Raw genomic sequence first — 46,454 nt, forward strand, 5'->3', positions numbered from 1 at the left:
ACGGACACGCCGGAGGCCAGCAGCTGGGTGCGGGGCCCGTCGTGTTCGCTCTTCTTGAGCAGGTAGATGCCCTTGTTGATGCCCTCGACGTCGATGTTCTCCGGTGCCTTGGGCTGGCTGATCGGCTCGTTGTACACGGTGATGTAGTACATGACGTTGGGATCGGTGGAATCCGGTCCGTACATGCGCTCGATGCCGGCGCGCACGATCGCCCCGATTTCGTAGCCGTAGGCGGGGTCGTAGGTGATCACGGCCGGGTTGGTGGAGGCCAGGATCGGGGAGTGGCCGTCGGCGTGCTGCAGGCCTTCACCGGTGAGGGTGGTGCGTCCTGCGGTGGCGCCGATGATGAAGCCGCGGGTCATCTGGTCCCCGGCGGCCCAGAAGGAATCGCCGGTGCGCTGGAAGCCGAACATGGAGTAGAAGACGTAGAACGGGATCAACGGTTCGCCATGGGTGGCGTAGGCGGTGCCGGCGGCGGTGAACGCTGCCACGGAACCGGCCTCGTTGATGCCGGCATGCACGATCTGCCCCGAGATGGACTCCTTGTACGCCAGGACCAGGTCGCGGTCCACGGAGAGGTAGTTCTGCCCGTTGGGGTTGTAGATCTTCGCGGTCGGGAAGAACGCGTCCATGCCGAAGGTGCGGGCCTCATCGGGGATGATCGGCACAATGCGCTTGCCGAACTCCTTGTCCCGCATCAAGTCCTTGAGCAGCCGCACGAACGACATGGTCGTGGCGGCCTGCTGCTTGCCCGAGCCGCGGTTGGCGACCTCATAGGTCTTGTCCCCGGGCATTTCCAGCTCGGTGTGCTTGCTGCGGCGTTCGGGCAGGAACCCGCCCAAGGCGGCGCGGCGTTCCATGAGGTACTGGATTTCCGGGGTGTCGGCTCCGGGGCGGTAGTACGGGGGACGGTACGGGTCCGCTTCCAGGGTCTCGTCCGTGATGGGCAGGCGCAGGTGGGTGCGGAAGTCCTTGAGGTCCTGCAGGGTCAGCTTCTTCATCTGGTGCGTGGCGTTGCGCGCCTCGAAGTGCGTGCCCAGGCCGTAACCCTTGACCGTGTGGGCCAGGATCACCGTGGGCTTGCCCTTGAACTCGGTGGCAGCCTTGTAGGCGGCGTAGACCTTGTGGTAGTCGTGCCCGCCGCGCTTGAGGTTCCAGACCTCGTCATCGGAGAGGTGCGCGACGAGTTCCTTGGTCTGCGGGGTCTTCCCGAAGAAGTGCTCCTTGACGAAGCCGCCGGACTCGGCCTTGTACGTCTGGTAGTCACCATCGAGGGTGGTGTTCATGACATCGACCAGGGAACCATCGGTGTCCCGGGCCAGCAGGTCATCCCATTCGCGGCCCCAGAGGACCTTGATGACGTTCCAGCCGGCGCCGCGGAAGAATGCTTCCAGTTCCTGGACGATCTTGCCGTTGCCGCGCACCGGGCCATCGAGGCGCTGGAGGTTGCAGTTGACCACGAAGTTCAGGTTGTCGAGCTTGTCGTTCGCGGCGAGCTGGAGCAGGCCGCGTGATTCGGGCTCGTCCATTTCACCATCACCGAGGAACGCCCAGACCTGCTGGTCGGAGGTGTCCTTGATGCCGCGGTTGTGCAGGTAGCGGTTGGACTGGGCCTGGTAGATCGCGTTCATCGGGCCAATGCCCATGGACACGGTGGGGAATTCCCAGAACTCGGGCATCAGGCGCGGGTGCGGGTAGGAGGAGAGGGCGTGGCCTTCCTTGGAGCGTTCCTGGCGGAAGCCGTCCATGTCTTCTTCGGAGAGGCGGCCTTCCAGGAAGGCGCGGGCGTACATGCCGGGGGAGGCGTGGCCCTGGAAGAAGATCTGGTCCCCGCCGCCGGGGTGGTTCTTGCCGCGGAAGAAGTGGTTGAAGCCCACCTCGTACAAGGTCGCAGCACCGGCATAGGTGGAGATGTGCCCACCAACACCGATCTCCGGGGTCTGTGCGCGGTGCACCATGACGGCGGCGTTCCAGCGCAGCCAGGCGCGGTACTTGCGCTCGATCTCCTCGTTGCCCGGGAAAACAGGTTCCTGGTCAGCCGGGATCGTGTTCACATAGTCGGTGGTGGTGACCATGGGCACGCCAACACTCTGTGCGCCGGCCCGCTGCAGCAGGCTACGCATAATGAACTGGGCACGCTCAGTGCTGCGTTCGGAGATCAACGAGTCGAAGGACTCAAGCCATTCGGCTGTCTCTTCCGGATCGCGATCAGGCAGCTGGTTGGTCAACCCGCTGAGGATATGGGAATTGTCTTCTCGCAAGAACATCGGTCCTCTTTCAGTGGTGCATTCGCGGCCTCCCTGGTGGTGAGGCGGCGCCTACCCGCTGGCTGCGCGTTCGCCGTCGAACGTGGCGCGGGCGTTGGGCCATCCAAACGAAAGCCGCTGTCACGGTTTTCGTCAGATGGAAAGAAAATATTGTATGCCGAGATTACTGCCGATGGCCCCAGGATGCAAAATTCTCGGTTTGTGACAGATTTTCAGGCTTCAGCCATTGACTTGATGTGAGCTGACTCATACGATTGTTTTCATACCTCAAAAGTTTTCTTCCACCATACGAAAATCCTATTTGTTGCGGAGCTATCATGGACGCTACTTCCACAAAAAATACCCACCCCGTTGAGGCAGGTGCCGCCCCTCAAGGGAGACGGGCAGCGCTGTCTGATCCAAGAAGAGGAACCACCTTGTCTGAACACAGCAGTTCCACCACGGTGTCAGAGCCACCCTTTGCAACCCCCGAGGGTTACACGCTCAGTGCCAGCCTGTTCAACCAGGACCTTGCGCCGACCAAGATGAAGGGCCGGCGCTGGTCCAGCTACAGCATCTTCACGCTGTGGGCCAACGATGTGCACAGCCTGGGCAACTACGCCTTCGCCATTGGATTGTTCGCCATCGGCCTGGGCGGCTGGCAGATCTTGCTGGCCCTGGGCATCGGAGCCGTACTCCTCTTTGGCCTGTTGAACTTCTCGGGATTCATGGGATTCAAGACAGGCGTTCCGTTCCCGGTCATGAGCCGCATCAGCTTCGGCATCAAGGGCGCACACATCGCATCCCTGCTCCGTGGCGGCGTCGCAATCGTCTGGTTCGGCGTGCAGACCTTCCTGGCCTCGGTGGTCCTGCGGGTCATGCTCACGGCACTGTTCCCCGCATTGCATGATTGGGACACCAACTCCATCCTGGGCCTTTCCACCCTCGGCTGGCTGACCTTCCTGGCGCTTTGGGTTGTCCAGGTTGTCATCGTCAGCTTCGGCATGGACATGATCCGCAAGTACGAGGCCTTCGCCGGTCCCATCATCCTTGTCACCATGGCAACCATCGCCATCTGGATGTTCATCCAGGCCGGTGGATCCATCGCCTGGCAGACCAACCAGGGCCTGCAGGGCGCTGAAATGTGGCGCACCATCTTTGCCGGCGGCGCCCTGTGGGTTGCCATCTACGGCACGTTCGTCCTGAACTTCTGCGACTTCACCCGCTCCGCCAAGTCCGCCAAGTCAATTGTCCGCGGCAACTTCTGGGGCATCCCGATCAACATGCTCCTCTTCGGCGCAATTGTGGTTGTCATCTCCGGTGCCCAGTTCAAGATCGACGGCACCATCATTGAAAGCCCCTCCGACATTGTCCAGACAATCCCCAACACCTTCCTGCTGGTTGTCGCCTGCCTGGCACTGCTCATCCTCACCATCGCCGTGAACCTGATGGCCAACTTCGTGGCCCCCGTCTACGCACTGACCAACCTGTTCCCGCGCCACCTGAACTTCCGCAAGGCAGCCCTGGTCAGCGCAATCATCGGCCTGGTCATCCTGCCCTGGAACCTCTACAACAACCCCGTGGTCATCGTGTACTTCCTGGGCGGCCTCGGTGCCCTCCTGGGCCCGCTGTTCGGCGTCATCATGGCCGACTACTGGATCATCCGCCGCGGCCAGGTCAACGTCCCGCACCTCTACACCAAGGCAGACGGCGCGGACTACCACTACAAGCGGGGCGTCAACCCCCGTGCCGTCATCGCCCTGATCCCGGCATCCGTGGTGGCCATCCTGATCGCCTTTATCCCGCAGCTGCACGAACTGTCCTCCTTCTCTTGGTTCTTCGGGGCCGGGCTGGCCGCCATCACCTACTACTTTGTGGCCGACCGCAAGGGGCCGTTCCACAACGTCTCCGGTGAGCCCATCGCAGTCGACAGCGTCCACTAGCCGCGATCCCCCCTGGAAAGGCAGACCATGCGCATTCTTGTAGTCAACGTCAATACCACGGCATCCATGACGGAATCCATCGCTGAGCAGGCCCGCTCAGTGGCCGCCCCCGGCACGGAGATCATCGCCCTCACCCCGCGCTTCGGTGCGGAATCCTGTGAAGGGAACTTCGAAAGCTACCTGGCCGCCGTTGCCGTCATGGACGCAGTGCAGTCCTACCCGGAACCCTTCGACGCGGTCATCCAGGCGGGCTACGGGGAACACGGGCGGGAAGGCTTGCAGGAACTGCTGGACGTCCCGGTTGTCGACATCACCGAAGCCGCCGCCAGCACCGCCATGTTCCTGGGCCACAAGTACTCTGTGGTCACCACCCTTGACCGGGCCGTTCCGCTCATCGAGGACCGGCTCAAGCTGGCCGGGCTGACCGACCGCTGCGCATCTGTCCGGGCCAGCGGCATGGCCGTCCTGGAACTTGAGGAACAGCCGGAGCGTGCCGTTGAGGCAATTGTCCGCGAGGCCGAGCTGGCCGTCACCGTGGACAAGGCGGAGGTCATCGTCCTTGGCTGCGGCGGCATGGCCGGGCTCAACGAGCAGGTCCGGGAGCGCACGGGTGTTCCCGTGGTCGACGGCGTCGCTGCCGCGGTCACGATCGCCGAGTCGCTGGTCCGGTTGGGCCTGTCCACCTCCAAGGTGCGCACCTACGCGCCACCCCGGCCCAAGGCCTTCACCGGCTGGCCGGTTCCGGCCGGCGCGGCCGAATTGATCGGGCGCTAGAAAAACCCAGGGACGGGACCGGCGGAACACTTCCGCCGGTCCCGTCTTTTTGTGCCTTCACGGCAAATGCACGCAACAATGGAGCCACCTTCAATAAGGAGCAGATGTGAACAAGGAAAACACTCCAGCACGGGTCATGGTTGTGACGGGCGCCGGCTCCGGCATTGGCCGCGCCGTGGCGCAGGCCGCACTGGCGGAAGGGTATGCCGTGGTCCTGGCCGGCCGCCGGGAAGCTGAACTTTCCGACGTGGCCGGCGGCCACCCGCTGGCCCTGGCAGTCCCGACGGACGTCACCGAGCATGCGCAGGTGGAGAATTTGTTCAGCCAGGCCGTGGAACGCTTTGGCCGGGTGGATGTCCTGTTCAACAATGCCGGAACCTTTGGCCCCGCCAAGTCCGTGGATGAGGTTTCCCTGGCCGACTGGAATGCCACCGTGGCCGTCAACCTCACCGGCTCCATGCTGTGCGCGGCCGCCGCCATCCGGGCCATGAAAAACCAGCAACCCCAAGGTGGGCGGATCATCAACAACGGCTCCATCTCCGCCCACTCCCCGCGGCCCAAGTCGGCCGCCTACACAGTCACCAAGCACGCCATCAGCGGCCTGACCAAGTCAATTGAACTGGACGGGCGGGCCTACGGCATCAGCTGCGGCCAGATCGACATCGGCAACACCGCAACCTCCATCATGTCCACCCTGGATGTTGCCACCGGTGCCCTGCAGGCCAATGGGGACCTGCTGGTGGAGCCCACCTTCCCCGTGGCCGAGGCCGCCCGGACCGTCATGTTCATGGCCGGCCTCCCGGCGTCGGCAACCATTGGCCAGCTGGTCATCACGGCCGCCGGCATGCCCTTCATTGGGCGGGGCTGACTCTCCAGGCTCCCCACCAAGAAGCGTTCGACGGCGGTGGGCCTCCCTCACGGGGCGGCCCACCGCCGTCGTACTTGGGTTTAGTGGTGGCTTGAACCGTCGGGTGCCAGCGGGATCTCTCCCGTCACGGGCACCTCCCGGCCGTCGACGTCGATCAACTTGCCGTCCTCACACCGGTCGCCGTCCTGCAGGTGCTCCAGCAGCTCGGCCGTGATCATCCGGTCGGTGCCGGCGGCAAACACGGACGGGTTCTCCGGGTTCCCGCGCTTGAGATGGTTGAACAGCAGGTTCAACAGGATTGCCATGATGGCCGCCGAGGAAATTCCGGAGTGGAAGATGGTGCCCACCCACTCCGGGAACTGGTCGTAGAAGGTGGGGGCGGCAATGGGCAGCATGCCAAAGCCCACAGAGGTGGAGACAATGACCAGGTTCATGTTGTTGCGGTAGTCCACCTGGGCCAGTGTGCGGATGCCGCTGGCAGCCACCGTGCCGAACAGGACGATTCCTGCCCCGCCCAGCACCGACAGGGGAACGGCGGCAACCACCCGCCCCAGGATGGGCAGCAGCCCCAACACCACCAGGATCACCCCGCCCGCCGCAACCACGAAGCGGCTCTTGACCCCCGTGACGGCAACCAAGCCTACATTCTGGGCAAAGGCGCTCTGGGTGAAGGAGCCGAACACGGGTGAGACAAGGCTTGAGGCCATGTCGGCGCGCAGCCCTGCGGCAATGCGCTTGGAATCCACCTTGGTGTCCACAATCTGCCCCACCGCCAGGATGTCCGCCGTGGTTTCCGTCAGGATCACCAGGACAACAATGAGCATGGAGATGATGGCGGCAACATTGAAGGTGGGCAGCCCCAAATGGAACGGCATGGGCAGTTCAAAAATGGCGCCATGGCCCACCCCGGAAAAGTCCGCCTTGCCCATGAAGATGGCAGCCACGGTGCCAATGACCATGGCGAGCAGGATGGAGAGCCGGGAGATGGTGGAACTGCCCAGCTTGCTCAGCAGGAGCACCACGGCCAGGGTGAACGCGGCGAGCATGATGTTTGAGACGCTGCCGTAGTCGGCGGCTTTCTTGTTGCCTCCCATGGACCAGTTTGCCGCCACGGGCATCAGGGTCAGCCCAATGGTGGTGATGACGCTGCCGGTAACCACGGGCGGAAAGAATTTCACAATCTTGGAAAACAATGGCGCAATGAGAAGCCCGAACGCTGCCGAGACAATGACAGCACCAAAGACCGCCTGGATGCCGCCGCCGCCAACAATGGCCACCATGGTGGCCACGCTGGCGAACGAGACGCCCTGGACCAGCGGCAGTTGTGAACCGAAGAACGGCAGCCCAATGGTTTGCAGGAGGGTTGCCAGCCCGCCCATGAAGAGGGCCGCGGCGATCAGCACGCCGATGTCGGCCGATGACAGGCCGGCGGCCTGCCCAATGATGAGCGGGACGGCGATGATGCCGCCGTACATGGTCAATACATGTTGGAATCCATAGGCGAAACTTGCGCCAATTCCGAGCTTTTCATCCTCGGGCCGGGTGGGAACTGCGGCCGTGGAACGTGAAATTTTGGTCATAGCGGACCTCCTTGTCTGCTTACCCTTATTAAGCGAGAACCCGCTTTGGGAGTTGTCGCTGCGGGCAGGCGGGGGTTGCAGCCCCCGCCTGCCTCTGTGCAGGGCCGTTATGGCCCGGCCGTGTTAGCAAAAGCCGGCGATGCCGTCCCAGGCGTTTCCGGCATCCGAGGCGTCCTCGCGCAGGACCGTGGCCTCGATCAGCCCGTAGGGCCGGTCTGCCGCGAAGAAGACCTCATTGGGGTTGTCCAGGCCAAACGGGGACAGGTCCACCACAAAGTGGTGCTTGTTGGGCATGGAAAACTTGATCTCGTCAATTTCCGGATGGGCCACAAGCACCTTTTTGCCCATGTCGAAGAGCGTCTGCTGCAGGGCTGTGGAGTAGTTCTCCGTGAAGCCTTCCAGCAACAGGGACTTGACGTCGTCGTAGGACTTGTTGAAGTCAACCTCCGCCACGGCGGCCGGGTTGAACCGCCAGCGCGCGGCCACATCGGTGGCCAGGATGCGGTCGTTGGTGGGTGCAAGCGTGGTGTACTTGTCCACCGGGTAGCCCTCGAAGCCCGATTGGGTGGACTTCAGGACGGTGAGGTCGGCCAGGCCGGAAATCACCTGGGTGTTGGGGCCGTCCTTGACCACCACGGCGGTGCGCACTTCCTGCCCGTTGCGCACGAATGCATGGTTGTGGGCCTGGCCGTGCGCCTCGATGCGGTCCCACTTGTACTGTTCGGCGGCCCAGCGCCCGCCGCTCACCCAGGCAAACTCCGAGGTGAAGTGCTCGCCCAGGCGCAACAGAAACGCCTCGGGGGAGCCCACTCCGGCACGGGCGAAGGCGTAGACAGTGTTTTTCTGGGTGTCCGTGGCCACGACGTGGGCGTTGTCGCCTTCGAGGTGGGCGGCCAGGAAGTCGCCGCGCAGCTGCGAGGTTACGTTGAGGTCCTCGATCTCGTGGCGCTCCGTGTCCCTGGTGATTTTCACTAGCCGGACCTCGGCCTTGCCGTACTGGTTGGCCCCCAGGACAATGTTGTTGTTCTCGTTCATGGCTAGCTTCCTCTGTACGTTGAAAAGGCGAATGGGCTCAGCAGCAGCGGCACGTGGTAGTGCTCTTGCGCCGCGTCGAGCGTGAAGGTCAGTGACACTTCCGGGAAGAAGGTTTCCGCGCCGATGCCGGCGAAATAGGTGCCTGTGTTGAAGCGGAGGCGGTAGGTCCCGCTGGGCAGCCGCTCCGGGCCCAGGTCCTTGGCCCGTCCCTGGGCGTCGGTGGTTGCCGAAGCGAGCTGTTGCCACCGCCCGTCGGTCAACGCGTCAAGCTCCACTTCGACGCCGGTTGCCGGCAATCCCCGCGTGGTGTCCAAAACGTGGGTGGTGATGTGCGAAACGCTCATGGGGCAATGACCTCCTTGAGCCGCAGCAGCGCGATTTCCCGCAGCTGCCCGGCAACGATGGACTCTTCGGCCTCGGGTGGGTTTGTCAGGCGCTCGCGCAGGGCGGAGAGGATGTCAGCCGGAGAGCGGCCAAGGGCCCGGATGAGGAACACCCGGCCGAATTTTTCCTCGTAGGCGCGGTTTCCGTCCAGGAGCTGGGCTGTGACCGCGGCGTCGGCGGGGTCTATCCCCGCCTGTTCCGCGGCGGAGAGCGCCGCCTCCCGTCCGCTTCCGGGCAGCCGCTCCCCAATCCGGGGATGGTGTGCCAATGCGGAGGCGACCTCCCCGGCGGTGAACGGCGAGGCGGCAAGCTGGGCCTCGGCGAAGACGTGCTCCGCCGAGGCATAGGGCCGGCTGGCAATGATCTGGTTGATCCACCGGTCCACGTCGAGGCAGGGGCGCAGCGCCTCGGCCAGGACAATTGCGGGGGATTCGTTGAATTCGTTCAACAGCATGGCAAGTTGATCCTTGCTTTTCATCTGCTGGCATCCACGGCGTAGGCTATGCGAATCTCAATAAATTTCGCATCGTGGAACTGTTATTTCAGCGTATGAATAGTGAACCGCATCACATTTGAAATGTCAACCGTGGGGTCCGTGTATTGCGGAGGATTGCCCGCAGGGCGCTACAGTCCCAGCTGCGTGCGCAGATGGGCCACATGGCCGTCTGCACTGACGCCGTACTCGGCTGTTCGCACGGTCCCGTCGGCATTGACTACCACTGTGGAGCGCAGCGTGCCCATGACTGTCTGGTTGTTGACCTGCTTCTCGCCCCACGCGCCCCAGGCTTCGGCAACCCGGTGGTCCTCGTCGGAGAGGAGCGGGAAGTTCAGGCCAAAGTCATCGGAAAACGCGGCCAGCGCCTCGGGCGCGTCGGTGGAAACTCCCAGCACGTCCACGCCTGCCGCCTGCAGGGCGGCCAGGCTGTCGCGAAAATCGCAGGCCTCAGTGGTGCAGCCGGGCGTGGCCGCCTTGGGGTAAAAGTAGATGATCGCCTGCCGTCCGGCGTAGTCGGACAACGAAACTGAGCGGCCGGCTGCGTCGGGAAGGGTGAATTCGGGTGCAGCCTGGCCGGGGGTGAGTGCGGTTGACATGGGGCTCCTCAAGTTTCACAAGATGGAATCAAATTGTTGTTGGGTGAAATAAGAGTAGGACCGTCACCGGGTTCGGTCAAAGGGCGTCCACGGCAGCGCGCAACCGCTCGCGCAGCACTGCCGCGTCGGCACTGAAGCCGCGCTGGGCCGCCACGTAGTCGGCCTTGCCTGCCGCCGTCTCAATGCGGATCGGCGGATATCCCCACTCCGCGAGGTCGTAGGGGGAAGCCTGCATGTCCATGGCACGAATGTGCCATGAAAGCTCAAAGCAGTCCATGACCAGCTCGCTGGGCAGTGCGGGTGAGAGCTTGTAAGCCCACTTGTACAGGTCCATGTTGGCGTGCAGGCAGCCGGGCTGCTCCATGTCGCGCTGATTTTCCCGGGTGGGTGTCAGCTCGTTGAGGCCTGTGGCCTGCGGGGTGTAAAAGCGGTAGGCGTCAAAGTGCGTGCAGCGGATCCTGTTGTCCTCCACCACCTGGTCCGTGCCGCCGGAGCCGAGGCGCAGTTCCAGGTATTCGTGCCGCACCGCATTGGCTTCCTGCTTGTAGACCATGGCCCATTCGTGCAGCCCAAAGCAGCCAAATTGCGCCGGGCGTGCGGCCGTGCGGCCCAAGATGATCCGGGCGAAGTCCACTGCCTCCCGGCGCTGTTCCAGGAACTTTTCCGTGTCAAGGATTGCGGCGGGGCCCGCGGCGGGCGCCCCTGCCGCCTGGAGCTCCGCCTCGTTGGCCGCGCGGTAGAACTTCCAGTCCAGGCGCTCGGCAGCGGCCGCCCCGGTGAGCACAACCCCGGCGCCCGGGTGCCAGCGCGAGAGCTGGCCCGGCTTCTGGGTGTAGTACGTGAAAAGAAAGTCCTCCACCGGGTGCTTTTTCCCGGCCGAACGGCGCGCAAGATACGGCTCCGCGTAGCGGTTCACGCGTGCCTTGTGGGCTGCGGCCCTGGCCTGCCAGTCGAGTTCGGCCAGCGTCATGGAGGCCGGGGACGGCAGTGCGGGGTTCATGCCTTAATTATCCGCCATCGTGGCGGCGGCAGCGTCGGCCGGTGACTGCCCGGCGTCGTCCGCGTGGGTGGCGGCCGCGATGAGGGACATCATGCTGCGGTGCAGCGCCATGGCCCCCTCCCGGTCCAGGCCGAGCCGGGCCATCATGGTTCCGGGCACCGCCAGGGCCTTGTTGCGCAGTGCGGCGCCGGCGGGTGTGAGGTTGATGGCCAGGGCGCGCTCGTCGACGCCGTCCCGGGTCCGCGTGACGTACCCCAGCGACTCGAGCCGCTTGAGCAGGGGGGAGAGGGTGGCCGATTCCAGCAGGAGGGCGCCGCCCAGGTCCTTGACGCGGCGTGGCGACTGCTCCCACAGTGCAAGCATGACCAAATACTGCGGGTGTGTCAGCGAAAGCTCGGCAAGCACCGGCTTGTAGGCGGCAATGACGCTGCGGGAGGCCACGCTCAAGCCAAAGCACAGCTGGCGCTCCAGCAGCAGGTCGTTCTCCGTGGTGTCCATTGACACGCTCCTTGAGATAGTTAGTGCACTAACTATCAGGGTACTATGGATAACGCAGCCACCAATAATCGGGCCAGAAGCAACGCTTCGGACCCCCGACCCCAAGGAATGCCACATGCCCAAGATGCCCCTGGTCCACAGATTCATGCGGTTCACCGGCCACCTGCGCTACATCCTGGGACCCGCCAGCAGCAGCCCGCTGGATCATGAGATGACCCCGGAGAACAAGGCACTGCTGGTCTCCCAGCAGGCCGCGGCGGAGGCGTTCGTGACGGTGACGCGCGCCGACGGCAGCACCTACCTGGTCCCGAAGGACCCCAACGACAAGTCGCTGCGCTAGCCCGCTCCCGCTCCCGCTCGGGCAGCCCCGTCCCGCGACCCGGGGCCTTTATGGGCCGCCGGGCGTAGAATTAAGCGACGTGGATCACACGTTTTGCTTCCCTGCGGAGAGGGGGTGTTGATGATGACGAGCGGCGAGAATTTCGTGGGCAAGTTCATGCACGCCACGGAGAAGTTCCAAAAAGTGTTCGGCCCGGCCGACCAGGGCGACTCGGATTCGCCCGTGGTGCACCGCCACGACGAATTTGAGGAAAACAGCCAGGAGCAGCTGTCCCACTTTGAGGAGCGGACGGATTCTTCGGGCCACCATTACGCAGTCCGCAAGGAAGAAGCGGCAGAGTAGCCCCACCAAATAACTGACCCGCAGTAGTGGTCGAAAAAACGCGATTTCTCGGCGTTTTTCGACCACTACTGCGGGTCAGATTTGTTATGGGCCCACGCGCCCGAGGGGCCCAGGTGAAGACGCGCCAGCGGCTTCACCTGGGGAGGGCGTGGGGACTAGCGGCCCGTGCCGCCGTACACAGTTGCTTCCTCGTCGCTGTCCAGGCCGAATGCCTGGTGGACGGCGCGCACCGCAACATCGAGCAGGTCCGCACGGGTCACCACGGAGATGCGGATCTCGGAGGTGGAGATCAAGTCGATGTTCACGCCGGCGTCGGACAGGGCCTGGAAGAAGCGGTAGGAGACGCCCGGGTTGGAGCGCATGCCGGCACCGATCAGGGACAGCTTGCCGATCTGGTCGTCGTAGATCAGGTCCTCGAAGCCAACCTCGTCCTGCTTGGCGCGCAGGGCCTGCAGTGCGTCCTCGCCTTCCACCATGGGAAGGGTGAAGGAGATGTCCGTCTTGCCGGTGCCCTTCGTGGAGATGTTCTGCACGATCATGTCGATGTTGCTGTGCGCCCCGGCAATGATGCCGAAGATCATGGCGGCCTTGCCGGGGATGTCCGGCACGCCTACAACGGTGACTTTGCCTTCTGACCGGTCGTGCGCCACGCCGGAGATGATTGGCTGCTCCAAGGCAACTCCCTCTGAGATTTTGATTTTGTCGTCGGGGCTGGGCAGCACCCAGGTTCCCTCATTGTCGCTGAACGAGGACCGCACATGGATGGGCAGCCCGAAGCGCCGGGCGTATTCAACGCAGCGCAGGTGGAGGATCTTGGCCCCGGATGCGGCCATTTCCAGCATTTCCTCGCTGGAGATCTTGTTGATCTTCTGCGCGCTGGGGACAACGCGCGGATCGGCCGTGTACACGCCGTCCACGTCGGTGTAGATCTCGCACACATCGGCATCCAGGGCCGCCGCGAGGGCAACCGCCGTGGTGTCGGAACCGCCGCGGCCCATCGTGGTGATCTCGTTGGTTGTGCGGCTCATGCCCTGGAAGCCGGCCACAATGGCCACCTTGCCCTTGTCCAGGGCGGTGCGGACGCGGTGCGGGTCAACATCGATGATGCGGGCCTTGCCGTGGATGCCGTCGGTGATCATGCCGGCCTGGCTGCCCGTGAAGGACTGCGCCACGCCGCCCTGGCCGCTGATGGCCATGGCCAGCAGTGCCATGGAAATCCGCTCGCCGGCGGTCATGAGCATGTCCAGCTCGCGGGCCGGGGGGTGCTCGGAAACCTGTGCGGCGAGGTCAAGGAGCTCGTCGGTGGTGTCGCCCATGGCCGAGACAACCACAACAACTTCGTGGCCTGCGGCCTGGGTGCTGACGACGCGGCGGGCGACGCGGAGAATGCCCTCGGCGTCCGACACGGAGGATCCGCCATACTTTTGAACAATCAGGCTCATGGGTGCACGCTCATTGACTTACCTAACGCAAAACTAGGAGAGAAGTAAATTGCCGCCACCCACGCCGGGCCGCGCCAGCGCGCGGGGCCAGTGCGGCATCATCAGCGCGGAAGGCAGTTGAGGCAAGTTTAGCCCCGGGGCGCGCCAACGCGGAATTAATGTGTCCACATGTTGGTCAGTTACGTCCACGCCTGACCGGGGCAGCCCGGGGCAAAAATGTCCGACGACGGGATGATGCCAAGGTGCCCCGGCCCGACTTAGGATGATCCCAAGTCCGCCAACGCGGACCCCAGGGAGGTTTTGATGACCGAGTTCCAGCCCCCGCCGCCAGATGCGGCCCCCACGCCCCAACTTGCCCCGGCCCTTGGCCTGTCGGCAACCGGACTGTCCCGCAGCTTTGGTGAGGTGCACGCCGTCGTCGGCATGGACCTGCACGTCCCAGCGGGGCAGGTCACGGCCCTCATCGGGCCCAACGGGGCGGGAAAAACCACCCTGCTGCTCATGCTGGCCTCCCTGCTGGCGCCTGACACCGGCACCATCTCGGTCATGGGCATTGACCCTGTCAAGGACCCGGTCGCCGCGAGGGCCAGGATCGGCTGGATGCCGGACACGCTGGGCGTCTGGGAAACGCTCACAGCCCGGGAAATCCTTGCCACGATGGCCCGTTTCTACCACCTGCCCAAGGGGCAAATTCCCGGACGGGTGGCAGAACTGCTGGAGCTGGTCAACCTGACGGCGCTGGCGGACAGGAAGGCGCGGGTGCTCTCCCGCGGGCAGCAGCAGCGGCTGAGCCTGGCCCGCGCGCTGGTCCATGATCCGGACGTCCTGCTGCTCGATGAACCGGCCTCCGGGCTCGACCCGGGATCCCGCGTTGCCCTGCGCAGCATCCTGCGCACGCTGGCCGGGCAGGGGAAGGCTGTACTGGTGTCCTCGCACGTGCTGGCCGAACTGGATGAAATTGCCGACGGCGCGGTGTTCGTCAACCAGGGCCGCTCGGTCCTGGCCCAGTCAGTGGCGCAGGCTGCCGGCCAGGGCCGCAGCTACTCCATCGCGGCACTTGACCCGGATTCGCTCGCGGCCGCGCTGGCCTCGCTGGGGCTGGCCTTCGAGCAGGGCACCGGCAGGCGCGACTCCGTGCGGGTGGCCGTGGGCTCGGAAGAACACGCCGCGAAGCTGCTGCGTGACCTGGTGGCGGCGGGCGTGGACGTGTGTTCCTTTGCCCCGGCCGCCGGCGCACTGGAAGAGACCTACATGAGCATGAAGGTGGAACAGCAATGACCATGACCCAGGAAGGCAGCACCCCGCAGCCGGCGCTTGAGCCGGGCACCGGGGGTTTCGGCGGCTACGTTGACGGCGTGCTTGGGGTTGTGGGCATGGAGATGCGCCAGCGGCTGCGCTCGCGCGGCTGGTATATCCTGCTGGGCCTGTGGTTTGTGATCATTGGCATTGTCACGGGACTGACCTGGTGGAGCTGGCTGGTCCAGGAACGCAACAACCAAATGTGGGACATGGCCGGGGACCGCAGCGGGCCCGGGCCACTGATCTTTGAGCTGGTGCTGGCCTTCGTGCTGCTTTTCGGGCTGCTCGTGGCGCCGGCCCTGTCCGCCAATGCCGTCAACGGGGACCGCGCCGCCGGCACCCTGGCCATCCTGCAGGTGACCCTGCTGCGCCCGGGCCAAATCCTGTGGGGGAAGTTCCTGGCCTCCTGGATCGCCGGGCTCGGTTTTCTTGTGGCCAGCGTGCCATTCCTGCTGTTCGCGATCGTCCAGGGCGGGCTGGGATTCACCCAGATCCTGGTGGCCCTGGTGATGCTCGGCATTGAGATTGGCGTGGTGTGCGCCCTGGGCGTTGGCATCTCGGCTCTGGCCAACCGGCCGCTGTTCTCAATCGTTGTCACCTACCTAGTGGTGGCCGTGTTCGTCTTTGGCACACTGATTGCCTTTGGCCTGGGATCCATGGTCAGCGAGGGCCCCGTGCGGGCCAACCAAATGGGCTTCCAGGATGTTTACTACGAGAACTATTCGGACGCCAAGGCGGGGGACCCGATGCCGATTCCTCCCGGGGTGACCGACCAGGAGGGCGACAGGTACTGTTACGGCCCGCTTCAGGAGCAGACCACCGTGCGGACCGACCGGGTGGCCTGGATGCTGGCCATGAACCCGTTCGTGGTGGTGGCCGATTCCATCCCCTACGGCAGGGCTTCGGCGGACAGGCAGCGTCCCGAGGGCATCTTTGAGATCATCAGCCAGGGCGCCCGCTACGCCCAGGCCGGCCCCGACGCCACCTACCCCTGCGCCAACGGCAAGCTGGACACCGGCTACCTGGACCAGCAGACGCCGCTCTGGCCGCTGGGGCTGGGCCTGCAACTGCTGGTGGCCGCCGGCATAGTTGCCCTGGGCTGGCGTGCCGTGCGCACCCCTGCGGGCAAGCTGCCACGGGGCACGCGCGTGGCGTAGGGCTGGCTTAAAGTCCGACGGCGTCCAACCCACCTAGGTGGGCCGGACGCCGTCGGACTTTGTGCGTTGGGAGCTACTGGCCAGCCGGGGCCAGGTTGGCGCGGGTCAGCACCGTGCTCTCGGGGATCTGGCGCACGGCGCCCTTGTCGGCGCTCGTGGCCATGGAGGCGTAGGCGCGCAGGGCGGCCGAGACCTCACGCTCACGGTTGACCGGCTGGTAGCCGATCGTGGATTCGAGCAGTTCGCGGCGTGCGTCCAGCTCGGCGTTGTCCACCACGAGCTCCAGGGAGCGGTTGGGGATGTCGATGCGGACAATGTCGCCGTCCTGCACCAGGGCGATGGTGCCGCCGGCCGCAGCCTCGGGGGAGACGTGGCCAATGGAAAGGCCTGAGGTGCCGCCGGAGAAGCGGCCGTCCGTGATGAGCGCGCAGACCTTGCCCAGGCCCAGGCCCTTCAGGAAGGAGGTGGGGTAGAGCATTTCCTGCATGCCGGGTCCGCCGCGGGGGCCTTCGTAGCGGATGACCACCACGTCGCCGGCCTTGACCACCTTGGACAGGATCTTTTCCACGGCTTCGTCCTGGGATTCGCAGACCACGGCCGGGCCCTCGAACGTCCAGATGGACTCGTCCACGCCGGCGGTCTTGACCACGGCGCCGTCGAGCGCGATGTTGCCGCGCAGCACGGCCAGGCCGCCGTCCTTGGAGAAAGCGTGCTCAACGTCGCGCAGGCAGCCATCGGCGGCGTCGGTGTCCAGGGACGTCCACTCAGCTGACTGTGAGAAAGCGGTGGAGGAGCGCTGGCCGCCGGGGGCCGCTGTCCACAGGGCCTTGGCTTCATCGGTGGCCTTGCCGCCGCGCAGGTCCCAGTCGTCCAGCCAGTCGGTGAGGCCTTCGGAGTGGACCGAGTTGACGTTCGTGTGCAGCAGCCCGCCGCGGTTCAGCTCGCCCAGCAGCGCCGGGATGCCGCCGGCGCGGTGCACATCCTCCATGTAGTAGGTCTTCTTGCCTGCAACGTTCGGGGCAACCTTGGCCAGGCACGGCACCTTGCGGGACTTCGCGTCGATGTCCTCGAGGTCGTACTTCAGTCCGGCCTCCTGCGCTGCGGCGAGCAGGTGCAGGATCGTGTTGGTGGAACCGCCCATGGCGATGTCCAGGGCCATGGCGTTATCGAAGGCCTCGAAGCTGGCGATCGAGCGCGGCAGCACGGAGGCGTCGTCGTCCTCGTAGTAGCGCTTGGCCAGGGCGACGGCGGTGGCACCGGCACGCTGGTAGAGCTCCTTGCGCGCGGTGTGGGTGGCCAGCAGCGAGCCGTTGCCCGGCAGGGACAGGCCAATGGCCTCGGTCAGGCAGTTCATGGAGTTGGCCGTGAACATGCCCGAGCAGGAGCCGCAGGTGGGGCAGGCGTTGTCTTCGATGAGCTCAATGTCGGCGTCGGAAACCGTGGCGTCCACGGCGTCGGAGATGGCGTTGACCAGGTCCAGGGAGCGGATGGAACCGTCGGTCAGGGTGACCCGGCCGGCTTCCATGGGGCCGCCGGAGACAAAGACGGTGGGGATGTTCAGGCGCAGGGCGGCCATGAGCATGCCGGGGGTGATCTTGTCGCAGTTGGAAATGCAGACCAGCACGTCGGCACAGTGGGCGTTGACCATGTATTCGACGGAGTCGGCAATCAGGTCGCGGGAAGGCAGCGAGTAGAGCATGCCGCCGTGGCCCATGGCGATGCCGTCATCCACGGCGATCGTGTTGAACTCCCGGGCGATGGCGCCGGCCTCGTGGATGGCGTCGGAGACAATGCGGCCCACGGGGGCAAGGTGGGTGTGGCCCGGCACGAACTCGGTGAAGGAGTTCGCGACGGCGACGATCGGCTTGCCGATGTCGGACTTGGCAACACCGGAGGCCATCATGAGGGCGCGGGCGCCGGCCATGTTGCGGCCGTGGGTGACTGTACGTGAACGTAATGGAGGCATGAGAGTAGTTAACCAGCAATAAGGGCGGAGCGTGAAGACGGCGTCAATACTAGTAGTGGCAGTGCTAGTTTGGAGCGATGAATGAAGAACGACGCCGTGAGCTGGGCCAGTTTCTCCGCGACCGCCGCACGGGGCTGGTTCGTGCGGAACACGGGCTGCCTCCCATAGGCCGCAGCCGGACACTGGGCCTGCGCCGCGAGGAGATTGCCGCCTTCGCCGCCGTCAGCGTCACCTGGTACACCTGGCTGGAACAGGGCCGGGACATCAACGCCTCCCGCCAGGTGCTCGAATCCATTGGCCGGGTGCTGCGGCTCAGCCCGGCCGAGCAGTCCTACGTGCTGGCGCTCGGTGGCCATGCCGCGGTGCCGGCGGGCGGAACTGCGGTGATTGAATCTGTCCCCGCGCACCTGCAGGCCCTGCTGGACGCCATGGACTTTCCCGCATTCGCGGTGGCCCCCGACTGGGGGATCGCCGGCTGGAATGCGGCCTACCAGGGCCTGTATTCACGCATTGCCGAGGTGGACCCGGCCGAGCGGAACCTGCTGTGGCTGGTGTTCACGGATCCGCAATTGCGCCAAATGCTGCCCGACTGGGACATCACGTCGCGAAACTTTGTGGCGGAGTTCCGGGCCGAGGCCGGGCCGCGCCTTGGCTCCGCCGCGCACACCTCGCTGGTGGGCAATCTGCAGCAGGAAAGTGTTGAATTTGCCAGCATCTGGGCCGAGCACGTTGTGCTGAACTTTTCCTCACGGCGGCGTGTGTTCATTCACCCCGCGGTGGGGAAGCTGGTGTTTGAACAGCACAGGCTGGTGCCCTCCGACGTCCCTGACCTGCACTTTGTCATGTACGTGCCCACTGAAGGGACACCCACCGGCGAACGGCTGGCCCGGCTGGGGGCCTGACTTAGGTCAGGGCGTTGCGGCGGCCCTCAAAGGCGCGGCCCAGGGTGACCTCGTCGGCGTACTCCAAGTCGCCGCCCACGGGCAGGCCCGAGGCTAGGCGGGTGACGGTGATGCCGAGGGTCTTGAGCATGCGCGACAGGTACGTGGCCGTGGCCTCGCCCTCAAGGTTGGGGTCGGTGGCAATGATGATTTCCTGGATCTGCGCGTCATTGAGGCGCGTGAGCAGTTCCCGGATGCGCAGCTGGTCCGGGCCGATGCCGGCGATCGGGTTGATGGAGCCGCCCAGCACGTGGTACCTGCCGCGGAAGGCGCGCGTGCGCTCCACGGCGAGGACGTCCTTGGATTCCTCGACGACGCAGATGACTGTGGGGTCGCGGCGGTCGTCGCGGCAGATGTTGCACAGCTCGGATTCCGTGACGTTGCCGCAGACGGTGCAGAACTTCACGCGTTCCTTGACCGTGACAATGGCCTTGACCAGGCGCTGCATGTCCTCGCTGTCAGCCTCCAGGATGTGGAAGGCGAGCCGCTGGGCCGACTTTGGCCCGATTCCGGGCAGTCGCCCCAACTCGTCAATGAGCTCCTGAACTGCTCCCTCGTACACAATGCCTCTTCATCTGTTGGTTCAAAAATGGTGGTGCGGGTGGCCTAGCTGGACTGGTTCAAGGGGCGTTCCTCGATCAGCACTCCGCCCAGAATACGCTCAACGGCGGCCTGGCCCACCACTCCGGATTCCTCTATGGTGACGTCGTCCGGGCTGGGCACGTCCTCCACATAGGTGGTGGCCGCTGCAACGGCGGGTGCCTGTGCCCGGCCGGCCTGCGCTTCGGAGCTGTTGGCCAGGCGTTGGTACCGGCTCATGGGTTCTGGCGCGGCTGTGCCATTTACATCGGCAGGGGCCTCAACGGCCCGTGCTTCGGCGGGATCGGCAACCGGGGGAGCGGCCACGGCTGCCGCTTCAGGTGCCGCAGGCGCGGCCGGTGCCGCGTCCTGTGTGGCGGCAGCCGGCTGCGCCCAGTCCGGGGCGTCGGCCGAGGCGCCCCAGCCGGGGTCGGCCACGTCCGAGCGCTTGGTCTGGCCCAGGGAAACGCCCCAGTCCTGTGCGGCATTTCCGCCCGGCTGCTGCCCCGCCTGCTCGGCCATCTTGCGTGCCAGAAGTTCACTGCGGCGCGGCGCTTCCTGCCCTGCCGGGGCCACGGCCTCGGCAGGCGTTTCCACGGGAGTGTCCCAGCCGGTGGTCCAGGCCGAAATGGGTGAGACCTTGGGTGGGGTGTAGGCGGCCGGTGCGGCGGGCTGGGGATCCCCGGCGGATTCGGCCTGGGCCTGTGCCGGCTGAGGGGAGGAATCCTGCGGCTGGGAGTAGCCGCCCTGGTAGGGGTCGGCTCCTGCGTACGGGTCGGAATCCGGGTGGGGCTCGTCCCAAGGGTCGCTGGGTTCGGTCGGTCCGTCCCAGGGGGCCTGTTCCATGGGGGCGGGCGCAGCCTGGGAGGCGGCAGGGGCCGCTGCGTGCGGCTGCTCGGCCGTTGCAGGAGCCTTGGCGGCGGGTGCCTGGACCTGGACCTGTGGCGGTTCCGGTGCGCCGGCGGCCGGACGTGCCTCTGGCTGGGGAGCGGGGGGAGCCGCGTGTTGTGCGGTGGGCAGCCCCCAGGAGTCAACCGCCGGTGCGCTGGATTCTGTCTGGGCAGGCTGGGCAGGCTGGGCAGGCTGGGCAGGCTGGGCAGGCTGCGCCGGCTGTGCAGCTTGCGCAGGCGGTGCCGCTTGGGTGGCCAGGGATGCGGGGTTGGCGCCGGCCTGCGGCTGGGCAGTGGGCTGCAGGGAATCCACAGGGCCGCCTGCGGCGGGCTGGGCACTGCTTACAGGCCCTCCGCCCCGGGGCGACGGGCTAGCGGCCTGGACTTTTGGGTTTGGCTCAGCGCTCGCCTTCGGGGCTTCGCCGTCGGCAGGCAGGATTTGGACGGACATGCCCAAGACCTCTTTGATGGCCTGCTGCAGGTTTTCCAGGTGCCCGCTGTTGCGGAACGTGGCAATGAGCCCGGAGGAGGGAAGGCCAACGCGCAATTCCTGGCCGTCGAATGTCTGGGGCACAACGTTTTGGTTGACGATGACCCAGGAGGCCATGCGGATGTTCCGCAGTGCGCCGAGGATCTCCGGCCAGGCCCTGCGGATGACTTCGATGCCCGTTGACCCGGATGCTGCCGGTGCAGCTTGTTCCGGTGTTGCCTCAGGGCGGGCCGGGGCTGCCGGTTCGGCGGCTTGCGGTTGGGCCGGCTCCGGGTGCTGCTGTTCCTGCTGGCTGGCAAATGCGGGGCTGCCTGCGGGGGTGGGCAGATCGTCCCAGCTGCGTGCCGCCTGTTCCACCTTGGCGGGTGTGGCCGGCTGGGGCTGGGGGACCTGCACAGGCTGAAGCTGCACGGGTGCGGGCTGCTCGGGTGCGGGCTGCTCGGGTGCGGGCTGTTCCGCTGCGGGCTGCGGCGAAACCGCGGGGGCCTCGGCCACAGGTGCGGCCGTGGGTGCATGGCGCGCGGCCACTTCGGCGCCGGCGGCCTCCTTGGCCTTCGCCAGCTGGGCACGCACGGCAGCCAGGCCGCCGCTTGTGCCGCCGGTGTCGGCAGGTGCCGCCGCGGTGGCGGCGAACTGCGCCGCGGAAGGCGGTGCCGATTCGGCAGGGGCATGAGAAGCCTGTGCCGCCGGAGCGCCGCCGTAGTTGAGGCGTCGCTCCATCTGGTCCAGGCGGGTGGCCATGCCACGTGCGGAGGCATCGGCCCCCGGCAGCAGCAGGCGGGCACCCAGGAGTTCAAGGTGCAGGCGCGGCGAGGTGGCGCCCGTCATTTCATTGAAGGCGGCGTTCGTGACGTCGGCCGCTCGGGAGAGCTCCGCGGCACCCAGCTGGGCGGCCTGGGTCTGCATGCGGGCAATGAGCTCGTCGGGTGTGCCGCGCAGGATTGCGTGGGCACTTTCGGGCATGGCCTGCACAATGATGAGGTCGCGGAAGCGTTCCAGCAGGTCCTCGACAAAGCGGCGGGGATCGTGCCCGGTCTGGATGACCCGGTCCACGGACTTGAACACCGTGGCGGAATCCCCGGCGGCCAGGGCCTCGACGACGTCGTCCAGCAGAGAGGAGTGGGTGTAGCCCAGCAGGTCAACGGCGAGGTCGTAGTCCAGCCCGGTTGCCGCGGCACCAGCCATGAGCTGGTCCAGGACGGAGAGCGAATCACGCACGGAGCCGCCGCCGGCACGAACCACGAGAGAGAGCACGCCGGGCGCCACGGGGACGTTCTCGGATTCGCACAACTGTGCCAAATAGGCCATGAGGGGTTCCGGCGGCACCAGGCGGAAGGGGTAGTGGTGCGTGCGCGAGCGGATGGTGCCAATGACCTTGTCCGGCTCGGTGGTGGCGAAGATGAACTTGATGTGCTCCGGCGGTTCTTCGACAATCTTCAGCAGCGCGTTGAAGCCTGCCGAGGTGACCATGTGGGCCTCATCAATGATGAAAATCTTGTAGCGGTCCCGGATGGGGGCAAAGGTGGCGCGTTCGCGCAGGTCGCGGGCATCGTCCACACCGCCGTGGCTGGCCGCGTCAATTTCAATGACATCCAGGGAGCCGGAGCCGCCGCGGGCCAGCTCGATGCAGCTTTCGCATTCGCCGCAGGGGTGTGCCGTGGGGCCCTTGGCGCAGTTCAGGCAGCGGGCCAGGATTCGTGCCGAGGTGGTTTTTCCGCAGCCGCGGGGGCCGGAGAAGAGGTAGGCGTGGTTGACGCGGTTCTTGTCCAGGGCAGTCATCAGCGGTGCCGTGACATGTTCCTGGCCAATGACCTGGGCAAAGGAATCCGGACGGTACCGGCGGTACAGGGCTGTTGGTGCGCTCACAGTTGAAACCCTATCTAATCCGCCTGACAAAATGCCGCGTCAATGCTGCAAATCCGGCATATCTGGGGATAAATAAAGACCCCCCATGCACCCGCCAGAGCCCGCTTACCCTTGCTACCTTCCGGTCCTGGGGGAGTTCACAGGGTGACGCCACATGAGGGGCCGGGAATCAGCTTACCCGACAGCGGCGGCGCGGGCGAATCCACATGCGGGCCTGTGGGGCATATCAATTTTGGGGCCGCGGTGGTACGTTCGCCACACAGGGGGCACATGACATTGCCAAGCCGGTCCCGCGACGATTTCGCCCCTGCGTTGCCGGTGACCACCAAGGAGCGGTAGCCATGTTGAGCTACGGATTGTTTGAATGGGTCTTTTGGGTGCTGGCCATTGGAACAGGCCTGACGGCCCTCATGCGCAGCGAGGTGTTCTCCACCAACACTTCCCAGCGCACCCACCACCACTCGGGCCAGCAGTTCCTGCTGTGGATCCTGGCCGCCGCCTTTGCGCTTTCGGGATTCGTCACGGCCGCGCTGGCCATGCGCGCCGGCCACTGAAGGGTCATGTGACGCGGCCAAAACGTGATGAATGTCATGCCGTGTGACAATGTTGTAAAGTTGGCATTGTGCTGCAGGGGGCGGCGGGAGCACCGCCGATTGCAGCGCGAGGGCACATTGCGTGCCCCCTCCTTTATGCGTCGTCTGCCTTCCGCGATGACCACGGGGGAAATGAGGGCAGTAGGGCTTGAACGGGGCCGTACTGCCCTTATTTCCTGCCCAAACACGCCCGCCCGCCGCTGCGGGCACACTCCTCCACCCCTTTTCGGGCACCTTCGCGCCGCTTTCGACGGGGCATTTCATGCCCGCAGCCCCTGAATCCCGGGGTTCTTCGCGTGCCCCTGGCCCCGATTCGTGCGTTCGGCACTTTGTCAGGTACTCTTGAACCTGCCGTGTTTTGCACAGCAAGCTGGAGGATTCGCCTAGCGGCCTATGGCGCACGCCTGGAACGCGTGTTGGGTTAACGCCCTCGGGGGTTCAAATCCCCCATCCTCCGCCAATGAAGGGCCCGGAATCGAAAGATTCCGGGCCCTTCGTCGTTGGCGCCTGCAGCAGCGCCTGCCCCGGGCCACAATTCCCAGAGTGCGGGTCTAGACTCTGGCTGTGATTACCAATACCTTGAACAACATTCCGCTGACCCTCAGTGACGGCACCACCGCCACGCTCTCCGCACTTGCAGCCAAGGCGGTGCTGCTGGTCAACGTGGCCTCCGAATGCGGCTTCACCAAGCAGTACGACGCCCTCGAGGCCCTCCATGACAAGTACCAGGACCAGGGCCTGACAGTTGTGGGCGTCCCCTGCAACCAGTTCGGCGGGCAGGAACCGGGCACGGAGGAGGAAATTGTTGAGTTCTGCCGCAGGAACTTCGGCGTGACATTCCCGCTCGCGGCCAAGGCAGAGGTGAACGGCGAGGACGCCCACCCCATCTTCGCCGCGCTGACCAATGACGGCGCCGAGCCCGTGCAGTGGAACTTCGAGAAGTTCCTCATCACGCACGACGGCGAGCTGCTGGCCCGCTTCGATTCTCCCGTCACGCCGGACGCACCTGAACTGGTCGCCGCCGTCGAGGGCGCACTCGCCTAGAGCAGCCTGATTCCGGGGCGCCGGCTGCCGGCGCCCCGGAAGCTTACTTGGCCAGGCCGTCCAGCCAGAACTGCAGGAACGCCGCGCCGGCGAAGTCGTTCACCACGTCGTCGCCGAGCTGCAGGTCAGCGGCCGTCTTGACGGGGTACGGCTTCGCCGGGACCCCCTCGGCCGGGCGGACATCAACGTGCTTGACCACGTGGTCCTGGTGGTGCAGCCAGTCGGCCATGGCGTAGTCCGTGCGGGAGTCGCCCACGGTGCGCCAGGCCTGCGGCACGATGCCCTGGGCAGCCAGCAGCTCCACGGCCCGGCTCGCACCGAGATCCTTGCCCAGCCGCACCGATTCAATGTCGGTGGAAATGATGGACGGGTCAACGCGGTAGTCCACCGTGCCCGCGGAACCCGGTGCGCGGTGTTCAAGGCGCACTGCGCCGAGGTCGTGCGCGGCAAGCAGTGCCAGCGCATCGGCGTCGAACTTGGCCTGCTCGGCCAGGTAGCTGGCGCTGTCCACCTCAACATGCTGCTCCACGGAGACCATGGCGCGCTTGGTTTCATCAAAGAACATGTGCCCCGCGTAGGAACTCGCCACGAGCGTGCGGACGTCGTCGCCGTAGGCCGCCGGCATGGCCAGCTCGCGGTCCACATGGATAGTCCCGGGGCCATCCTGCGTGAAGCTGAACCAGACCGCGCCCTTCTCACAGATCGCGTGGACCACGGCGCCGTCGGGCAGCCCGGCCTCAAGCATGGGCGCCATGAGCTGCTCGGCAATGAATGCGTCGGAGCGGCCCGTGTTGAACACAACGGGGATGCCCCGACGGACAAGCTCGATCAGGTTGGCGATGATGTCCGGGGAGACGCGGCGGGTCACGGGGCTGGCCAGCGGGCCGTCCACATCCAGGAGCAGGGCAAGGGGCGGTTGCAAGAGGGTCATGGCACCATGTTCGCAGCCCGCGGCGGTGCGCGGCCACTTTCGGTAACCTTTTGGCAACTTAGCGCCGCTGTGGAGCGTGTCAGTTCCCATAGCCGTGCGAAGTACCTAGTCTGAAGGGGTGATCTTCAAAGCTGTTGGCGACAAACGCCCCTACCCGGACCATGGCCATGTGACGCCCAGGGACTGGGCGGGAGTGGCCCCGCGCCAGGTGCGCCTTGCGGATCTTGTCACCACCAAGGCCCAGCTGGACCTTGAGGCGCTGCTGGCGGAAGACTCAACGTTCTTCGGGGACCTCTTCCCGCATGTTGTCCAGTGGCGCGACACCCTCTACCTCGAAGACGGCCTGCACAGGGCAGTGCGCACCGCCCTGCACCAGCGCAGCATCCTGCACGCGCGGGTCCTGGTGATTGATGACTAGGCTGCCTGCGGGGAAGCCCCAGGGCGCCCCCGCCGACAAGCCCGCCGTGCCGCCGCCGCCCAGCCGGCCGCCCGGCAGCCCCGCGCCGGATGCAATTGCGGACGAAGACGTCCTGCTCACCGCCGCGCAGCGGCGCAAGGCCGCGAGGGTGGAACGCCGCCAGGCGAAGGACGCCGCCTATGACCTTCGGCAGCAGCGCAAGCGCGCCAAGGACGGCACGTCGTGGCGCGGCCACCACATTGTCGACAGCCGCGGCCTGGCCGATGCGTTCCCTGAACCTGAATCCCCGGAGCTCAGCCCTTCCACCGTCCGCCGCCGCATTTTCCACGGCGTGATCCTGGTGGTGCTGCTGGCCATGGTTGTGGCCAGCGTGGTGCTGGCCGGGATGGTCCAGCGTGGGGAACTGAAGCTGACGCTGGGGTCCTCAAAGCCAACTCCGGCGCCCATCACCTGCCCGGCGGAAACCCTTGACTATGCGGCCAACAAGACCGTGACGGTCAGCATCTTCAACGGCGGATCTGTGGAGGGTGAGGCCGGAAAGGTGGCTGCGGAGCTCAAGAAGCGCGGATTCGCGGTCAAGGCGGTGGCCAATGGCAGGACTGAAATTGCCGCCCCCGCCGTGGTGGTGTCCGGTCCTGGCGGCCACGCTGCGGCCCTGAGCATCCAGCGCAATTTCCCCGGCAGCGACTATGTTCAGGACGAGCGGGCGGATGCCACGGTGGATGTCATCCTCACCAGCAAGTTCACTGCCCTGGCCGCAGTGCCCAAGGTTGACCAGAAGCCGGGCGTGCTTTCATGCCCGCACCTGAGCCCGCCGCCCAGCGAACCGGCGCCAAGCCAAGGGGCCAGCCCGGCAGCAAAGCAGCCCGAGAAGCCCTGAGTGCCCCCCGCCTGGTCAGTCCAGCGTGAGCGGGCGGCCGTCGGCGTCGAACGTGGCGCCCACGCCGGCCTGGATGAAGCGCACGGCCGCGCCGATGTGCTCCTCGTCGGGGGTGTCGGTGTTGCGCCGTGAGGCACTGGCGGTCAGCGAGCCGTGGATGAGCTGCACCAGGCCCTCAATGTCCGCCTCGGGAATGTAGCGCTGCTCCATGCCCTCGCGCAGGATGTCCATGAGGATCTTGTTCAGCTCGCCCACATGGACGCCAAGCTTGGCGAACGATTCGCTGGAGAGCACCGAGCGCATGGCCGGGCCGGGCGGCAGGTGGCGCCGGGTGAGGTCCTCCAGCTGCGCCCGCACATACACGGCAAGGCGGTCCACCGGGTTTTCCATGCCCTGCAGCCGGGACTTGAGCTCGATGACGAACTTGCCGGTTTCATCCAGCGCGTACGCCACCAGGAGCTGTTCCAGGTCGGCAAAGTAGTTGTAGACGGCGGTTCTGCCCACGCCGGCGGTCCGGGCGACGTCGGTCATGGTCAGGCCGGGCAGTCCGTGGGTGAACAGAAGTTCGCCAAAGGCGTTGAGGATCTTGCGCTGCGTCTGCTCGCGCTGCGCCGCGTTCGTGGGGGCGGCTATTCGTGGCATAGAGACATTTTAGCGGCAATTCGTCAGTAAAAGTATTTGGCCTGCCACCGGGCATGTTGTCAGCGCGAGATGGCCGCGCGCCGAATCCCCAGGACGCGCACGACGGCGGCGCTCACGTCCCGCTCGAACGGCAGTTCCACCGTGGTCAGGGCGGAGGCGGCGAGGGCCTTGTCGATGCACTTGGCCACGAGCCGTTCGGGGATGTGCAGGGTCCGGCCAAAGCGCAGCCAGTCGTTGCGGTTCAGGCCGGTCCGGCTGCCGGCGTTGCCGCCCACTGGCAGGGCCATGCCGGGGTCGCGGGAGGGGTCGCCGTCGGTCAGGTCTGTCAGGATGCCGCCGGGGACGCCGGCCGCGAAGCCCTGCTCGATTTCCGCGGCCAGGGTGCACTGGAGGTCGTAGGCGGGGGCCACGAGCCATTCGCCGTTGGGCTGCTGGACCACCGAGATGTTCTTGGCATGGAGGTTGCCGTTGCCCGTGAGCCAGGCAAAAAGGAACTGCAGGAAAATGTTCCGGGCAGCCAATGCCTGGGAGGCGCACATGGCCACCGCGGCGGCCGCGACGGCCTCGCTCGGCACGGAGAACTTGCGTGCCGGCACCAGGCCCAGCAACTGGGCGCAGTCCTCAACGGCCAGTGGGCCGCCGGGGGACCGGTCAAAACGGGAGACGAGCAGCGCAGCCTGCCCGTCGCCGTCGTGCACCAGGCGGGCATCGGCGACGGGGATGCCCAGACCGCGGGCCTTGGCCAGCAGGAGGTGCTCGGTCTCCACCTGGCGGGCGTGGCTTCCGTCGTTGAACTTCAGGATGTAGGCGCGCGTGGGGTCCTTGTCGTGGCGGTACGAGGCGGTGACCTTGTCCTGCAGCCCGGGCAGGGCCGACCTGTCCACGGGGCCCGGGACCGCGGCAAAATCGGCGAAGCGGATGTTCTCCATGGTCTTGGTGACGGTCAGCAGGGCCGGGACCTGCTGCGGCTTCTCGCCGGAGGGGACAATCTGGACGTCGCCCACGGGGTTTTCTCCGGCGGCCAGCAGCAGGGAGAACTCATCGGAAATGGTGGTCTTGACCGCCCAGCGCAGCTTGGCCAGGCGTTCACCCTCCGGCAGCAGCCCGGCAAAGAAGGCAGGCACGCTGCCGTGGCCAAACGTCACGGGAACGTCAAGGGCGGGCAGGGTGGAGGAGATGGCGGGGGCACGGTCGCTGAGATAGCCCGGCAGGTAGGAAAAGACCACGCCAATGCTGGGGTGGCGGGTCAGGGTCGCCGCGGCACGGCCCTTCTTGTAGACCACGGCCTGGGTGACGTTTTTGGCGAAGTCCAGGTCCTTCACTGGCCGGTCACCTTCAGCGACAGGCTCATGCCCAGTGCGGATGCCACGGCGGAGAGGATGTCCAGGCGCACGGTTTCGCGCCCGTTCTCCAGGTCGCTCAGGACGCGGGTGGAGATGTCGGCCAGGTCGGCGGTTTCGCTCTGGGTCAGGTGCAGCTCCCGGCGCCGGGCCCGCAGTGCGGCGCCCAGATCGGCTACGTCCATGGCGGTGTTTCCCTTCGACGCGCAGAGGCAGGCCAGGTGCCGCGCGGTCCGGAGGGGTGCGCGCCCAGTGCCCCAATCCTAGTGCCGGCCGCCACTTTTGTGCACGATCTTGCTGAATTGTTGCGGCCGGGCCGCCGTCCGGCGGGCGGTTGGCCTACGTCACCTGCAGGCGGGTGCGGAATTCCTCCGTGTCCCACAGCCGGTTGTCGAGGATGTCGAACAGGGCCTCCACGGCGTTGAAGACGTCCAGGCGCCCCACGTAGAGCGGGGTGACGCCGAAGCGCAGCACGCCGGGTTCGCGGTAGTCGCCAATCACGCCGCGGGCAATGAGGGCCTGCATGACCGAATAGCCCTCCGGGTGGACGTAACTGACGTGGCTGCCGCGCCGGGCGTGGTCCCGCGGGGTGATGAGCTCCAGCGGATGGCTGCCCTGCCGGGCTTCCACGAGGGTGATGAACAGGTCCGTCAGCACCAGGGACTTTTCCCGCACCAGCTCGCTGGATGCGGCGAGGGCGATGTCCAGGCCGCACTCCGCCACGGCAAGCGAGAGGATGGGCTGGGTTCCACACAGGAACTTCCCGATGCCCTCCGCCGGTGCAAAGGAGTCCTCCATGGCGAAGGGCTTGGCGTGCCCCCACCAGCCGGACAGGGGCTGGCGGGCGGCGGCATGGTGGCGGGGATTGGCCCACAGGAACGCGGGGGACCCCGGCCCGCCGTTGAGGTACTTATAGGTGCAGCCCACGGCGAAGTCGGCGTCCGAGCCGGCCAGGTCCACGGGGACGGCCCCGGCGGAATGGGCCAGGTCCCACACGGCCAGGGCCCCGGCGTCGTGGATGGCTGCGGTGGTGGCCGCCATGTCCCACATGGCGCCGGTGCGGTAGTTCACGTGGGACAGTGCCACGACGGCAACGTCGCCGCCCAATGCGGCCTCGAGGGGCAGGCTGTCATCGATGAGGCGCACCGAGTAGCCCTGGCCGAGGAATCCGGCAATGCCCTCGGCAATGTAAATGTCGGTGGGAAAGTTGTCGCGCTCGGTGAGAATGATCGTGCGGGCCGGATCTGCTGACCGCTGCAGCTCCACCGCGGCGGCCAGCGCCTTGAAGAGGTTCAGCGAGGTGGTGTCGGTGACCACCACCTGGCCCGGGCCGGCCCCGAGCAGTCCTGCCAGCTTGTCGCCCAGGCGCCCGGGCAGCTCAAACCAGCCGGCCGAGTTCCAACTGCGGATCAGGCCCTCGCCCCACTCCTGCTCCAGGACCCGGGCGGCGACGCCGGCAGCCGAGGCGGGCCGGGCGCCGAGGGAATTGCCGTCCAGGTAAATGACGCCCTCCGGCAAGATGAATTCGTCCCGGAATCGGGCCAGGGGGTCGGCCCCGTCGGCGGCAGCGCAGGCTTCCGCCGTCAGGGGTGCGGATGTGCCGGTCAGGGAAAGTTCCATGGGCGTCCTAGCGTGGGGGAGGGTGCAGTCCAAACCCCAAGCTATGGCCACAATTCCGCCCGGTCAAGGGCATCGGGGACATGGGACGTCCTGGAGTGGCTAATCTTGAGCAGTGACGAATTTTCTTGAAAAGCGGCCGTGGGCCGGACGCATCGGTGCCCTGCTGGGCATCCTGGTCATGGCCCTGAGCCTGCGGACGGCCGTTTCCGTGGTGCCGCCGCTGCTGGGTGAACTGACCGGCGAGCTTGGCTTCGACGCCGGCACCACAGGCCTGCTGGCCATGCTGCCGCCGCTCCTGTTCGCTGTCTTTGGCCTGCTGACGCCCGTGCTGATCCGCCGCTTCGGCCTGGAAAAGGCGCTGGTTGCCGCCGTCGTGCTGGCCGTGGCGGGACAACTGGCGCGAGCCGCGTCGGGGGAGGTGTGGGCGTTCCTGGGGCTCACCGCAGTGATCATGGCCGGCTACGGCATTGGCAACGTGGTGCTGCCGCCGCTTGTGAAGAAGTGCTTCCCGGACCGGGTGGGGGTGGTGACCGCCGGCTACGTGACCCTGCTGTCCGTGGGCACCGCCATCAGCCCGCAGCTTGCCGTTCCGGTTGCCGGGGCCACCAGCTGGCGGGTGTCGATCGGCATGTGGGCCTCGGTGAGCGTGCTGGTGCTGCTTCCGTGGATCCTCCAGTTTGTGCGGGACCGCCGGGCCAGAAACGACTTGGCACTTGCAGACCAGGCGGCCGCCGCCAGGGCCACAGCGGCCGGTGGGGCCTCGGCGGCAAAGGCTGCTTCCATTCCCGAGGCCCGGCTGCGGCCATGGCGCTCGCCGGTGGCGTGGGGGCTGGCCATCTTCCTGGCGGGCAACTCCGCCCAGACCTACGTCTACTTCACCTGGCTGCCGCCGTACCTGTCCGGTCAAGGTGTTGACGCCGCGACTGCGGGGTCCGCGCTGGCCTACTTCGCCATCCTGGGCCTGCCCGTGAGCCTGCTGGTGCCGCTGTGGGTGCCGCGGATGAAGAACCCCATGGTGGCAATCTGCCTGTTCGCGGCATGCTGGGCCACGGGCCACCTGGGCCTGTACCTCTCGCCCCTGGACGGGACGTGGCTGTGGGTCACGTTCGCAGGGCTGGGCCAGGGCACCTTCGCCACGGCCCTGCTGATGGTGAACCTGCGGTCGCGGACCACGCACGGCTCATCCGTGCTGTCCGGCTTCAGCCAGGGCCTTGGCTACGCCGGGGCCGGCATTGCCCCGCTGTTCTTCGGCACCATCCACGACGCCACCGGCACGTGGACGGCGTCGTTCGCCATGCTGGGCGTGTGCCTGGCCGTCATGCTGACCGGCGGCGTCATGATCAACGCCAAGCGCTACATCGAGGACTCCGCAGTGGCTCCCTTGCCCCTGCCGCCGGCGGAGCACGCCGTCGACCTCAAAAACTAGCCGCTTTCTGGTGGGTTCCGGCAGCCCTAGAAGTGGGAGGAACTGCCCGAGCCGGAGAAGCTGCCGCCGCTGGAGCCGTAGCCGGTGCGGCTGCCGCCGGAGCTGGAATTTGCGCTGCTGCGGGCGGACTCCACCGAGGACCGGCCGGCCGAGTAGCCCAGGCTGAAGGAGCGCACGGGGTAGAAGGTGTACCAGTCGAAGACCGAGCCCAGAATGGTGGGGCTGGAGCGGCGCAGCTCGGTCCGCCGGCTGCCGTCCATGGCCTTCTCCATGGCGCGCTCCTCGGAGGTGGACTTGGCGTATTTGCCGATCATGGCCTCGGAGTGGCGCTGCAGCAGATTGGTCAGTTCCAGGCGCATGTTGCGCAGCTCGTCAAGGGCGGCGTCCGGGGTGATGACGCCGGTCTGGACGTTGGCGGAGAGCTGGGCGATGCCTTGGATCCGCTCGGCGTGGAAGGATCCCAGGGCTGCCGTGGTGGGCAGGCCCTGCGCCTCGGCCTGTGAGAGCAGTTCCGGCAGCTGCTCGAGGTCGTCCACGAGGGGGCGAACCTGGCGGTCCCAGGCACTGCCCCAGCCGGAATACTTGTTCAGCAAGGTGTTGGTGTCGGCAATGACATCGTCCAGGGTGTCCAGTTCCTGGGCAAGGTCCGCGTACTCCTCCGTGACGCTCACATTGGCGCCCTTGGACAAGTCCTTGGCCGTGAACGCGTGCGACTGCTGGTTCAGCTCGACGGCCTCGTGGTAGCGGGTGCTGAAGTTGCGGTACTTCTCCAGCACCAGCGCGCCATAGGTGGACTCCGCCGGGATGGTCTTGGCGTTGAGCTCGGTGACGGGCAGCTCCAGGCTCACACTGGAGAACCCGGCGTCGCCACGTTCCAGGTGCCCCGCCGCCTTGCTGCGGTTCCTGGCGCGCACCCCCGCCCGGATGCCCAGGCCCATCAGCGCCAGGCCACCGGTGACACTTGAGGTGACGATGAACCCGGTGGACTGGTACCAGGGCTGGTTGATGAGCTTTGCGGCCTTCTTGACTCCGGCAATGGTGCCATCGGTCCACTGGGCTTCGCGGAACAGGTCCTTGGTCGATTCCTGGATGGCTTCCTGCTTCTCCAGGGACACCTTGCGGTCCTCGCCCATGTACGTGCCAACCTGCCGGCCCGCCGGGTCCAGGGCAAAGATGAACAGCCCGTCCGCCCACTTCTGGCCGTCGGCGCTGATCCACTCGGGGTGGTTGGCGCGGGCATAGCGGAGAGTCTCCTCGTTGAGGTTGTCCTCCCACAGGCCGTTGCGGGTGTAGATGACCACCTTGGTGGGGTCGTGGAAATTGACCTTTTCCAGTTCGGCACGCAGCTGCGGCAGGTACAGGACGCCGGCGGTGTCCTCCACCACGATCTCCGTGGGCGTTTCCGCCAGTGCGGCCGGGGCGGAGCCCAACAGCCCCATCAACACCAGTGCCAGTGCGGCCAAAAACTTCTTCATGTTCCCCATTTCCGTGAGCCGGCCATGCTTCCGGCGCTGTCACGAGCGTACCGAACGTTGCGGTGGGCCGAACAGTTCGCTTCCCATTAACCCGCCGTTCAACCGATCCCGTTCTTCGCGTCGCCCGGCCTTGTCACAGTGGCTGCAACGCATCAACACTAGAAGGGTTCACCATGAACGATCTGAAGAAGCTTTTGCCCATGCTCGGCCACACCAGCGGAAAGCGCAGCGCCGTCACCTGCATGCTCAAATGCGACAACGCCTGTTCCAAGGCCGTCTGCAACACCTCCGCCAACAACTACTTCCGCGACATAGTCTCCACGGAGTTCTCGCGCCGCTCGGCCATGGGGATCGGCCTGGCCGGCGTGCTCAGCGCGGCTGTCTTGGCTGGCGGCAACAACGGCAACGGAAACGGTGGCCAGTACGACGGCGGAAGCAACGGCCGGGGCGGCAAGCTCACCTTCGCGCCGATCAAGCCGGTCGACGCAGCCGTGGATGCCTTCAATGTGCCCAAGGGATACGGCTGGCAGCCCATCATCCGCTGGGGTGATCCGCTGTTCAAGAACTCACCCGACTTTGACTTTTCGAACCAGACGCCGGCAGCACAGGCCGGCCAGTTCGGCTACAACAACGACTACCTGGAAATCCTGCGCCAGCCCAATGGCAAGAAGGGCCTGCTGGTCTGCAACCACGAGTACGTCAACCCGGAGATCATGTTCCCGGCGGCCCCCGCCAATGACGCTGAGAAGGCCAAGCGCCGCAACATCTTCCGCAACGCCGTGGGCATGAGTGTTGTGGAACTGGAGCGGTCCAAGAAAGGCCAGCCCTGGAACTACATCCGCGGCGGCAAGCTGAACCGCCGCATCACCATGGACACCAAGTTTGAACTGACAGGTCCGCTGGCCGGCAACGCGCTGGTCAAGACCGCGGCCGACCACGAGGGCCGCTTTGTGTTCGGCACACTGGGAAACTGCTCCGGCGGCACCACCCCGTGGGGCACCATCCTCTCCGGCGAGGAAAACTTCAACGGCTTCTTCCGCACCAACGGAAGCAGCGCGGAGGACCGCCGCTACGGCCTGGGCAACGCCGCCACCGGCATGGGCTGGGAACAGGAAGACCCCCGTTTCGACGCCCGCGGCGAGGACTTCCGCAACGAGCCCAACCGCTTTGGCTACATTGTGGAGATCGACCCGGAGAACCCGAACTCAGTCCCGAAGAAGCACACCAGCCTGGGCCGCTTCAAGCACGAGGGTGCCAACGTCATCATCGCCGACAACGGCAAGGTGGTTGCCTACTCGGGCGACGACGAGCGCTTCGACTACCTGTACAAGTTTGTCTCCAAGAACAAGTACAAGCCGAACAACAAGGCCCACAACATGACGCTGTTGACCGAGGGCGACCTCTACGTGGCCCAGTTTGCCGGCAACTCGGCGGGCGAGATCGACGGCACCGGCAAGGTTCCCGCCGACGGCTCCTTTGACGGTTCCGGCAAGTGGCTGCCCCTGGTTGTCGACGGCAAGAGCGCCATTGCTGGCATGGGCGTGGCCGAAGTCCTGGTCTACACCCGGCTGGCCGCTGACAAGGCCGGTGCCACCAAGATGGACCGCTGCGAGGACGTTCAGCCGAACCTCAAAACCGGCAAGGTGTACGTGGCCTGCACCAACAACACCAAGCGCGGGCTGCCCGGACAGGCTGCCGCCGACGAGACAAACCCCCGCACGGAGAACCGTGACGGCCACGTTGTGGAGATCGCCGAACGCCGCAACGACGCCACGGCAACCACGTTCAGCTGGAACCTGCTGATGCTCTGTGGCGACCCCGCCAAGAACACGGAAACCTATTTCAGCGGCTTCCCGGCCTCGCAGGTCAGCCCCATCTCCTGCCCCGACAACCTCGCCTTCGACACCCAGGGCAACCTGTGGATCTCAACGGACGGTGCGCCGTCGACCATTGGCTACAACGACGGCCTGTTCAAGGTGGGCCTGGAGGGCAGCAACCGCGGCAAGGTGGAGCAATTCGCCTCCATGCCGCGCAACGCCGAGACCTGCGGCCCCATCATCCACGACGACGAATCCATGGTCTACGTAGCTGTGCAGCACCCGGGCGAGGAGGGTTCGTACACCGTGCAGAACTCGCTCTTCCCCGATTACGTGCCTGCCGGGGCAACGCCGAAGCGCGGCCAGGTGCGCGCGCCCCGCCCGTCGGTGGTGCAGGTGTTCCAGAAGGGCTAGGACGGCCCAAGCGAGAAACAAAGCGGCCGTGCCGGGAACGCATGGTGTTCCCGGCACGGCCGCTTTTCTGCTTTCCCTCGGGCTGCTTAGGCCCGCTTGCCGCGGCGGCGGACTGCCACGAAGACGAAGCCGCCCAGCAGCATCAGCATCGCGGCCATCAGCAGGCCGGTGGTGGCGCCGGCACCCGTGTTGGCCAGGTCGCCATCGCCAGTTGCGGCTGCCGGTGCCGTGGTGGCTGTAGTTGCCGCGCCCGTGCCGCTGGCGGTCGGAGCGCCAGTCGGAGCACCAGTTGGGTCAGTCGTTGGGTCAGTCGTTGGGTCAACGGTGGGCTTGGTGGTCGGTGCCACCGTGGGCCCGGTCGTCGGTTCAACGGTAGGTTCGACCGTCGGCTCCACGGTAGGTTCGACTGTCGGTTCCGTGGTGGGTTCAACCGCCGTGACCGTCAGCTGGGACGTGGCCGAGAGGGCGCCCTGGACCACCGCCAGGGTGAAGGTGCCCGAAGCCGTGTCCGCAGGAATGGTGACGGTGATGGTTCCGGCGCCCTGGGCATCGGTGGTGACCTTGCCCAGTTCCACCGCGCCGGCGCGCAGCGTTGCCGCAGCGGGACGAAGCTCAACGGTGGCCTCCGTGGCCGGAGCGAATCCGGCCAGCGTCAGCTTGGTGCTCCCGCCTGCCGTGACGGCGGAATTGTCCATGGTGACTGCCGGAGTTGCAGGCTCAACGGGGGCATCGACAACCCAGCCCTGGGCGGCACGCTTGGCGAAGGTGTCCGCCAGAGGCTTCCCTTCGATGAGGGCGGCTGCCCCGTCTCCGTAGCTGGTGACGGTGATGGGCTTGTCCGCGGTCCCGTATCCCCAGAAGGGGGTGGTGGAGGCTGCGCAGTCGGTGCCGGCCTTGAAATGGATCGTGGCACCCGTGGCGATTTCCAGCTGGCGGAACTGCTCCATCGAGTTGAACGGGCGGGCCTGTGTGCCGATGCCGGCAACGGGTGCCGTGCAGTCGACGTAGAGGTCCATGAGGGGGGCGGGTGCCGCTGCCAGGGTCTCGAACAGGGAGACGTTGGACAGGTGCGCCGGTGCGCGGGTTTCCTTGATGGTCACTCGGAATTCCTGTGCCGTCACGGGCGCCGCGAACTTCAGGATGCGCATGACGCCGATCGTGCCGCCTCCGGTTCCCCCGCCGTTGGCGCCGTCGTTGTTGACGGCCGTCCAGGTGCCGTTGATCTTGGCTTCAACCGTGAACTTCTCCACCGTTTGGCCGTGTTCCAGGACGTGCTCGCTCAGGGAGATGTTGCTGACCGACTTGGGTGCACCCAGGTCGATGCCAACCGTGGAATCCGCAGCCAGGGCCTGGCTGGCCCCTGTGCGGGCGTTGTCGTCCGTCAGGAGCGTGGTGCTTTCCCCGTTGACCGTCACGGGCAGGCCCAGCGCCAGGTCATTGCCGAAGGACTTGTCCCGGGCGGCCTTGAAGCCCTCCAGGGCAGTCACGGAGGCCGGGGCGAACTTGCCCGTGGTTGTGGGCGGAACGTTGAGCAGCAACACGGAATTGCGGCCAACGGACTGGTAGTACTTGTTCATCATTTCGGCCGGCTGCTTGGGCGAATCGCTGGGGTGCGCGAACCAGCCCTGGGTCAGGCGCATGTCAGCCTCGCCGGGCCACCAGTGCAGGCTGTTGGCCTGGCCGTTCTTGACCGAGTTGATGACGCTGGAGCGCGAGCCGAGGCCATTTGATTCCTCGCCGCCGACGGCGGAGATCTTGCCGCCGTCGGTGGGGCGGGCAATGGGCAGCACGGCCCACTCGTTGGCACGTGCCACGCCTTGTTCGTTGCCGATCCAGCGAACGTCGTTGCCGCCCACGGCGACCACCGACTGGGGCTGGAGCTTGGCGATCATGTCATAGAACGCCGGGTAGTCGTAGAACTCCCGCTTGCCCGTGTTGCCCTGGGCGCCGTCAAACCAGACTTCATCAACCTGGCCGTACTGGGTCAGGATCTCGTACAGGGTGTTCAGGAAGAACGCGCCGTAGTCGGTGGCCTGGTACTTGAAAGTGGGGATGGTCTTGCCCGCGCGGTCATCTCCTGCAACAAGGGTGGGGATGGTGCGTTCGCTCTTGGGGCTGCCGTTGCCGAACACGCCGTCGACTTCCTGGTTGGAGTCGGCCGGGGACATGTACAGGCCAACCTTCATGCCGTACTTGTGGGCCGCGTCGGTGAATTCCTTCACCACGTCCCCCTTGCCGTTCTTCCACGGCGAGGATGCCACCGTGTAGTCGGTGTAGCGGGAGGGGTAGGACATGAAGCCGTCGTGGTGCTTGACCGTCAACACGGCGTAGCGGTAGCCGTTGTCGCGCAGGGTCTTGACCCAGCTGTCCGCATCAAAGTCAGTGGGGTTGAAGCGGGCGGGGTCCTCGGTGCCGTGGCCCCACTCCTGGTCGTAGAAGGTGTTGATGCCGAAGTGCAGGAAGGCCGTCTGGCGGGACTCCTGCCATTCCAGCTGTGCCTTGGTGGGGCGGACAAGTGCTGACTTGGCCAGGATGTTGGCCTCGCAGTCGCCCGTGCTGACGGAGATGTAGTTGGCCGGGTCAACCAGCAGCGGCTCGCATACTTCGGGCTCTCCCGGTGCCAGATCCTGGTACTTCACGGCGGAGGCCTCGTAGCCGGCGGTCAGTGCGGCAAAGCGCGTCTTGTCCAGGGATCCCTTGAACGCGCGGTTGTTCGCGGCTTCCTTCACCTCGGCACCAAAGGTGGCGGTGGTGATGGATGCGGCGTTCCTGATGGCCTGGACGCCCGTGACGGGGGCCAGCAGCTTGCCGTCCATGCCCGCAACGAGCTCGGCGGTGCCGTCGCCCTTGGGTACGTAGACCATGGAGAAGGTGTGCGGCTTGTTTACTTCGGGCACGGGAATGGACTCGGAGAACGTCTGCCAGGAGCCGCTCGCGTTGGAGCTGAAGCCGTACTCAAAGGACGTCCCGGCCGAGTTGTAGCGGGCGAAGAGGTTGCCGCCGACGGCGATCACAGGCGCCTGGGCAACCTGGGGTCCGGACGGTGTGAAGCTTGCCTCCGCAACAAAGCCCTTGTCCAGCTTGGTGGTGCCGAGCGGGAAGGCCGTTGCCGTGAAGTCCAGGCCCTCGCCGGTTGCCGTCAAGGTGGCCTTGCCCCCGGAAACAGTCTCGGTGCCGGCGCGGCGGTTCAGCGCGCCCAGCAGCACGTCGCTGCCGGCGGCCGTGTAGGCGTTGCCCGCGAGTGCGCCGTCGTAGGAGACGTCAAGCAGATCCGTGGAGGCCGGCTTGGGCTGGTACTCAAAGAGCGACGGCGTGAAGGGCGCGGCAGTCTTGGCCAGGCGGACATCGTGGAGCATGCCGCTGAATCCGCGGTTGGCCCCGCCCGGGTTGACCTCGTAGCCGAAGCCGAAGATGGCCCCCATGTTGGTGGCGTTCCGCGCCGGAGCCGTGCTGCTCACGGGGGGCAACGTCACGCCGTCGAGCATCACGGAAAGTGTGGCGCCGCCGGACGTGGGCAGGTAGTGGAAGGAAACGGCATGTTCCTTGTTCAGTGAGGGGTACTCAACCGTGGCCTTGTTTGAGGTCCAGGTTGAGCCGGTGAGGGAGTCAAACCCGTACCGCAGCTCGCCGCCCTGGGCGCGAATGTAGAAGTTGCCGCCGGCGGAGAAAATGGTGGACATGTCCGCCGAGCCGGCGGGCGTGAACGTCGCCTCGCCCAGGAAGCCCTGGTCCGCGGTGTCGGTGCCGGTGGTCATGTCGGTGGGTGCATAGCGGATGCCCTGGGCGCCGCCTGTGAGCCGCACGCCGCTGAGTGCCACCTGCTCCTCGTTGCCGGTGACTCGGTTCAGGACGCCGTGCATGATTTCCGAGCCCGTGGTGGTGTAGGCCGTGTTGCCCACCAGGGAACCGTTGAACCCGATGTTGAGGGAGTCGCCCGTGGCGGCCTGTGCGCCCAGGGCCGGGACCAGCAGGGTGCCGATGAGTCCCAGTGCAGCAATCCCGGCAAGGGCTGCGGGCCGTTTCGATTTGCGGGATTCTCCCGCAGCGTGTGGCCCGGGTTTCTCCCCGGGCGTGGCGGTGTTGCTGTTCAAGACCATGAATTCAACTTCCTCGTTGGTGGCTCAACCCAGGCGGCACGTGGCTGAACTCAATTGCTTGGTGCCGGGATCCCCCACAGATTAAACATCTGATGTATCCCGGTAAAGCTACCAGCGGGCGTAGTTGATCGGAAGGAAAAATTGAAAAGTTACGGATAACAGTGCCCGCAACGCGGGGTGCCCTGATCTGCCCGGCGCATATTCATCGGACTATTGGCGTGTGAGGCGCGGGGTGGAGGCGACAAAAAAACCCGCCGGCGAGCCGGCGGGTGGCTACTTCTTTGTTTCGTCGTTTGGGTGCTGCTCGCGCAGCTTGGCTTCACGCTCATCCAGCTCGGCCTTGAGCTTGCGGAGCCGCTCATCTTCCAGCTTCTGGGCCCGCTTGACGGCCAGGGCGCGCAGGAACTCGGGATCGTCGTCGGGGGCGCCGGAATGCCCGGCGGGGAAGGAGCTGCGGCCGGCCGGCCCGGCTGTGCGCGCGGCACCCACCGAGGCCGCATAGCGGGGGCGGCCGAACAGGAACCACAGGGCCACGCCAACCACGTTCAGCAGCACAATCACCAGCACCCAGGCAGTCTTCGAAATGCCCCGCACGTCGTTGCGGTCGCTGCGGAGGCAGTCGATGAGTCCGTAGACGAACAGGACAACGACCACGATGGCGGGAATGATGTAACGCATACTTCATTCTAGCGTTGGTGGACAAATTGGGACCCGGCACCGCATAGGGCGGGCGTCCAGCTTCAACGGCTAAACTTGGCCCGTGGCTTTCTTCAAATACTCCCTGATCCGCGGCGTGCTGTTCCTGGCATTCTTCCTCATCGCCTACCTGGCACTGCACTTCACGCCCCTCACGGCAGCGCTCATCGCCGCCCTGTGCGCCTTTGTGGTCAGCTTCCTGTTCTTCCGCAAGCAGCGCGAAGGTGCAACCGAGGTGGTTGCCAAGACTTTCGCCCCGAACGCCACCACCACGCAGTCAACCGGCGCGATTGCCGACGCCGATGCCGAGGACGCCCTCATCGACAGCAACCCCGATGTCTGGGTTGACGCCGACCGGAAGCCCGGCGCCGACCAGGCCTCAGCAAACTAGTTCGCCCGCGGCCAGGCCCGCCTGCTGCCAACAGCGCAGGGCGGGCCGCCGCAGTCGGGGCGGGTGCTGCTAGAGCCCCGGGATGGAAATTGTTTCATCCTTGGCCGGTGCGGTCTGTGGGGCCACGGCGTTCCAGTCGCTGAAAGTCATGACTCCCAGGCCCTGCTCCTCGGGGTCCTTGGGCTGCATCTGAAGCAGGTAGGGGGCGCCCTCTGCAGCGATCCACACGGTTGCCTCCTGTGCCGTGTACTTGAAGGCCTTGGTGCCATTCAAGTCCACGATTGACGAGTCGGAAATCGTCCCAAAATCGGATTCTGCCAGGCCTTGGGAACCAAAGGAATCCAGCAGCGAGGCAATGCTGAATTTGCCGAACATGGCCGGGTCGGTCACCGCTATCCATTTGCCGCCAACCATCGATTCAATGGCATCTGCGGCTTCCTGCCCCGCATTTTGGGCGAAGAATTCCTTGTCTGCCTTCAAGTAGGTGACCCCGTCGGCGGTGAGCAGCGTGCTCGTGGCGCCCTTCATGGTTATCTCGGCCAGTGCGTTGGATCCGTCGCGGGTGCCGGAAATCTTCAACTTGATGTTTTCGGCGCCACGGCTCATGTCGCCGGCGATGGCGACGGATTTGGCACTCTTGACTGTTTCGGTGACCTTGGGGAAGATCTCCTTGGCATCGGGGGCCGTGGCCGGGGCGGCCTGCGTGGTTGCTGATTCCGCAACTGGTGTGGGCTGTGGCGTCTGCGCAGCTCCGCCGCAGCCGGCGAGTGCCAGCGCGAGCCCGACGGTCATGGGCAGGAGAATGGCCTTGTTCCTGAAGGCGTTCATGAATGTGTCCTTTGTGTGGTGCACCTGGTGCGAATGGGGCACAATCCACCAAGGAAATGGCCCTGTGGGGATCAATGCAGCTCGAACTCTACCGTAGTGATTAATTCGATTTCCGCATTGTGCAGGGAGACCCGCCTACTGGCCCACCACGGTCGTCAGCACCATGGCGGCCGCGAACAGCAGGCTGAAGCCCAGGTTGAGCATGCCTGTCTGCTGCAGTACCGGGATCAGGCTCTTGCGCTTCTTGCCCTTGAGCATGAGCCAGCTCGGCATCAGCATGAACGGGACCAGCAGCAGCACCAGCAGGATCCACGGCTTCTCCGGGGCCAGGAACATGGGCAGGGCCACCGACAGTGCCAGCATCACCACATAGCTCAGCCGCGCGTTCCTGTCGCCCAGCCGCACGGCGAGCGTCCGCTTGCCCACCTCCCGGTCCGTGGGGATGTCTCGGACGTTGTTGGCCATGAGAAGTGCGACGGCGATGAGTCCCGTTGCGATGGAACCCAGGACTGCCGCCGCACTCACCGACCCGGCCTGGGTGAAGGTGGTGCCAAGTGTCGCCACGGGGCCAAAGAACACAAAAACAAACACGTCCCCCAGGCCCATGTAGCCGTAGGGGTTCTTGCCGCCCGTGTAGCCCCAGGCGGCCAGCACGGCCCCGGCGCCCACCAGCAGCAGCCACCACGCCTGGGACAGGAGCACCAGGGCCAGGCCGGCCACCATGGCAAGGCCAAGTGCGCCGAATGCGGCCATCTTGACGTCGCGCGGGCGGGCCGCGCCGCTGCCCACCAGGCGCAGTGGGCCCACGCGGACCTCGTCGGTGCCGCGGATTCCGTCGGAGTAGTCGTTGGCGTAGTTCACGCCGATCTGCAGCAGCAGCGCCACCACCGCAGCCAGGACGGCCCGGCCCCAGTGCAGGGCACCGAGGTCGTAGGCCGCGGCGGTGCCGATGATGACGGGGGCCACTGCCATGGGGAGGGTTCTCAGCCGTGCTCCGGCGATCCATTGACCCACAGTGGCCACAGCATTACTCCTTGTTGATAGGTAAAAATCTTTCGGGTCCAATAACAGGCCCAAGGGCTAATTCTGCCCCTTGTCGCCGCTAGGCGTTAGTGGAGGCCTGGGTCAGGGCCGCCAAAATCGACGTCCTGTCGGGCTTTCCCGTGGCCAGCAGCGGCAGCTCGGAGACAAACACCACAATCTTGGGCAGCAGGTGCGGCTCCAGAAGTGCGGCGGCCCCGGACCTGAGCTCGTCCTCGGAGCAGCTGGCAACCACCATCGCGGCGACCTGCTGGCCCCACTCTTCGGAGGGCACGGGAAGCACCACGGCCTCGCGCACGCCCTGCACGCGGTGCAGCCCGTCGGCCACGGCCGCGGCGGAAACTTTCAGGCCACCGGTGATGATGACGTCGTCCACACGGCCCAGCACGCGCAGCCGTCCCTCACTGTCCAGCTCGCCGAGGTCGCCGGTTTCATACCAACGCACCATCTCGCCGTCGTGCTCTTCCTCGAAGAAGGATGCCCCCGTGAGCTCGGCGTCGCCCAGGTACCCTTCGGCAACTACGGGCCCGCCCAGCCAGACCCGGCCGTCGCGGATGGAGAGCTCCACGCCGTCGAGCGGGACGCCGTCGTACACGGCACCGCCACATGTCTCGCTCATGCCGTAGGTGGTCACGACGTTCAGCCCGGCACCGCGCGCGGCCTCGAGCAGCACGGGGTTGACCGGGCCGCCGCCCAGCAAGATGGCGTTGAAGCGGCGCAGCACTGTGAGTGTTTCGGCGCTCGGGTTGGTGAGCAGGCGGCTGAGCTGCGTGGGCACCAGCGAGGTGAAGCGCGTGTTGTCGGTCAGCTCCAGCGCGGCCTCGGTGAACGCCTCGGGGGTGAAGCCGCCGCTCAAATCCATGGCCCACGGGCGCGTGCCGGCAAACAGGCTGCGCACCAGGACCTGCAGGCCCGCCACATAGTTTGTGGGCAGGGCCAGCAGCCACTGGCCCTCGCCGCGCAGTGCCAGTGCGGTGCCAACGGACGACGCCGCCAGCGCGTCAACGCTCAGCAGTGTGCGCTTGGGTGTGCCGGTGCTTCCGGAGGTAAGCACGACGGCGGCAATCTCGGTGTCGCTGTTGGCCGGCAGCCCCAGCTTGGCCTGCGGGATGAGTTCAAAACTGCCGTCGGGTGCGATTTGGACCGCGGGGCCCTCGCCGGAGAGTGCCTCGGAAAGTGCCTTGAGCAGGGGTTCAATGTTCATGGGTGCCTATGTATTAGAAGTAGTACGGGAAGGAGGACCAGTCGGGGTCGCGTTTTTCAAGGAACGCTTCCTTGCCCTCCACGGCCTCGTCCGTCATGTAGGCCAGGCGGGTGGCCTCGCCGGCGAAGACCTGCTGTCCGGCCAGGCCGTCGTCGGCCAGGTTGAAGGCGAACTTCAGCATGCGGATGGCCTGCGGGGACTGGCGGGCAATATCGGCCGCGTATTCCAGCGCCGTTTTCTCCAGGTCTTCGTGGGCCACGGCCTCGTTGACGGCGCCCATGCGGACCATGTCGTCGGCGGAGTATTCGCGGGCCAGGAAGAAGATTTCGCGGGCGTTCTTCTGGCCGATCTGGCGGGCCAGCAGGGCCGATCCGTAGCCGGCGTCGAAGGATCCCACCGTTGCGTCGGTCTGCTTGAACTTGCCATGCTCGCGGGAGGCGATGGTGAGGTCCGAGACGACGTGGAGTGAGTGCCCGCCGCCGGCTGCCCAGCCGTTGACCACGGCAATGACCACCTTGGGCATGGTGCGCATGAGGCGCTGGACTTCCAGGATGTGGAGGCGCCCGGCGCGGGCTGGGTCAATGGTTTCCTTCGTCTCGCCGTCGGCGTACTTGTAGCCGTCGCGGCCGCGGATGCGCTGGTCGCCGCCGGAGCAGAAGGAGTGGCCGCCGTCCTTGGGGGAGGGGCCGTTGCCGGTCAGCAGGACCGTTGCCACATCCGGGGTCATGCGGGCGTGGTCCATGGCGCGGTACAGCTCATCGACGGTGCCCGGGCGGAAGGCGTTGCGGACCTCGGGGCGGTTGAAAGCGATGCGCACTGTGGGCAGGTCCCGCACGATGGTGCCGTCTTCGTTCCGTTCCACCTGGCGGTGGTACGTCATGTCGGTGAAGTCAAAGCCCTCCACCACGCGCCAGCGGGTGGGGTCGAAGATGTCGGATACCTGGGCAGGAAGATTCGTAGCGCTCACGCTTGTGATTCTAGCTGGCGGGCGGCTTCTGGCGGCCCACCGGGGAGCCCAGCAATTGTGACGAAAAATTACTTGCCGTTTTTTCATGGGCCGTGTCAAGGGGGTTGTGGTGTCCGTCTCGCCCGTTTGGGCAAAGTGATTGCCTGGGGCGACTTGGGGCACCGGATAGAGCGGAAAGGCGCATGGGAGCGGCTGATTGCTGAATGTCGAATGACGCTGTTTCAGGGCTTCCTTGCTGCCCTTTTGGCCAATGTGCCTTTCGCTGGACTGGCCGATAGTTTGAATGCTGCTACTCGCCAGTAATGAATGGCCCCGGTTCCTCGAACAAAGGTAGGAAGAATTGAACACCCCCATGGCACGACCCTCCAGGCGCGCGTCGGTCGCCGCAGCCTCGGCACTTACTGCGGCCCTGACCCTGGGCGGCTTCCTTTCCATGGTGCCCACAGCCAATGCCGATGGCGGATTCTCCTGCCCTGAAGTCATGCCCGGGCTGGGCAACGGCCCCGTGGCCGGGTACGACAACAACACCAACGTGTTTGTGGGCGGAAACTTCACTGTGTCCGAGTCTGCGGCCGAGGCCGAGGGGCTGATAGTGGTCATGGGCAATGCCAGCTTCAACAAGCAGGGGCAGACCCGGTACAACGTCGGGGTGGTGGGCGTGGGCTCCCAGATTGTTCCCGTGCCCGGGGCCGAAATGCTCCTGGTGGGCGGGGACATCTCCAGCAACGGCACCACGGTTGATGTTGGAACCGGCAATGCCGCCGGAGGTGACGCCCGCATCAAGGGGCTCAACAATGTTCCGGCAGGCAAGCTGGAAATGAACGGCGGGCAGTTCACTTACCTGGACGCCGGAGCGGTCTCCGGACACGCGCAGGCTGTGGCCGGACTGGCGGCGGCCTCGGATGAGTTCTCAGGCCTCGCCGACACCGGCACCGTCATCACTGACAAGTTGTCCGTGGTTCTGCAGGGCAACGGCACGGCCTCGCCCCAGGTGTTCACGGTCGACGGCGGCACCCTCGGTTCGGCCGCAGCCAACGTATCCCTTCAGCTCAAGGGGATTCCCGCAGGTGCGCGGGTGGTGGTCAACGTGACCGGGGCGCCGTCTGCCGGACTGCACTTCAATGCGCTGCTGGATGCGGCGGGGGTGCCGATCAACATTAATGCCAACCCGCCGGCAGAATCGGCGTTTGGTGCCATTGCGGCCAACTTAGTCTGGAACTTTGAAACAGCCTCCAATGTGACCGTGGGCGGCCAGGCGCAGGTCCCCGGCATGATCCTGGTTCCTACCCCCGGGGGCACCACGGACATTTACGCTCCCGGAACCAACGGCCGCATCCTGGTCGCGGGCGACCTCAGCCACCGGGGAGTCGGCAGTGAAATGCACGCCTACCCGCTTTTGGGCCATGAGGACTTCGGCTGCAAGGTGCCCGGCGGTGAAATTGAGGCAACCACGCCTGCCGCGACCACTCCGGCTGCGACCACTCCGGCAGCGACTTTGTCTCCGGCCACCACGCCCGCGACGACTGCGGTCACGACTCCGGCTGCGACGTTGACGCCCGCGACAACGCCTGCCACCACCGCGGTCACAACTCCGGCCGCGACCTTGACGCCCGCGACAACGCCTGCCACGACGACCGCAGGGACTCCCGTGCCATCCGCGTCCGCCGTGGCTGACGGCTTGGCCAGCACGGGCCTCAACGCAAACAGCACCCTGCTGTTTGGTGGCGCTGCATTGATGCTGCTTGCCCTGGGTGCCCTGGCGGTTGGCCCGCTCCGCCGCCACTAGGCGGCACGGCACGCAAAAACGGCCGGCGGGGCAGTGAAAATTTCACTGCCCCGCCGGCCGGTGTTGTTTTGTACATCCCGGCGCAGTTTCGGAAATCGGTGCAGTCAGGGGG

Annotated in this window: 40 protein-coding genes, 1 tRNA gene and 1 other RNA gene; 17 read left to right on the plus strand and 25 right to left on the minus strand. The window is 65.9% G+C overall.

Annotated features, from left to right (window positions below):
* On the minus strand, positions 1-2,267 hold a 2,267-nt coding region (gene aceE / locus PCK14_RS09920; RefSeq protein ID WP_269938328.1), incomplete at its 3' end, for a pyruvate dehydrogenase (acetyl-transferring), homodimeric type.
* A 443-nt stretch (positions 2,268-2,710) separates the two neighbouring features.
* Between aceE and PCK14_RS09925 the strand changes: the two genes are divergently transcribed.
* The 3 genes from PCK14_RS09925 (at position 2,711) to PCK14_RS09935 (ending at position 5,831) form a co-directional block, all read left to right on the plus strand.
* Positions 2,711-4,189 (plus strand): NCS1 family nucleobase:cation symporter-1, encoded by a 1,479-nt coding sequence (locus PCK14_RS09925; protein WP_269938365.1) that lies wholly within the window; start codon positions 2,711-2,713, stop codon positions 4,187-4,189.
* A 27-nt stretch (positions 4,190-4,216) separates the two neighbouring features.
* A complete protein-coding gene (locus PCK14_RS09930; protein ID WP_269938329.1) occupies positions 4,217-4,963 on the plus strand; it encodes an aspartate/glutamate racemase family protein in 747 nt (248 codons plus the stop codon).
* 106 nt (positions 4,964-5,069) lie between these two features.
* Complete coding sequence (locus PCK14_RS09935; protein WP_269938330.1) at positions 5,070-5,831, plus strand: SDR family oxidoreductase; 762 nt, start codon at positions 5,070-5,072, stop codon at positions 5,829-5,831.
* Between the two features lie 80 nt (positions 5,832-5,911).
* Here the strand turns inward: PCK14_RS09935 and PCK14_RS09940 are convergent, their stop codons facing one another.
* The 7 genes from PCK14_RS09940 to PCK14_RS09970 all read right to left on the minus strand — a co-directional run bounded on the left by PCK14_RS09940 (position 5,912) and on the right by PCK14_RS09970 (position 11,420).
* Entirely contained in the window at positions 5,912-7,411 is a 1,500-nt protein-coding gene (locus tag PCK14_RS09940; RefSeq protein WP_269938331.1) for a nucleobase:cation symporter-2 family protein, read from the minus strand.
* A gap of 123 nt (positions 7,412-7,534) precedes the next feature.
* Positions 7,535-8,446, minus strand: coding sequence for a factor-independent urate hydroxylase (gene pucL / locus PCK14_RS09945; RefSeq protein WP_269938332.1), 912 nt, complete (start codon positions 8,444-8,446; stop codon positions 7,535-7,537).
* A 2-nt stretch (positions 8,447-8,448) separates the two neighbouring features.
* Positions 8,449-8,790, minus strand: a complete 342-nt coding sequence (gene uraH, locus PCK14_RS09950; protein WP_269938333.1) for a hydroxyisourate hydrolase — start codon at positions 8,788-8,790, stop codon at positions 8,449-8,451.
* The gene (uraD, locus tag PCK14_RS09955) at positions 8,787-9,284 is read right to left on the minus strand and encodes a 2-oxo-4-hydroxy-4-carboxy-5-ureidoimidazoline decarboxylase (RefSeq protein WP_269938334.1); all 498 of its coding nucleotides are present in this window, start codon (positions 9,282-9,284) and stop codon (positions 8,787-8,789) included. The genes uraH and uraD overlap by 4 nt, the downstream gene beginning before the upstream one ends.
* 170 nt (positions 9,285-9,454) lie before the next feature.
* A complete protein-coding gene (gene bcp / locus PCK14_RS09960) occupies positions 9,455-9,922 on the minus strand; it encodes a thioredoxin-dependent thiol peroxidase (RefSeq protein WP_333474355.1) in 468 nt (155 codons plus the stop codon).
* Positions 9,923-9,998: 76 nt separating this feature from the next.
* Positions 9,999-10,892 (minus strand): 3-methyladenine DNA glycosylase, encoded by an 894-nt coding sequence (locus PCK14_RS09965; RefSeq protein ID WP_269938366.1) that lies wholly within the window; start codon positions 10,890-10,892, stop codon positions 9,999-10,001.
* 33 nt (positions 10,893-10,925) lie between these two features.
* On the minus strand, positions 10,926-11,420 hold the full coding sequence (locus PCK14_RS09970; protein ID WP_269938336.1) for a MarR family winged helix-turn-helix transcriptional regulator: 495 nt from the start codon (positions 11,418-11,420) through the stop codon (positions 10,926-10,928).
* A gap of 115 nt (positions 11,421-11,535) precedes the next feature.
* On the opposite strand from PCK14_RS09970, the gene PCK14_RS09975 reads away from it, so the two are divergent.
* Positions 11,536-11,760, plus strand: coding sequence for a hypothetical protein (locus tag PCK14_RS09975; protein WP_269938337.1), 225 nt, complete (start codon positions 11,536-11,538; stop codon positions 11,758-11,760).
* 120 nt (positions 11,761-11,880) lie between these two features.
* Positions 11,881-12,102, plus strand: coding sequence for a hypothetical protein (locus PCK14_RS09980; RefSeq protein WP_269938338.1), 222 nt, complete (start codon positions 11,881-11,883; stop codon positions 12,100-12,102).
* 155 nt (positions 12,103-12,257) lie between these two features.
* Here the strand turns inward: PCK14_RS09980 and PCK14_RS09985 are convergent, their stop codons facing one another.
* Complete coding sequence (locus PCK14_RS09985; RefSeq protein WP_269938339.1) at positions 12,258-13,544, minus strand: aspartate kinase; 1,287 nt, start codon at positions 13,542-13,544, stop codon at positions 12,258-12,260.
* A gap of 303 nt (positions 13,545-13,847) precedes the next feature.
* Between PCK14_RS09985 and PCK14_RS09990 the strand changes: the two genes are divergently transcribed.
* Both PCK14_RS09990 and PCK14_RS09995 read left to right on the plus strand, forming a co-directional pair.
* The gene (locus PCK14_RS09990) at positions 13,848-14,822 is read left to right on the plus strand and encodes an ABC transporter ATP-binding protein (RefSeq protein ID WP_269938340.1); all 975 of its coding nucleotides are present in this window, start codon (positions 13,848-13,850) and stop codon (positions 14,820-14,822) included.
* The gene (locus PCK14_RS09995) at positions 14,819-16,000 is read left to right on the plus strand and encodes an ABC transporter permease (protein WP_269938341.1); all 1,182 of its coding nucleotides are present in this window, start codon (positions 14,819-14,821) and stop codon (positions 15,998-16,000) included. The genes PCK14_RS09990 and PCK14_RS09995 overlap by 4 nt, the downstream gene beginning before the upstream one ends.
* A gap of 73 nt (positions 16,001-16,073) precedes the next feature.
* On the opposite strand, the gene ilvD is transcribed toward PCK14_RS09995, so the two are convergent.
* Positions 16,074-17,966 (minus strand): dihydroxy-acid dehydratase, encoded by a 1,893-nt coding sequence (ilvD, locus tag PCK14_RS10000; RefSeq protein WP_269938342.1) that lies wholly within the window; start codon positions 17,964-17,966, stop codon positions 16,074-16,076.
* Between the two features lie 77 nt (positions 17,967-18,043).
* On the opposite strand from ilvD, the gene PCK14_RS10005 reads away from it, so the two are divergent.
* Positions 18,044-18,868 carry a helix-turn-helix transcriptional regulator gene (locus tag PCK14_RS10005; protein WP_269938343.1) on the plus strand — a complete coding sequence of 275 codons (825 nt, stop codon included), beginning with the start codon at positions 18,044-18,046 and terminating at the stop codon, positions 18,866-18,868.
* Position 18,869: 1 nt separating this feature from the next.
* On the opposite strand, the gene recR is transcribed toward PCK14_RS10005, so the two are convergent.
* The 3 genes from recR to ffs all read right to left on the minus strand — a co-directional run bounded on the left by recR (position 18,870) and on the right by ffs (position 22,899).
* The gene (recR, locus tag PCK14_RS10010; protein ID WP_269938344.1) at positions 18,870-19,469 is read right to left on the minus strand and encodes a recombination mediator RecR; all 600 of its coding nucleotides are present in this window, start codon (positions 19,467-19,469) and stop codon (positions 18,870-18,872) included.
* Positions 19,470-19,513: 44 nt separating this feature from the next.
* Positions 19,514-22,732 carry a DNA polymerase III subunit gamma and tau gene (locus PCK14_RS10015; RefSeq protein WP_269938345.1) on the minus strand — a complete coding sequence of 1,073 codons (3,219 nt, stop codon included), beginning with the start codon at positions 22,730-22,732 and terminating at the stop codon, positions 19,514-19,516.
* Between the two features lie 71 nt (positions 22,733-22,803).
* Positions 22,804-22,899, minus strand: an RNA gene (gene ffs / locus PCK14_RS10020) — signal recognition particle sRNA small type.
* Between the two features lie 174 nt (positions 22,900-23,073).
* Here ffs and PCK14_RS10025 point away from each other — a divergent pair.
* The 3 genes from PCK14_RS10025 to PCK14_RS10035 all read left to right on the plus strand — a co-directional run bounded on the left by PCK14_RS10025 (position 23,074) and on the right by PCK14_RS10035 (position 24,369).
* Positions 23,074-23,286 (plus strand): hypothetical protein, encoded by a 213-nt coding sequence (locus PCK14_RS10025; RefSeq protein ID WP_269938346.1) that lies wholly within the window; start codon positions 23,074-23,076, stop codon positions 23,284-23,286.
* A gap of 411 nt (positions 23,287-23,697) precedes the next feature.
* Positions 23,698-23,785 (plus strand) — tRNA-Ser (locus tag PCK14_RS10030).
* Between the two features lie 104 nt (positions 23,786-23,889).
* A complete protein-coding gene (locus PCK14_RS10035; RefSeq protein WP_269938347.1) occupies positions 23,890-24,369 on the plus strand; it encodes a glutathione peroxidase in 480 nt (159 codons plus the stop codon).
* A gap of 43 nt (positions 24,370-24,412) precedes the next feature.
* On the opposite strand, the gene PCK14_RS10040 is transcribed toward PCK14_RS10035, so the two are convergent.
* On the minus strand, positions 24,413-25,300 hold the full coding sequence (locus PCK14_RS10040; protein WP_269938348.1) for a hypothetical protein: 888 nt from the start codon (positions 25,298-25,300) through the stop codon (positions 24,413-24,415).
* Between the two features lie 118 nt (positions 25,301-25,418).
* Between PCK14_RS10040 and PCK14_RS10045 the strand changes: the two genes are divergently transcribed.
* Both PCK14_RS10045 and PCK14_RS10050 read left to right on the plus strand, forming a co-directional pair.
* Complete coding sequence (locus tag PCK14_RS10045) at positions 25,419-25,718, plus strand: type II toxin-antitoxin system VapB family antitoxin (protein ID WP_269938349.1); 300 nt, start codon at positions 25,419-25,421, stop codon at positions 25,716-25,718.
* Positions 25,711-26,598 (plus strand): LytR C-terminal domain-containing protein, encoded by an 888-nt coding sequence (locus PCK14_RS10050; protein WP_269938350.1) that lies wholly within the window; start codon positions 25,711-25,713, stop codon positions 26,596-26,598. Before PCK14_RS10045 ends, PCK14_RS10050 begins: the two co-directional genes overlap by 8 nt.
* A 15-nt stretch (positions 26,599-26,613) precedes the next feature.
* Here the strand turns inward: PCK14_RS10050 and PCK14_RS10055 are convergent, their stop codons facing one another.
* From PCK14_RS10055 to kynU, 4 genes are all read right to left on the minus strand, one after another.
* Positions 26,614-27,240 carry a TetR/AcrR family transcriptional regulator gene (locus PCK14_RS10055; RefSeq protein ID WP_269938351.1) on the minus strand — a complete coding sequence of 209 codons (627 nt, stop codon included), beginning with the start codon at positions 27,238-27,240 and terminating at the stop codon, positions 26,614-26,616.
* A gap of 59 nt (positions 27,241-27,299) precedes the next feature.
* Positions 27,300-28,562 (minus strand): type II toxin-antitoxin system HipA family toxin, encoded by a 1,263-nt coding sequence (locus tag PCK14_RS10060; RefSeq protein WP_269938352.1) that lies wholly within the window; start codon positions 28,560-28,562, stop codon positions 27,300-27,302.
* A complete protein-coding gene (locus tag PCK14_RS10065; RefSeq protein WP_269938353.1) occupies positions 28,559-28,765 on the minus strand; it encodes a helix-turn-helix domain-containing protein in 207 nt (68 codons plus the stop codon). Before PCK14_RS10065 ends, PCK14_RS10060 begins: the two co-directional genes overlap by 4 nt.
* A gap of 154 nt (positions 28,766-28,919) precedes the next feature.
* Positions 28,920-30,200 carry a kynureninase gene (gene kynU / locus PCK14_RS10070; RefSeq protein WP_269938354.1) on the minus strand — a complete coding sequence of 427 codons (1,281 nt, stop codon included), beginning with the start codon at positions 30,198-30,200 and terminating at the stop codon, positions 28,920-28,922.
* 112 nt (positions 30,201-30,312) lie between these two features.
* On the opposite strand from kynU, the gene PCK14_RS10075 reads away from it, so the two are divergent.
* Positions 30,313-31,626, plus strand: a complete 1,314-nt coding sequence (locus tag PCK14_RS10075; protein WP_269938355.1) for an MFS transporter — start codon at positions 30,313-30,315, stop codon at positions 31,624-31,626.
* A 26-nt stretch (positions 31,627-31,652) separates the two neighbouring features.
* Here the strand turns inward: PCK14_RS10075 and PCK14_RS10080 are convergent, their stop codons facing one another.
* Complete coding sequence (locus tag PCK14_RS10080) at positions 31,653-33,101, minus strand: DUF5129 domain-containing protein (RefSeq protein WP_269938356.1); 1,449 nt, start codon at positions 33,099-33,101, stop codon at positions 31,653-31,655.
* A 173-nt stretch (positions 33,102-33,274) separates the two neighbouring features.
* Between PCK14_RS10080 and PCK14_RS10085 the strand changes: the two genes are divergently transcribed.
* On the plus strand, positions 33,275-35,332 hold the full coding sequence (locus tag PCK14_RS10085; RefSeq protein ID WP_269938357.1) for a PhoX family protein: 2,058 nt from the start codon (positions 33,275-33,277) through the stop codon (positions 35,330-35,332).
* A gap of 86 nt (positions 35,333-35,418) precedes the next feature.
* On the opposite strand, the gene PCK14_RS10090 is transcribed toward PCK14_RS10085, so the two are convergent.
* Together PCK14_RS10090 and PCK14_RS10095 are read right to left on the minus strand one after the other, a co-directional pair.
* Entirely contained in the window at positions 35,419-39,429 is a 4,011-nt protein-coding gene (locus tag PCK14_RS10090; protein WP_269938358.1) for an alpha-L-fucosidase, read from the minus strand.
* A gap of 273 nt (positions 39,430-39,702) precedes the next feature.
* Positions 39,703-40,107, minus strand: coding sequence for a PLDc N-terminal domain-containing protein (locus PCK14_RS10095; protein ID WP_269938359.1), 405 nt, complete (start codon positions 40,105-40,107; stop codon positions 39,703-39,705).
* An 82-nt stretch (positions 40,108-40,189) separates the two neighbouring features.
* Here PCK14_RS10095 and PCK14_RS10100 point away from each other — a divergent pair, with 82 nt between their 5' ends.
* Positions 40,190-40,516 (plus strand): DUF4229 domain-containing protein, encoded by a 327-nt coding sequence (locus tag PCK14_RS10100; protein ID WP_269938360.1) that lies wholly within the window; start codon positions 40,190-40,192, stop codon positions 40,514-40,516.
* A gap of 69 nt (positions 40,517-40,585) precedes the next feature.
* Here the strand turns inward: PCK14_RS10100 and PCK14_RS10105 are convergent, their stop codons facing one another.
* The 4 genes from PCK14_RS10105 to PCK14_RS10120 form a co-directional block, all read right to left on the minus strand.
* Positions 40,586-41,344 (minus strand): hypothetical protein, encoded by a 759-nt coding sequence (locus PCK14_RS10105; RefSeq protein ID WP_269938361.1) that lies wholly within the window; start codon positions 41,342-41,344, stop codon positions 40,586-40,588.
* Between the two features lie 135 nt (positions 41,345-41,479).
* A complete protein-coding gene (locus tag PCK14_RS10110; protein ID WP_269938362.1) occupies positions 41,480-42,367 on the minus strand; it encodes a 1,4-dihydroxy-2-naphthoate polyprenyltransferase in 888 nt (295 codons plus the stop codon).
* A gap of 79 nt (positions 42,368-42,446) precedes the next feature.
* Complete coding sequence (locus PCK14_RS10115; RefSeq protein WP_269938363.1) at positions 42,447-43,589, minus strand: AMP-binding protein; 1,143 nt, start codon at positions 43,587-43,589, stop codon at positions 42,447-42,449.
* Between the two features lie 13 nt (positions 43,590-43,602).
* Positions 43,603-44,556 carry a 1,4-dihydroxy-2-naphthoyl-CoA synthase gene (locus PCK14_RS10120; protein WP_442864698.1) on the minus strand — a complete coding sequence of 318 codons (954 nt, stop codon included), beginning with the start codon at positions 44,554-44,556 and terminating at the stop codon, positions 43,603-43,605.
* 352 nt (positions 44,557-44,908) lie between these two features.
* On the opposite strand from PCK14_RS10120, the gene PCK14_RS10125 reads away from it, so the two are divergent.
* Positions 44,909-46,342 (plus strand): choice-of-anchor A family protein, encoded by a 1,434-nt coding sequence (locus PCK14_RS10125; protein ID WP_269938364.1) that lies wholly within the window; start codon positions 44,909-44,911, stop codon positions 46,340-46,342.
* Positions 46,343-46,454: the final 112 nt, after the last annotated feature.

The organism is Arthrobacter sp. HY1533 (assembly GCF_027568515.1).
In the GTDB taxonomy this organism is placed as follows: domain Bacteria; phylum Actinomycetota; class Actinomycetes; order Actinomycetales; family Micrococcaceae; genus Specibacter.

Coding starts and splice junctions, on each gene's coding strand:
- PCK14_RS09965 (WP_269938366.1), bottom strand. CDS start 10,892: ATGACGCTGGCCGAACTCGACTGGCAGGCCAGGGCCGCAGCCCACAAG.
- PCK14_RS10065 (WP_269938353.1), bottom strand. CDS start 28,765: ATGGACGTAGCCGATCTGGGCGCCGCACTGCGGGCCCGGCGCCGGGAG.
- pucL (WP_269938332.1), bottom strand. CDS start 8,446: ATGAACGAGAACAACAACATTGTCCTGGGGGCCAACCAGTACGGCAAG.
- uraH (WP_269938333.1), bottom strand. CDS start 8,790: ATGAGCGTTTCGCACATCACCACCCACGTTTTGGACACCACGCGGGGA.
- PCK14_RS10050 (WP_269938350.1), top strand. CDS start 25,711: ATGACTAGGCTGCCTGCGGGGAAGCCCCAGGGCGCCCCCGCCGACAAG.
- PCK14_RS10055 (WP_269938351.1), bottom strand. CDS start 27,240: ATGCCACGAATAGCCGCCCCCACGAACGCGGCGCAGCGCGAGCAGACG.
- PCK14_RS10005 (WP_269938343.1), top strand. CDS start 18,044: ATGAATGAAGAACGACGCCGTGAGCTGGGCCAGTTTCTCCGCGACCGC.
- PCK14_RS10080 (WP_269938356.1), bottom strand. CDS start 33,101: ATGAAGAAGTTTTTGGCCGCACTGGCACTGGTGTTGATGGGGCTGTTG.
- PCK14_RS10040 (WP_269938348.1), bottom strand. CDS start 25,300: ATGACCCTCTTGCAACCGCCCCTTGCCCTGCTCCTGGATGTGGACGGC.
- PCK14_RS09970 (WP_269938336.1), bottom strand. CDS start 11,420: ATGGACACCACGGAGAACGACCTGCTGCTGGAGCGCCAGCTGTGCTTT.
- PCK14_RS09995 (WP_269938341.1), top strand. CDS start 14,819: ATGACCATGACCCAGGAAGGCAGCACCCCGCAGCCGGCGCTTGAGCCG.
- PCK14_RS10090 (WP_269938358.1), bottom strand. CDS start 39,429: ATGGTCTTGAACAGCAACACCGCCACGCCCGGGGAGAAACCCGGGCCA.
- PCK14_RS09975 (WP_269938337.1), top strand. CDS start 11,536: ATGCCCAAGATGCCCCTGGTCCACAGATTCATGCGGTTCACCGGCCAC.
- PCK14_RS10085 (WP_269938357.1), top strand. CDS start 33,275: ATGAACGATCTGAAGAAGCTTTTGCCCATGCTCGGCCACACCAGCGGA.
- PCK14_RS09985 (WP_269938339.1), bottom strand. CDS start 13,544: ATGAGCCTGATTGTTCAAAAGTATGGCGGATCCTCCGTGTCGGACGCC.
- bcp (WP_333474355.1), bottom strand. CDS start 9,922: ATGTCAACCGCACTCACCCCCGGCCAGGCTGCACCCGAATTCACCCTT.
- PCK14_RS10115 (WP_269938363.1), bottom strand. CDS start 43,589: ATGAACATTGAACCCCTGCTCAAGGCACTTTCCGAGGCACTCTCCGGC.
- uraD (WP_269938334.1), bottom strand. CDS start 9,284: ATGCTGTTGAACGAATTCAACGAATCCCCCGCAATTGTCCTGGCCGAG.
- PCK14_RS10025 (WP_269938346.1), top strand. CDS start 23,074: ATGTTGAGCTACGGATTGTTTGAATGGGTCTTTTGGGTGCTGGCCATT.
- PCK14_RS10125 (WP_269938364.1), top strand. CDS start 44,909: ATGGCACGACCCTCCAGGCGCGCGTCGGTCGCCGCAGCCTCGGCACTT.
- ilvD (WP_269938342.1), bottom strand. CDS start 17,966: ATGCCTCCATTACGTTCACGTACAGTCACCCACGGCCGCAACATGGCC.
- PCK14_RS09980 (WP_269938338.1), top strand. CDS start 11,881: ATGATGACGAGCGGCGAGAATTTCGTGGGCAAGTTCATGCACGCCACG.
- PCK14_RS10105 (WP_269938361.1), bottom strand. CDS start 41,344: ATGAACGCCTTCAGGAACAAGGCCATTCTCCTGCCCATGACCGTCGGG.
- PCK14_RS09940 (WP_269938331.1), bottom strand. CDS start 7,411: ATGACCAAAATTTCACGTTCCACGGCCGCAGTTCCCACCCGGCCCGAG.
- PCK14_RS10095 (WP_269938359.1), bottom strand. CDS start 40,107: ATGCGTTACATCATTCCCGCCATCGTGGTCGTTGTCCTGTTCGTCTAC.
- kynU (WP_269938354.1), bottom strand. CDS start 30,200: ATGGAACTTTCCCTGACCGGCACATCCGCACCCCTGACGGCGGAAGCC.
- PCK14_RS09930 (WP_269938329.1), top strand. CDS start 4,217: ATGCGCATTCTTGTAGTCAACGTCAATACCACGGCATCCATGACGGAA.
- PCK14_RS09990 (WP_269938340.1), top strand. CDS start 13,848: ATGACCGAGTTCCAGCCCCCGCCGCCAGATGCGGCCCCCACGCCCCAA.